Consider the following 56591-nt stretch of genomic DNA (forward strand, 5'->3'; position numbering starts at 1 on the left):
CGCCGCTGAGACGTCTCCGCCGCCGTGACATCAGCGGAACACCGCCCGGTACTCCGGGTCGGCCCACAGCTCCCGGTGCGGGGCGCAGGCGCGGATCCGGCCGCCGTCGAGCCAGGCCACCAGGTCGGCGCGGGCCGCCGTCGTCACGCGATGCGCGATGATCAGCCGGGTGCGGGGGTCGCGCGTGAGAATGTCCCCGATCCGCATCTCGGTGACGGTGTCGAGGCTGGAGGTGGCGTCGTCGAGGACGAGCACCGTGCCGGGGTGGGCGAAGGCCCGGGCCAGGCCCAGCCGCTGCAGCTCACCGCCGGAGAGCGGGGCGGCGTCCGGGGGAGTGCCGTAGCCGGCGGGCAGGCGCCGGATGAAGCCGTCCGCCTGCGCCGCGCACGCCGCCCGCATCGCGCACGCCGCCGGCACGGCCTCGGCGGCGGCTCCGGAGCGATCCGCGGGAGGCGCGGGGGCGGTGCCGCCCGTGATCGCCTCGGCGATGGTCGCGCCGAACAGGACGGGCCGGGCGAACGCGTACCCGATCGCCCGCCGGAGCGCCGTACGGCTCAGGTCGCGCAGTGGGACGCCGTCGAGCAGGACCTCGCCCGCGTCCGGCTCGGCGAGGCGGCCGGCCAGCGCGGCCAGCAGCGACTTGCCGGATCCGGACCGGCCGACGACGGCGACGGCCCGGCCGCCGGGGACGGTCAGGTCCAGTCCGTCGAGGACCGGCGCGGCCGACACCCCGCGGAACTCCAGGCGCCCGGGCCCCTCCGGCGGTGAGGCGGTGCCGTACGCGGGCGGCTCGCGGTCCAGCACCGGAGCGAGGCGGGCCGCTCCGGCGCGGGCGCGGGCCAGCCGGCCGAGCTGGGTGATCACCGGGCCGATGTCGGCGCCCAGCCCGGCGTACTGCGTCGCGGCCAGCAACCCGCCCGCGGTCAGCCGCCCGGCGGCCACCTCCCAGCCCGCGACGGCCAGGACCGCGATCTGCAGCAGCGGAAGCGCGAGGGTGCCCCGGCCCGCGGTCGCGGCCTGCACCCGCCAGGTCGCGTGCCCGTGCTCGGCGAGCTCGGGGAGGGGCGCGAGGATCCGGGTGATCTCGCGGTCGGCCGTGCCGGCGGCCGCGACCGTCCGGTTGCCGGCCAGCGCCTCGACGAGGCGGGCGGCGATGACGCCCTGGACGGCCAGGTAGCGGCCGACGATGGCGGAGGTGTCCCGGACGAAGGCGGTCAGCACCGCGAAGATGACCGGCAGGCCCAGCGCGAACGTCAACGCGAGCCACGGGTCGAGCAGCAGGAGGGCGATCATCCCGCCGACCGGCGGCAGGACGGCCGTGATCGCGAGGACGACGGCGGACGGCGCGAGGCCCGTGTCCGCGGTGGCCGTGACGGCGCGGCTGGTCACGTCGCCCGCCGCGAGGCCGGGCGACGTGTGCGCGCCGCGCGTACTCTCGTCACCCGATCCGCCGGCGGCCCGCACCGTGGGGGAGGCGCGCCGGGCGACGCCGCAGGGCCCCTCGCCGCCTGGGCTTCGCCTCGTTCCGGCCGACGGGCCGAGGGCGAGCAGGCGGCGTACGAAGCGATGCCGCATCCGCGCGGTGGCGGCGGCCGCACTGGTCCCGATCGCGAGTTCGGTGAGGACGTCGCCGGCCGTCGCGGCGGCCACCAGCGCGGCGTACGCGAGCGGCCAGGTGGACGTCCCGCCGTCACGCAGGACGCCGTCCACGGCGAGGCCGAGGACGGCCGGCAGGAGCGTCTCGGCTCCCGCCCGTACCAAAGAGGTGACGGCGAGCAGGCTCGCCCAGGCGCCGCCGTCGCGGACAGCCCGAATCACGAGCCCACTCGCCGTCATCGGTCTCCCTGCCTTCATGGCCCGGGCCATGGTTCCCGGGGCCATTCGTCGGTCATCAGAGGCAGATCGTGATGCTGTGCGAGCTGTGGCACAGCAGGCTCAGGCTGCTGTTCGTCTCGCCGCCACCACCCGGGGTGGACTCCATGCCCTGCATGTCGAGAAGCGTCATCGTGTTTCACCTCCTCACCGTGGTCGTGTCTCCGACACCCGCGAGGGTTCTCGCGGGTTGCTCTGGTGCCGCCAGGAACGGCAGGTGGACCGGCCGGTCGTGCAGTGCCGCGCCGAGCGCGAGCAGGACGCCGGCGGTCCCGGTGCCCAGGTCCATCGAGAGCCGGAGCAGGTTCTCGCCGATGAAGGCCAGACCGCCCTGGTACGGGACGGCGTGCCAGGCCAGGTCGCGGATGTGCGCCGCCGCCCGCGGGTCGCCCAGCCGGGCGAGGTGGAGCAGCATTCCCGCGCGCCCGCTGAACAGCCCGGCCTGGGCGTAGTAGACGGACCGGGCGGCGAGGCCGATCGCCTCGCGGGCCTCGCGGAACCGCTCGTCCTCCCGGTGCGCGAGGTAGTCGTCGATGACGAGACCGATCCCCACGCTGCCGCGGCCGAGGTACGGCAGGATGCGCGATCCCTCGTCGACGTGCAGTGCGCCGTTCTTGTCGGTCACGCACCGCTGGAGGTCCAGCCGGATGGCCGTCGCGGCCAGGTCGAGAAGGTTCGGGTCGCCGGTCCGTTCGTAGAACCGGACGAACATCAGCGCGGGGCCCGCCATGCCGCGCAGCAGCCCGGGACGGGACGGTGCCCCGGTCGCCGTGACCACCTGGTCGGCGACCAATTGGGCCGCCCGCGCCGCGGCGTCCCGGAGGTCCGGTGTCTCCAGCGGCCCGGCGAGATGCTCCAGCGTGAGCGCGATACCCGGCAGCCCGCCGTACAGGTCGGTGCCGAGGCGCTCCCACCGTTCGCCGAGGCAGATGTCGACGACCTTGCCGGCGGCATCGAGGTGACCGAGGTGGGCCAGCGTGTACGCGGCGCCGTACAGGCCGTCGTACAGTCCGAGGCCGGTGCCGGGCGGCGGGGCGGTGGCGTGCTCGATCAGCCAGTCCGTGTGTTCGACCGGGCATCCGGTGACGTCCAGGGCGTAGAGCACGCCCGCCGCGCCGTACGCCAGGCCGAGGGCGGCACCGCCGAACTGCTGGATGTCGCCGGGGAAGAGCCGGTCGTCACGGTGCGGCGTGGCACTGGCCAGGATGGCCCTGCCGAGCGCCGAGCGCGTCTCCTCCCAGCCGGCCCGATCGGGGCGCAGTGCGGGGACCGTCCCCACGAGCCGGGTTCCCGTGGCGACGTCGCGGGAGATCTCGGCCACGGCGGACTCGAGGTAGCCCTCCGGCAGCGGGAACCGCTCGGCGATCACCTCGGCGAGGTGGGCGGCCTTCGTACGGTCGAGCTGGAGGATCGTGGTCAGCGGCGCGAACAGCGCGAGTTTCAGGCACGCGAGGCAGTAGTCGTCGACCGCGGTCCCTCTGCGGTCCGGTGGAGCCAGGAATCCCGGGTTGGCGAGGATCTGCCGGCCCTCGTCGGCGGCCGGTGCCGCCGTCTCGAAGTCGATCAGCGCGACGCCGTCGTCGGGGCGCACCATGATGTTGAACATGTGCAGGTCGTTGAAGACGACCCCGCGGGCGTGCACGGCCTCGACGACACGTTCGGTGCCCTCGTAGACCTTGAGCGCCCATGCCGTGTACTCGGCGACCCGGCCCGGATCGGGTTCGGGGTCGAGCAGGGGGTGCCGCTCGGCGAAGAAGGTGTTGAGCGGCCGTCCCTCGATGAACTCCTGGGCCAGGAATTCGTGGTCGCCGAGGGTGAAGTAGTCGTGCACCCGGGGGACGCCGTCGATGCCGGCGAGGCGCCGGAGCATGTCGCGCTCACGGCGGAGCCGGGTCACCGCGTCGGCGCCGTCGGCCGCCAGCCCGGCGTACGGCCGGCCCTCTTTGAGCACGACGCGTTCACCGGTCCGGGTGTCCTCGGCGGCGTAGACGCCGCCGCCGTTGGAGAAGTGCAGTGCCTCGGTCACCCGGTACGGCAGGCCGGCCATCGTCACCGCGTTGCGGGCGTCGAGGTGCGGTCGCAGGAAGCCGGGTACGGTCACCCAGTCCGGTATCCGGAAGACCGGGTCACGGCGGTCGGGCACGAGCCGTCCCTCGCCGTCCTCGATGGCGGAGACGAGCCGTCCGTCCTCGTCCTTGCAGTGGCGCTCGGCGAAGCCGCCGTAGCGTACGTACAGCGGGCCGTTCCCGATCCGCAGGTCGGTGAGGATGTACGGGCCGGGCTCGCCGGCGAGGAGTTCGCCGAGTTCACGCAGGATCTGCTCGAGTTCGGCCTCGTCTCGCGGATAAATGGTGACGAGTTTCCCGCTTCCGCCGCGTCCCGCGTATTTGGCGTTACGCATCAAAAGGACGTCGGCGCTACGCAGGTGCTTGAAGGAGATCGTCCTGGGAACGCAGTAGTCTCGGACCCGTACGAGCACGTCTTCGGCGTTCTCGTGACACGCCGCCACGTGTATCTTCCAGCCCTGTTGCGGGATCTCCTGAGCCGGCGGGACGTAGACCAGCCATTCGCTGCGGCGGATCCGCTGCCATCCCTCGGGAAGGGGCTCGTCGGCGATGGCGAAAGCCGGGCGCTCCTGACCGTCCATGACGTCATAGAAGAGCCTGTCTTTCTGGCAATACAGCTCGTACTGCTTTTCCACCGCTGCGTCCTCTGCTCGGGAGTGGGCCGGTCGGGGGAATCCCGGGCGTTACGAGAAGAAGAATGGCAGGGTGCTCGATGGGTCGCCTAGGGACAAGTATCACGAATGACTCGTGAACATGTCCTATGGCGACATGGGGCAGTGAAAGAGGATAAGTCGCCCTGCGGGACATCTACCCAGATAGATGCCTTTCCGGGAATGGCTACCCGGCGGTATCCGTGCGCGGCCGAGGCACCGGCCGGGCGGTGCGGCCGGCGGTGAACGTTCCCGTCAGCGGTATCGGCGGTTGACGCGGATCAGCGGCGGCCGTGCGGCGTCGACGTAGTCGATCGCCAGGACCTCCGCGATGAAGAGGACGTGGTCACCCGCCGGGACGCGCTGCCGGGTCTCGCACTCCAGGGCGGCCGATCCCCCCTCGATCACCAGCGCCTCGGAGCTCGGGCCCCGATGGTGGGGCTCCCCGGCGATGAGCAGCCGGGCACTCGGCCGGCCCGTCGCCGCGAACCGGCCGGCGAGCACCCGCTGAGCCGAGGACAGCACCGTCACGGCCCAGCGGTCGCACCGATGCAGCACCTCGCCGAGATACGAACCGGTGCCGACGCCGATCAGGACCATCGGCGGATCGAGGGAGACCGAGCCGAAGGCGGTCAGCGTCGTGCCGATGTCGTCGCGCCCGTCCCGGACGGTCACGACCACGACTCCGGTCGCGAACGCCGCCAGCGCCTCGGTGAAGTCGGCCGGCGTCACCTCGCCCACCGTCACGCCCCGGTAGGCCCGGCCGGCACGGGCGTCCGGCAGGCGCCCATCAGCGGATCTCCCAGGAGCCCGGCAGCAGCAGCGGGCCGCCGGAGGGCAGGCCCAGCCGCGTGGCGACCCCGGTGAGCGGTCCCCACGCGTCGACGCGCGCGCTCGCGGCCGTACGGTCGTCGCTGGACTCGGCCGGGCGCAGGCGGTCGAGGGGCGAGACGCGCGGGTAGGACCGCACCGGCGCGTCGGCGGCCAGCCCGGCCTTCTTCCTCGCCAGCTCGACCGCGTAGGACAGCCCGCCGAGCTCGTCGACCAGGCCGCGCTCGTGGGCGTCGGCGCCCGTCCACACCCGTCCCCGGGCCAGGTCGTGGACGCGCTCCGGAGACAGCCCCCGGCCCTCGGCGACCTTGCCGACGAAGTCGTCGTAGACCCGGTCGAGGAACGTGTTGACCCGTGACCACTCCTCGTCGGTGAAGTCACGCGTCGGCGCGTACATCCGGGCGTGCGCGCCGTGTTCCGCGCTGCCGAGCCCGATGCCGAGCCGGTCGAGCAGGTCACCGACGACCGGCTTGCCGAAGACGACCCCGATCGAGCCGGTCAGCGTGCCCGGCTGCGCCACGATCGTGTCGGCGGGAGCCGCAACGAAGTAGCCGCCCGAGGCGGCGACGTTGCCCATCGACACGACGACGGGCTTGCCGGCCTCGCGGGCGAGGATCACCTCGCGCCAGATGGTGTCCGAGGCGACGTACGAACCGCCGGGGCTGTCGATCCGGAACACGATCGCCTTGACCTTGTCGTCTCCGGCCGCCGCGCGGAACGCCGCCGCGATCGTGTCCGAGCCGATCGACGCGCTCTGCCCCGGCAGGAGACTGCGGCCGCTCCGGCCCAGCCGGATCTGCCCATGCCCCTGGATCAGCGCGATGACGTCCTGCTGGGGGCGGGGGATCCGCTTGCTCACCCCCTGGGCCCGGTTGTACCGGGCGACGTAGCGCAGCCGGGCCTCCGCGCCCGCCGCGGCGCGTACCTCGGCGTAGACCTCGTCACGGTAGGCGAGCCGGTCGACCAGCCCGGCCTCAAGGGCCTCCGGACCCAGGAGCGGCGCCCGGTCGATCAGCTCGCGGACGCGGTCCTCCGGCAGCCCGCGCCCGGCGGCCACACCCGCCACCAGCTGCTCGCCGATGGAGGAGACGATCCGATCGGACATCTCCCGATGCTCGGGGGTGTACGAGCGTTCCATGAAGGTGTTCGCGGCCGTCTTGTACTCGTGCCGCTTGGCGAAGCGCGGCGTGATCCCGGCCTTCTCGAGGGCCTCGTTGAAGAACGGCTCCTCCAGGGCCACGCCGGTCAGCGCCAGGTCCCCGGACGGCTGCAGGTAGATGCGCTCGAACGCGGTCGCCAGGTAGTAGGGGACCGTCCCGCGGCCGGTCTCGCCGAAGGACTCGGCCCACGCCACCGTCAGCTTCCCGGCGTCCCGGAACGCCTGGACGGCCGCCCGGAGCTCCTGGGCCACCGCAAGGCCGATCCGGTTACCGCCGATCCGCACGACGAGTGCCTTCACACGGGGGTCCGAACGGCCTTTCCGCAGCCCGCCCAGCACGTCCCGCAGATGGGCCCGGCGCATCGAGATCACCGCGGACACCGGGTCGGCGGGCGGCCCGTCGATGAGCCCGTCGGTCAGGTCCAGCTCGAGTATCAGGGGGGCGGTGCGCCGCTCCCGCGCGTCCTTCAGGAGGTCGACCACTGCTCCGGCATCCACCATGCGCCCAACCCTATGCCGCCCCGCCGGTTACCCTCACCGGTATGGGCGATGGGGACGGCTGGGTGACGTGTGACGCCGGTCATCGGCACTGGGGACGCCACGGCGCCGCCGGTCTGCTCCTGTACCACCTGGCGCCCGAGCCGCATGTGCTCCTGCAGAAACGCGCCCTCCTCTCCATCGGCGGCGGCACCTGGGGGATCCTCGGCGGCGCGCGGCACAGTCACGAGGACGCGGTCACCGGCGCGCTGCGCGAGGCCGGTGAGGAGAGCACGCTCGACCCGTCCGTCGTGCGGGTCCACGGCCTGATCGGCGAGCACCACGGCGGCTGGTCGTACGAGACGGTGATCGCGTCCGTCGCCGAACGGCCCGACGTCCGCCGGGCGTCGTTCGAGACGGCGGCCGTCGACTGGGTCCACGTCGACGAGGTGCCCGGCAGGAGGCTCTTCCCGGCGTTCGCCGATGGCTGGTCCCGGCTTCGCGCGGCGCTGGTCCGGCCGGTCCTCGTCGTCCACGCCGCGGCCCTCGACGGTACGGACGGCGGAGGAATGGGCGGCGGAGGCGCGGACCGTCTCGTTCGATGGCGCGACCGGCTGGCCGCCATCGGCCCGATCGAGAACCTCCCCGGCACCGTCGCCGACCTGTCCTACCCCGAGATCGTCCTCGCCGCCGAGGACACCGATCCCGTCCAGGGGGAGGACGGCACCGGCGTGCGGGTCGTCGCCGTACGGGACGGCGCGGAGGGGCTCGCCCGCCTCGTCGCGCCACGGGCTCCGGACGAGCACCGCGTCGTCGTCACCGGCGACACCGCGTTGCGCCGCCGCGCCGAGGAGGCGGGCGCGACGGTCGCCGGCCCGCGCTGGCTGCTCGGCCTGCTCTCCTGAGCGTTCTCCTCACCAGGGCAGCGGGCCGTTCTCGTCGAAGTTACCGCACGTGGGCCCGTCCTCGCCCAGCAGCGCCAGGTCGATGGCGACCTTCGCGCTCTGCGCCGGCGTGCGGACGCCCCGATGCCCGTTGAGGTCGGTGGCGGTGTACCCGGGCTCGCAGGCGTTCACCTTGATCGGAGTGTCCCGCAGCTCCTTGCCGTACTGGACCGTGATCGCGTTCAGCGCCGACTTCGACGACCCGTACGCGAGGTAGGACGGCACCGTCGAGTCCGGGGCCGCGTGCGCGCTGATCGACGCCAACCGGCTCGAGACGTTGACGATCCGCCCCGCGGGGGAACGCCTCAGCAGCGGCAGCAGCGCGTTGGTCACCGCCACGACCCCGAACACGTTGGTCTCGTACACGGCCCGCATCGCCGGCACGTCCGTCCCGCTCGGCGGGACCGGAACGGGGCTGTCGGTGATGCCGGCGTTGTTCACCAGGATGTCGAGCCGGCCGAAGCGTTCCTCGATCCAGCGCGCCGCCTCCGCGATCGACGATTGGTCCGTCACGTCGACCCGCACGTAGTGGAACTCACCGCCGTCGGCGCTCAGCGCGGCGACGGCCTCCTCACCTCGTGTCCGATCACGAGCGGCCACCAGTACGGCGCAGTCATGCTGTGCCAGCCCGCGAGCGATCTCGTATCCGATGCCCTTGTTCGCCCCGGTCACCAGGGCCAGTTTGGACGCCATTTGATGATCAAAACCTTTAGAGCGCGCTCTAAGTCAAATCCCGCCGCTTGGGCTCCGGGGTGGTGGTGGGTCTTACACCGGCTCCACAGGCCGACACCGCCAGCCCGGCGGCCAAAAGGTTCTTCGCCGCGTTCACGTCCCGATCATGGATCGCGCCGCAGCCACACGTCCAGGCGCGGACGTCAAGAGGCATCGCCTCGGCCATGGTGCCGCAGGCCGAGCACAGTTTGGAGGAGGGGAACCAGCGGTCGACCACGATCACCTCACGGCCGTACCACGCCGCTTTGTACTCCAGCATGCGCCGGAACTCACTCCACGCCGCGTCGGAGATGGCGCGGGCCAGCGCGTGGTTCTTCAGCATGTTCCGGACGGTCAGGTCCTCGATCACGACCACTTGGTTATCGCGGAGGAGTCGAGTGGTGAGCTTGTGCAGCATGTCGCGGCGCCGGTCGGTGATCCGCGCGTGGATCCGGGCGACCCGACGCCGCGCCCTGGCCCGGTTGGCCCCATCCCCCTTGGCCTTGCGCGACAATTCCCGTTGCGCGCGGGCCAGGCGGGCCCGGTCGCGGCGCTCATACCGGGGGTTGGTGATCTTCTCCCCGGTGGACAAGGTCAGCAGATGCTCCAGCCCGGCATCGATCCCGACCGCGGCGCCGTTCGCGGGAAGCGGCCGGATGCCGGAGTCTTCGCACAGCAGGGACACGAACCAGCGCCCCGCCGCATCCTGAGACACCGTCACCGTCGAGGGCCTGGCGCCCTCGGGCAAAGGCCTCGACCACACGATGTTCAGCGGTTCGGTCATCTTGGCGAGAGTCAGCTTCCCGTCCCGGTACCGGAATCCGCTGCGGGTGTATTCGGCGGACGTGCGGGACTTCTTCTTCGCCTTGAACCGCGGATACCCCGCCCGCTTGGCGAAGAAGTTCGTGAACGCCGTCTGCAGATGCCGCAGCACCTGCTGCAGCGGAACCGAGGACACCTCGTTCAAGAAGGCAAGGTCCTCGGTCTTCTCCCACGCCGTCAGCATCGCCGAAGTGTCGTTGCAGGTGAGGCTTTCGCGGCGCGACGTCCACGCCTGGCTGCGGGCCGCCAGCGCGAGGTTGTAGACCTTCCGTACGCACCCGAACGTGCGCAACAGCTCCGCTGCCTGCGCATCGGTCGGATAGAAGCGGTACTTGAACGCACGCTTCGCACGGGGGGTCGTCACAATCAGTGGACTATAACGTCAGTGTGTGACCGCCCGCGGGTTTTCCGGTGTGGACGCCGGATCGCCGTGACGGCGATCCGGTTGATCCTTGCCCTGCCCTGCAGGGGTCCGATTTCTCCCCGCCTTGAAGGGCGGGGTCTCCTCGGAGGATTCAGATGACGGAGCAGTGCTCGGACCAGGCGCCCCGGAGACCGGTCCTGATCGTCGACGGGGCGAACGTCGTGGGCGCCACGCCCGACGGCTGGTGGCGCGACCGGACCGGTGCGGCGACGCGTCTGCGTGACCGGCTCGCCCGCCTCGGCGCGGTGGAGGGACTGCCGGGAGCGGGTTTCGGCCCCGCCCGTCCCGAGATCGTCCTGGTCATCGAAGGCGCCGCCCGGGGCGTCCCCAGCGTGCCCGGCGTGCGCGTCGTCGAGGCTCCCGGCAGCGGCGACGACACGATCGCCCGGCTGGCCGCCCCCGAGGCGGGGGAGACGCGCACCGTCGTCACCGCCGACCGCGAGTTGCGGCGCCGCGCCGAGGCTGCGGGCGCCTCGGTCGTCGGCCCCGGCTGGCTCCTGGGCCGCCTCCCCTGATCTTCGTGATCAGGTGGAGCGATGAGCCGTCATGACGTTCGATCGGACGAGCGGTATCGGCCGAGGGACCGTTCAGACGAGCCTGCCGCCACCGTCGACGTGCAGCACCGTGCCGGTGACGAACGGGTTGCCGATGGCGAACAGGACGGCCTGCACCAGATCGTCGGCGGTGCCGACCCTGCGGGCCGGGTTCCGCTCCGCCACCCCGCGAAGGAACGCCTCCTTGTCGGCGCCCAGCCGGTCCCACGCGCCGCTGTCGACGATGCCGGGCGAGACGGCGTTCACGCGGATCGGCGCGATCTCCACGGCGAGCGCCTGCACCAGGAACGCCAGGGCACCGTTGGTCGTGGCCATCACGGTCCGTTCCGGGGACGGGCGCCAGGCGGCCACCCCGGAGAAGAAGGTGAACGACCCGCCCTCGTTGACCTGCCCGGCGAGGTGCTTGGCGAGGAACAGCGGGCCGATCACCTTCGCCGCGAACGCCCGCTGAACCGCGGCGAGGTCCAGACCGGCCAGCGGCCCGTTGGCGGGCACCGCGGCCGTGGACACCAGATGGTCGAAACGGCCCGTCTCCTTGGCGAGCCCGGCGATCGACCCCTCATCGGTGATGTCCAGGGGGATCACCTGAGCCGAACCGGCGAGCTCACCGGCGGTCCATTCGAGCTTGCGGGGATCGGGACCGGCCAGTACGAGGTCGGCCCCGGCGGCCGACGCGGCCTGCGCGATCCGGCGCCCGGTGTGGGACCCCGCACCGATGACGACGAGCCGCTGCCCGGCGAGCGCGGTGGTGTTCGACATGACGATTCCTCCACGAGTGGTCGGATGACGGTCGCCCCACCCATGACGCCGGGCGACCGCCATCAACACTCGTCGCCGGCCTGCCATAAGTCCAATGCTTGTCTTCTGACCGAGCGATAATATTTCTTCATGGCGACGCTCCGGCAGTTCGAGTACCTCGTCACGGTGGTCGACACGGGCTCCTTCACCCGGGCCGCCGAGTCGCTCCACGTCACCCAGCCCGCCCTGTCCCACCAGATCCGGGCACTCGAACGCGACCTCGGCGGCCCCCTGCTCGAGCGCCTCCCGAGGTCGGTCCGGCTGACACCGCTGGGCCGCTCGGTGCTGCCGCACGCCCGCGCCGCGCTCGCCGACGCCGAGCGCCTCCGTTCGGCGGCCCGCCGCACGGCGGGTCTGGAGAGCGGAGAGCTCGAAGTGGCCACCGTCTACTCGGTCAGCCTGGGCGTCCTGCCGCCCGTCCTGCGCGGCTGGCGGGAGCGCCATCCGGGCGTACGCGTCCGCCTCCGCGAATACCCGCACGCCGACGAGCTGCAGGCCGCGATGAGCACCGGGCAGGCGGACCTCGCCGTCGGCCCGACACCACCGGGCTGGGAAGGTCCCGTACGCGAACTCGGCACCGAGGAGTTCGTCGTCGTCGTGGCGGCCGACGACCCACTGGCCGGCGAGACGAGCGGGAGCATCGCGCTGGACTCCCTCGCCGGCCGGGCCTGGGTCCACTACGCGCCCGGGAACGGCCTCGCGGACCTCTTCGACCGAGTCTGCGCCCGGGCCGGCTTCCAGGCCCAGGTCGCGATCCGCGCCGAGCAGACCGCCGCCGTGCCCCTCCTGGCCGCCGCCGGTCTCGGCCCCGCCCTGGTCCCGGCGAACATCCTCCCGCCCGGTTTCGACGGTCTCCTGCTCCGCCCCGACCCCCCGATCCGCCGCGTTCTCAGCGCCTACGGCCGAATCCGCCCGGACCCCCTCACCGCCGCCTTCGCCGACCTGCTCGCCCACCAGGTCCGCAGCAACCTCTCGCTGCTCCGGCCTGTACAAGGCTGAGCCGGCTATTCCATCGAGGACGTTCTCGGCTGAAGACGGTCGTACGTGAGCGGGCCCCGGGACGAGCACGTCCCGGGGCCCGCTTCCGGTTCGGATCAGCGGAACTGGCGGGGCTGCCTGGGGAGCATGACGTGGGTCGGGCCGCGCCACTTCTGCTGGGCGGAGAAGGACGGCGCGGACGACGAGCCGCCGATGATCACCGGGAGGGTGATCCGGCTGCCGGCCAGGTCGACCGTGACGGCGGCGCCGGTGGCGTCGTCGTCCTGGGTGTCGGCGTCGGTGCCGATGAGGATCAGGGCGAGCCGGTGCCCGGCCTTGAAGCGGTAGTCCTGCGGCAGGGTGTCCCAGCGGACCGTGTAGGTCCTGCCCGGCGTGAGCGGTGACGGGTGGCTGAGGGACGCGCGGTTCTGCGCGTCGAGGTAGCCGCGGGTCACCACGTTGACGTCGGAGGTCACGGTGTCCGTGACGACCTTCCGGTAGCAGGCGTCGTCGCCGGCCGTGCTGTCACCGTGGCAGTCCTCGGTGGTCAGCGTCTTCACGCCCGATCCGGCGCCCAGGTAGTTCACCCGGGTGTCGGTGCCGTAGTCGACGAGCAGCGCGCCGAGGTTGGCCGTCGGCCCGTCGAGCTTGATCTTCAGGCTGACCTCCGGCGTGCCGGAGAGCCGGACGTCGGTCTTCAGCGGCGGGGTCGTGTAGGCCAGCCGGTAGGGCTTCGCCGTCGTGGGGTCGGAGACGGTGTCGTCCTCGGTCTGCTTGGTGTCGCTGTACGAACCGGTGCCGGTGCCGGCCGTGAGGCCGAGGCCGCCGCCGGCCTGGGGGTGGAGGCTGAGCCGCCGGGTGTGCGGCGCGGGCCAGTCGGACTGGGTGGCCCACTGGTCGGGGCCGGTCTCGATGTCCGCGCGCGGTTGCTTCATGATGCCGTTCGGCAGTTTCCAGAGCCAGTGGTCGAACCACTGGTGCAGGGTGTCGACCCAGACGTCGCGGCGGAAGTCGAACGGGTCGACGTGGCCGTACTGGGACAGCCACACCTTGCGCGGCACTCCACGCTCGGCCAGCGCCGCCCACCAGGTGGAGAACTGGCTGGGCTTGACGTTCAGGTCGTTGAGCCCGTGGATCGCGAAGACGCTGGCGTGCACCCGCCTCGCGTCGGCGATGGGACCGGTTCGGTAGTCGCGTTCGTTCCAGAAGGCGTTGTCGTTCCCGGTGGCGTCGTCCTGGCCCTGGGCGAGGCGCTGCCGGACGGCGGCGCACTTGGCGGGCGGGTCGGTGTCGACCACCTGGGCGAGGCCGTCCTCCTCGCCCTTGAACCAGATCACGCCGTTCACGCGGCTGTAGTCGTACCAGGAGCTGATCGCGGAGATCGGCACGATGGTGTCGAGGCCCTTGACGCCGGTGGCCGCGACGCCGTTGGCGAGGGTCCCGTCGTAGGACTTGCCGATCATGCCGGCGTGGCCGGTGGACCACGTGGCCTTGACCGGCCTGCCCTGGGCGTCGAAGGCCTTGGCCCGGCCGCCCAGCCAGTCGATGACGGCCTTGCCGCCGAGCACGTCCGAGGCGCCGCCGGAGGTGGGGCAGCCGTCGGACCTGGTGGTGCCGTCCATGTCGACGTTCAGGACCGCGTAGCCGCGCGGCACGAAGTAGTTGTCGTAGAACAGCGGGAACTTGACCGGATCGCCGTTCGCGTCGTAGGTCTTGCGCTCGCCCTCGTTGCCGCGGCCGAGATTGTCGTAGTACGGGCTCTCGTCGATGATCGCCGGCACCTTGAGTCCGGCGTCGGTCTCGCGGGGCCGGACGATGTCGACCCGGATGAGGTCCTTCTTGCCGTCACCGTCGGAGTCGACGCTCGACTGCACCCGGACGAATTCCCGGATGGCGTTCCCGTACGAGAAGACGGGCTGGGTGACGCCGTCCGCCACTTTGATCGTCGGCTTCTTCGCCGCGTGGGCGGCGGGTGCGCCGGTCGCCGTGAGGGCGGCCGCGACCGCGATTGAGGCGAGAGCTCCTCGCCGTGCTGAGATCCGCACGCGCTACCTCCTGAGGTTGCGCGCGAAATCTCTCGCACCGCACGGCTCTGCCACAACATCATTGCCACATGTGGCCCGGTGATCGTCGGCGCCGCCCCATCATGGCCGTGTGGGGGACACGGCCACAACGGGCGTCAGGGGCGGAAGGCGATCATTCCGGGGCGAGCCAGAGGGCGCCGAGCGGGGGCACGCGCAGGCAGGCGGACGCGGGCAGCCCGTGGCTGGGCTCGTCGACCGCCTCGACGGCGCCGAGGTTGCCGACGCCGCTGCCGCCGTACTCGTACGCGTCGGTGTTGACCACCTCGCGCCAGCGGCCCGCGCGGGGCAGGCCGAGCCGGTAGTTCTCGTGCGGGACACCGGAGAAGTTGACGACGCAGGCGAGCGGCGCGCCGTCCGGCCCGTAGCGCAGGAAGGAGATGACGTTGCCCGCGACGTCGTCGGCGGAGATCCAGCGGAAGCCCGCCGGGTCGGTGTCCATGGTCCACAGCTGGGGCGAGGCGGTGTAGGTGTGGTTGAGGTCGCGGACCAGGCTGCGTACGCCGACGTGGAAGTTGTCCTCGGCCTCGTCCAGCAGCCACCAGTCGAGGGAGCGGGACTCGGCCCACTCGGCGCCCTGGCCGAACTCCTGGCCCATGAACAGCAGCTGCTTGCCCGGGTGCGCCCACATGAACGCCAGCAGGGCCCGCAGGTTGGCGAACCGCTGCCACTCGTCGCCGGGCATCTTGCCCAGCAGGGAGCCCTTGCCGTGCACGACCTCGTCGTGCGACAGCGGCAGCACGTAGTTCTCCGAGTAGGCGTAGACCATCGAGAACGTGATCTCGTGGTGGTGGTAGCCGCGGTACAGCGGGTCCCGCTGGAGGTAGGCCAGCGTGTCGTGCATCCAGCCCATGTTCCACTTGAACCCGAATCCGAGCCCGCCGAGGTGGGTGGGGCGGGAGACGCCGGGCCAGGCGGTGGACTCCTCGGCGATCGTCACGATGCCGGGGGAGCGCTTGTACGCGGTGGCGTTCATCTCTTTGAGGAAGTCGATCGCCTCGAGGTTCTCCCGGCCGCCGTAGATGTTCGGCGTCCACTCGCCCTCGGCGCGGGAGTAGTCCAGGTACAGCATCGAGGCGACGGCGTCGACGCGGAGCCCGTCGACGTGGAACTCCTCCAGCCAGTAGTTGGCGTTGGCGACCAGGAAGTTGCGGACCTCGGCGCGGCCGAAGTCGAAGATGAGGGTGCCCCAGTCCTTCTGCTCGCCGCGGCGCGGGTCGGCGTGCTCGTACAGCGGGGTTCCGTCGAAGCGGGCCAGGGCCCACTCGTCCTTGGGGAAGTGGCCCGGCACCCAGTCGATGATCACACCGATGCCGGCTTGGTGGAGCCGGTCGACGAGGTGGCGGAAGTCGTCGGGGTTCCCGAACCGGGAGGTCGGCGCGTAGTAGGAGGTCACCTGGTAGCCCCACGAGCCGCCGAACGGGTGCTCCGCGACCGGCAGGAACTCCACGTGGGTGAAGCCCATCTCGGTGACGTAGCCGACGAGCTGGTCGGCGAGTTCGCGGTAGCCCAGGTCGGCGCGCCAGGAGCCGAGGTGGACCTCGTACGTGCTCATCGGCGAGTGCAGCGCGTCGTAGGACTTGCGGCGCGTCATCCACTCGTCGTCATCCCATTCGTAGGAGGAGGTGAAGACGGTGGAGGCGGTGGCGGGCGGCCGCTCGGCGTACCGCGCCATCGGGTCGGCCTTGCGCCGCCAGATCCGGTCGGCGCCGAGGATCTCGAACTTGTAGTTCGTGCCGTCGCCGACATCAGGGACGAACAGCTCCCAGACGCCCGAGGAGCCGAGCGAGCGCATCGGGTGGGCCCGGCCGTCCCAGTGGTTGAAGTCGCCGATGACCCGCACGCCGCGGGCGTTCGGGGCCCAGACCGCGAAGGAGGTGCCGGAGACCGCGCCGAGGACCGAGGCGTACGTGCGGGTGTGCGCGCCGAGGACCTTCCACAGCTCTTCGTGCCGGCCTTCGCCGATCAGGTGCAGGTCGAGTTCGCCGAGGGTCGGCAGGTGCCGGTACGGGTCGTCCTGGATCACCTCGGGCCCGTCGTACGCCACCGCCAGCCGGTAGTCCGGTACCGCCTGGGGCTCGTCACCGGCCAGGGCGGTGCCGGTCGGCAGGGTCACCGCGAAGACACCCTCGTGCACGTGGCGCATCGGGTGCCGGGTGCCGTCCGGAAGGATCACCTCCACCGTGGTGGCCAGCGGCCGCAACGCGCGGACGGTGACGCCGTCGCGCCCGGGATGGGCGCCGAGCACGCTGTGGGGGTCGTGGTGATCTCCGCCGATCAGCCGGTCGATCTCGTCGTTGGTGACCCGCGCCATGACGCTCCTCGGATGTTCTTGTGTGCACGCTCCTCCTAAGCCTGCCCGACGAGCGTCGCCTAATCCTCGGGGGGTCCGGATCTTGAGATCCGCTCAAAGGTCGAGCGCGTAGTCGAGGACGACGCGGTCCGCGGGCAGGACGATGTCCCGGCAGACCTCCAGGACCTGGTCGCCGGACAGCATCCGCCGGGTGATGGTGAGCACCGGCACGCCCGGCGCCATGCGCAGCGTCGCGGCCTCCTCCGGGGTCGGCATCCGCGACCGTACGGACTCTTCGACGCGGGTCGCGGGATGTCCCAGGTAGGCGAGCTGCGCGGGGGTGCCGCCCGGCCACGGTTCGCGGTCCGGGTCGGCCACGGGCGTCCCGGCCACCAGGCTCCAGGGCAGGTAGTTGGTGGAGATCTGCTGGGGTTCGCCGCGCGCCCAGAAGACGAAGTGACGCCGGAGCAGCGGAGTCCCCGGTTCGAGCGCGAACAGGGCCGCCAGGTCCTCGTCGGCGCGCCGCCGGGAGTAGGACCGGTCCAGCCGGTAGTCCCGCCAGGTGATGTGGTGGTCGACGGTGAAGGACGTGGCGGGCGTCGTGCCCGGGTCCGTCTCGGCGCGGTACCGCTCCATGGCCAGCCGGCGCGCGGGCGGGCGGGCGCGGACGAGCGTGCCGCCGCCACGGCGGGTCTCGATCAGCCCCTCGGAGCGGAGTAAGGAGAACGCCTGGCGGACGACGATCTCCGAGACGCCGTACGACGCGGACAGCCGGCTGATCGTGGGCAGCCGGGAGCCGGGCGGGTAGGTGCCGTCGCGGATCAGGTCGCGGAGCTCGCCGGCGATGCGGGCGTAAGCGGGGGGGATCGCCACCTTGCCCTCCTCATGGCCGTGGGGAGACGTTCCGCTTACGCGCGGGTTGACACCTTCAGCTATCAGACCCACTTTCGTATACAGAAGGTGGAGTTTCCAGCGCGAAGGGGCAATATGGCGGATTTCGCCGCTACCAAGGCCACGTTAGAGAGCAAGTTCCCCGGCTGGATCGTCTGGCGCAGCGACGCGGGGCACTGGTACGCGACCCGTGCGGGCAGCCTCACCGACCAGCAGATCCGAGCCGGTCAGGCGATGACCGTGGCCGCCGAGGCGCCGGAGACGCTCCGGCTGCTTCTGGCCGAGCAGGAGCGTCCCGGCGAGGGCGCGGGATGACCGTTCGTCAGGAGGCCAGGTAGCCGGACTCCGGGCGGACGCTGAGGGCGGCGATCGACCCCAGCGGGATCGGCAGCCAGGAGGGCCGGTTCCGCGCCTCGTACATGACCTCGTAGACGGCCTTGTCGAACTCGAAGGCCCGCAGGATCACCTCGTGCGCGGCCGGGTCGATGCCGCCGGCCTCGGCGTACCCGCGGCAGAAGGCGGAGCGGTTCCGGTCCGCCCACTCCTGGGCGCGGTACTCCAGCTGGTCGCGGTCGCCGCGGAAGGTCTGCCCGTTGATGAGGAGGTGACGGGCCGCGTAGTCGAACGAGCGCAGCATCCCGGCGACGTCGCGGAGCGGATGGGCGGGCGCCCGGCGCTCCTCCAGGGACTTGGCGGGCTCGCCCTCGAAGTCCAGCAGCATCCAGCCGGAGTCGGTCCGCATGACCTGGCCGAGGTGGTAGTCCCCGTGGACGCGCTGCACGAGGAGCGGCTCGTCCAGCTCGGCCAGCGCGTCGAAGGCGTCGGTGAGCCGCCCGGCGTACGGCGTGAGCTGCGGGACGACCTCGCACGTCTCGCAGAGGCGGGTGTGCATCCGGTCGGCGACCGCGCGGATCTCGGCGGGCGTCATCTCCCCGGTGCCGAACGCGGCGGCCAGGTCGCGGTGGACGTCGGCGGTCGCCGCGCCGAGGCGTTCGGCCTCGGCGGCGAAGTCGCCGCCGACCTCGTCGGCGCGCAGGTCGGCCTCGGCGTACAGGTCACGGACGCTGGTGCCGGCGAGTTGCCAGCCGTCGGTCCCGCTGCGCAGGAACTCCGACATCATCGCCAGCGTGGACAGCGTGCCGCCGAGGTCGCTGGAGAACCAGCCGTACAGCTCGGGGACGTGCTTGCTGCCGGCGCGGGCGAGGCCGATGCTGACCTCGAGGTCGGGGTTGATGCCGGGGGTGAGGCGGCGGAAGAGCTTGCAGATGTAGGCGTCGCCGTAGATGAGCGAGGTGTTGCTCTGCTCCGCCGGGCTGGCGAAGCTGGGCAGGCCGGGGTCGATGCCGGTGATGGACCGGAACGTCAGCGGGCCGACGTCGACGTTGCCGGCCATGTTCTCCAGCCAGACCCGGGTCAGCTGAGGGTCGTGGACCGCGTCGTAGACGCATGATCCGTTGCCGAGCTGCCCGATCACGGCGTACTTGAGTCGGCCGGGCAGCTCGCTGCGAACACCCAGGGGCACCTGGTATCGATCGGTGCTCTCGCCCTGGTGCACGGCGATGATCACATGGTGCAGCGACGGATCGCCCTCGACGAGTTCGGTGTCCGAGACGACGGATATGCCGTCGATCCTCCGATCCTTGCCCGCGAACCACCGCTGGCGCGGAAGCCACTCCACCAACAGGTCGTCGAGTCGTTCCATCAACAGCACTGACTATGTCACCTCGCCTGTGCCTCCTGTTTGTGCGTCATGGCGCTTCGCCATCACCCCCGGGGCTCGGGGACAGGAGGAACCAATAGAAACCATGCCCAGGAAGCGTCAGAAGATACGGGAGCTCCCCAATCGTGGGGAATTGCACTCCTCCCATGCACTCGACGGGGTTGGCCCCCTCGAACCGCCGCAGGTCGAGCTCGACCGGCTGCGGGAAGCGCGAGAGGTTGTTGACGCACAACACGCGATCTTGACCGTACTCCCGTACGAACGCCAGCACGCTCGGGTTCGAGGCGGTCAGCTCGGTGTAGTCGCCGACGCCGAAGACCGGATGCCGCTTGCGGATCTCGATCATCTTGCGCGTCCAGTGCAGGAGCGACCCGGTGTTGTTCTGCTGCGACTCCACATTGATCGCCTGGTACCCGTAGATCGGGTCCATGATGACCGGGAGGTACAGCCGCGCCGGGTCGCAGGAGGAGAAGCCGGCGTTGCGGTCCGGGGTCCACTGCATGGGCGTCCGCACGCCGTCGCGGTCGCCCAGCCAGATGTTGTCGCCCATGCCGATCTCGTCACCGTAGTAGATGACGGGCGAACCGGGCAGCGACAGCAGCAGGGCGGTGAACAGCTCCAGCTGGTTGCGGTCGTTGTCCAGGAGCGGCGCCAGGCGCCGGCGGATGCCGATGTTGGCCTTCATCCGCGGGTCCTTGGCGTACTCCGAGTACATGTAGTCGCGCTCTTCGTCCGTCACCATCTCGAGCGTCAGCTCGTCGTGGTTGCGGAGGAAGATGCCCCACTGGGCGTTCTCCGGGATCTTCGGCGTCTGCGCCATGATCTCGGAGATGGGGTAGCGCTGTTCCCGCCGGACCGCCATGAAGATGCGCGGCATGACCGGGAAGTGGAACGCCATGTGGCACTCGTCGCCGCCCGTGGCCGGGTCGCCGAAGTACTCCACGACGTCGGCGGGCCACTGGTTCGCCTCGGCCAGCAGCACCCGGTCGGGGTACAACCGGTCGACCTCGGCCCGGACCCGCTTGAGGTAGTCGTGGGTCTCCTTGAGGTTCTCGCAGTTCGTGCCCTCCCGCTCGTACAGGTAGGGCACGGCGTCCAGGCGGAACCCGTCGATGCCGAGGTCCAGCCAGAACCGCAGGACCTCCAGCATGGCGTCCTGCACCGCGGGGTTGTCGAAGTTCAGGTCCGGCTGGTGGTTGAAGAACCGGTGCCAGTAGTACTGGCCGCGCACCGGGTCGTACGTCCAGTTCGACGTCTCGGTGTCCACGAAGATGATCCGGGCGTCCTTGTACGCCTCGTCCGTGTCGGACCACACGTAGAAGTCACCGAACGGCCCGTCGGGGTCCTCCTGGGACGCCTTGAACCACGGGTGCTGGTCGCTCGTGTGGTTCATGACCAGGTCGGCGATGACGCGGATGCCGCGCTTGTGCGCCTCCTCCACCAGCTCGACGAAGTCGCCGAGGTCGCCGAACTCCGGGAGGATCTTCATGAAGTCGCTGATGTCGTACCCGCCGTCGCGCAGCGGCGACTCGTAGATCGGCAGCAACCAGATGCAGTCGATGCCGAGCCACTGCAGGTAGTCCAGCTTCTGGGTGAGCCCCCGGATGTCACCGGTGCCGTCACCTGTTGAGTCGTAGAAGCCTCGGATCAGAACCTCGTAGAAAACACAGTTCTTGTACCAGTGAGGCTCGTTGGGCGTCTCACGCGTGAACGTGTCGGGAACCGGCTCGACGGGGCCGACTCCGGGTAGGGGATCCAACTGCGTCAACTCTCGCCTCTCGAGACCGTGAAGATGTGGGCAGGCCGGGTGTGGGGGTCAAGGCGTACGTAGTTCGCCTGCCGCCAGTGATACGACTCGCCGGAGAGCTCGTCGGTGACGACGAACTCGTCCGACCAGTCGAGTCCGAGCGCGGGCAGGTCGAGATGGACCGTCGCCTCGCGAACCTGATGTGGATTGAGATTCACGACGACCAGCACGACGTCTCCGAGGCGGTCGGGGCCGTCCGGCACGCGTTTGGAGTAGCAGATCAGCTCCGGCTGGTCGACATGGTGGAATCGTAGGTCACGCAGCCTGTGCAACGCAGGATGCGCTCGCCGGACGGAGTTCAGCGTCTCGATGAACGGCGCCAGGCTGCGCCCCTCACGCTCGGCCGCCTCCCAGTCCCGCGGCCGGTACTGGTACTTCTCCGAGTCGCGGTACTCCTCGCTGCCCGGCCGTACGGGGGTGTTCTCGTACAGCTCGTAGCCCGAGTAGACCCCCCAGGTGGGCGACAGCGTCGCGGCGAGGACGGCGCGGATCGCGAACGCCGGCGGCCCGCCGTGCTGCAGGTACTCGTGGAGGATGTCGGGCGTGTTGACGAAGAAGTTCGGCCGCATGTAGGCGGCCGCGGCGCCGGACAGCTCCCGGAGGTACTCCTCCAGTTCGTCCTTGCTGTTGCGCCAGGTGAAGTAGGTGTAGGACTGGTGGAAGCCGATCTTGCCGAGGGTGTGCATCATCGCCGGACGGGTGAACGCCTCGGCGAGGAACAGCACGTCCGGGTCGGTCGCGGCGATGCTGCCGAGCAGCCGCTCCCAGAACGCCACCGGCTTGGTGTGCGGGTTGTCCACCCGGAAGATCCGGACGCCGTGCGCCATCCAGTGCCGGACGACCCGCTCGACCTCCTCGTAGATTCCTTCGGGGTCGTTGTCGAAGTTCAGCGGATAGATGTCCTGGTACTTCTTCGGCGGGTTCTCCGCGTACGCGATGGACCCGTCGGCCCGCGTGGTGAACCACTCGGGATGTTTCTGGACCCACGGGTGGTCCGGCGAGCACTGCAGCGCCAGGTCGAGCGCGACCTCCATGCCCAGCTCACGGGTACGGGCGACGAAGGCGTCGAAGTCCTCGAACGTTCCAAGTTCGGGGTGGATGGCGTCGTGGCCGCCGTCCTCCGAGCCGATCGCCCACGGCGAGCCGGGATCGTGCGGCTCGGCGTGCAGGGTGTTGTTCGGGCCCTTGCGGAACTGCCGGCCGATCGGGTGGACCGGCGGCAGGTAGACGACGTCGAAGCCCATCTCGGCGATGGCGGGGAGCCGCCGCATCGCCGTTCGGAACGTTCCCGACTGCGGCGCACGGCGGCCCATCGGGTCGTACGTCGCGCCCTCCGACCGGGGGAAGAACTCGTACCAGGATCCGAACAGCGCCCGCTCCCGGTGCACCACCAGCGGATGCCACTCCGAGGTGGTCACGTGCTCGCGCAGCGGATGCGCGTCGAGGATCTCGCGGATCTCCGGTGCCTCCGCCGCCTCGAACCGCGTCATCGGCGGGATCGTCCGGTCCCGGAGCGTACGGGCCAGCGCGGTCAGCGCGGCCCGCTTCTTCGGCACGCCGACCTTGCCCTTGGGCAGTCCGGCCGCCGCCCGCTCGAACAGCCGGGCGCCCTCCTCGAGCATCAGCTCGGTGTCCTGCCCGCGGGGGATCTTGATGCCCGCGTCGTGGTGCCAGTGCGCGATCGGATCGCCCCACGCCTCGACCCGGAAGTGCCACAGCCCGGTCGTGGCCGGGGCCACCCGCGCGGCGTACCGGTCGGTGCCGGGGGTGACCTCGGACATGCGGGCGAGCGGCCCGACCCGGCCCTCCGGATCCCGCAGCACGACGGCGGCGCCGAGCCTCTCGTGTCCCTCGCGGAACACGGTGGCGCCGACCTCGAACTCCTCGCCGGGAACGGCCTTGGCGGGCCAGCGTCCGCAGTCGATCACTGGCTGCACGTCGAGAATGGGAATGCGTCCGATCATCGCAGGCGAGCGTACAGACGCGGATCCGCGATCACCCTGTTCTTCGGAAAGCTCTGATCTTTCTTGAGGGTCGCTGCCGCCGGAGGGGGTGGGGGTGCTCGGCGTGGGTTGGCGCATAACGTCTCCGTTGCCGGTTTTGTGGGTGTGAAACGGGATTCGAACGCCCGGAATCGCCGCGTTCGGTGACCGCCCGCGCCGACCTCCGTCCGCGCTCGGATTCTTTCATCGCCGCGCGTGAGGCGCCGGGTGTGACGCGTACTCGGTATGCCTCGGATCGAAGAGGTCAGGGGTGCCCTCGCCGGTCTATCGTCTCCATCCTCGCACTCAGGGAGCTACCTCGTATTTCGGGCTCGGCCGACGGGGTGCCCGGTGCCAAGTCGAGGCCAAGATGTGGCCCGCCGGGCGAGTTTCGGTCGCGAGCACCGGTCCCGACCGATTAGTGTCGCCGCACGTGAAGGCGATCCGCAGATTCACCGTCCGCTCCGTCCTGCCCGAGCCGCTGCAGCCGCTCGAGGAACTCGTTCTCAACCTGCGCTGGTCATGGCATCCGGAGACGCTCGAGCTCTTCGAATCGGTCGATCCGGACCTGTGGGAGGCGACCCGGCACGACCCGGTGCGCCTGCTCGGCGAGGTCTCGCCCGAGCGGCTGTCCGCTCTCACCGGTGACCGGCGTTTCCTGCGCGCGCTCGGCGACGCCGTCGACGACCTCCGCGAGTACGTCACCGCCCCGCGCTGGTACCAGAGACTCACCGACGCCCCCACGGCGATCGCCTACTTCTCCCCGGAGTACGGCATCGCCGCGGCGCTGCCGCAGTACTCCGGTGGCCTGGGCATTCTCGCCGGTGACCACTTGAAGACCGCCAGCGATCTGGGTGTGCCGATCGTCGGGGTCGGATTGCTGTACCGCCATGGTTACTTCTCCCAGTCCCTCTCGCCGGACGGCTGGCAGCAGGAGCGCTACCCCCCGATCGACCCGGCCGGGCTCCCGCTGACGCTCCTGCGCGAGGCCGACGGCACGCCGGCACGGGTCGGCGTCGGCCTCCCCGAGGGACGCACCCTCAGCGCCCAGATCTGGATCGCGAAGGTCGGCCGCGTGCCGTTGCTCCTCCTCGACTCCGACGTCGAGGAGAACGACCCGGTGGCCCGGGACGTCACCGACCGCCTGTACGGCGGCGGCACCGACCACCGCCTGCTCCAGGAGATGCTGCTCGGCATCGGCGGCGTCCGCGCCATCCGCGCCTACTCCCGCATCACCGGCAACGCCGCCCCCGAGGTCTTCCACACCAACGAAGGCCACGCCGGCTTCCTCGGCCTCGAGCGCATCCGCGAGTACATCGAGCAGGGCCTGACCTTCGACGAGGCCCTGGAGGCCACCCGGGCGGGCACGGTCTTCACGACCCACACCCCCGTCCCGGCCGGCATCGACCGGTTCCCGCGCGAGCTGATCGAGCGCTACTTCGGCGGCTCCAACGAGGAGGGCAGCCTCCCCGCCGACCGCATCCTCGCGCTCGGCGCCGAGTCCTACGAAGAGGGCGACCCCGCCGTCTTCAACATGGCGGTCATGGGCATGCGCCTGGCGCAGCGCGTCAACGGCGTCTCCGAACTGCACGGCCACGTCAGCCGCGAGATGTTCGGCGGCCTGTGGCCCGGGTTCGACACCGACGAGGTCCCGATCGGCTCGATCACCAACGGCGTCCACGGCTCGACGTGGGTCGCGCCCGAGATCATCGACCTGGCCCGGCGCGAGCTGCCCGACATCGTCGAGCTCGGCCGCGGCTGGGAGGGCGTCGAGAAGGTCCCCGCGGCCGAGATCTGGCGCATCCGCCGGACCCTGCGCGCCCGCCTCGTCGAGGACGCCCGGCGGCGGCTGCGCGAGTCCTGGCGCCAGCGCGGCGCCAGCGAGGCCGAACTGACCTGGATCGACGATGCGCTCGACCCGGACGTCCTGACGATCGGCTTCGCGCGCCGCGTCCCGTCGTACAAGCGGCTCACCCTGATGCTGCGCGACCCGGAGCGGCTCAAGTCGATCCTGCTCGACCCCGAGCGGCCGGTGCAGATCATCATCGCCGGCAAGGCGCACCCGGCCGACGAGGGCGGCAAGCGGCTGATCCAGGACATCGTCCGGTTCAGCGACGACCCCGCCGTGCGGCACCGGATCGTCTTCCTGCCCGACTACGACATGGCCCTCGGCCAGTCGCTCGTCCAGGGCTGCGACGTCTGGATGAACAACCCGCTGCGCCCGCTGGAGGCCTGCGGCACGTCCGGCATGAAGGTCGCCCTCAACGGCGGCCTGAACCTCTCCATCCGCGACGGCTGGTGGGACGAGTGGTTCGACGGCAACAACGGCTGGGCGATCCCGTCCGCCGACCGCGCCGACGACCCGGACCGCCGCGACGACATCGAGGCACAGGCCCTCTACGAGCTGATCGAGGACCACGTCACCGCCCTGTTCTACGACCGCGCGGGCGAGGGCGGGACGCCGCGCCGCTGGCTGGAGATGGTCAAGCACACGCTGGCCTCCCTCGGCCCGAAGGTCCTCGCCGGGCGCATGCTCCGCGACTACGTCCAGGAGCTGTACGCCCCAGCGGCCGCCTCGGCCCGCCGCCTGTCCGCCGACGGCAACGCCGGCGCCAAGGCGCTCGCCACCTGGCGGCACCGGGTCGCCAAGGCGTGGCCGGCCGTGTCGGTCGAGCACGTCGAGTCCACCGAGGCGGGCAAGACCCCGCACCTGGGCACGCGCCTGACCGTACGGGCCACGGTCCAGCTCGGTGAGCTGCGGCCGGACGACGTCGCCGTCGAGGTGGCGTACGGCCGGGTCGACGACCATGACGCCCTGGTGCAGCCGTCGTACCTGGAGCTGAGCGAGGCCGAGGACCTCGGCGAGAGCCGGTTCCGCTTCACCGGCGAGGTCCCGCTGGACCGGACCGGGCCGTTCGGCTACAGCGTCCGCGTCGTGCCCCGGCACGACCTGCTGGCCTCCCGTGCGGAGACGGGCCTGATCGCCCTGCCGCCGGCCCCGATCGGCATGACCAACGGCGACCTGCGCTGACCACCCTGGACGTCCCCGGACCCGCTGACGGGTCCGGGGACGTTCGCGTGTCTCAGGCGCAGGTCACGTCGGTCGCGGGCAGCCGGCCGCCGGCCAGGTACGCGTTGACCCGGTCGTTGACGCAGGCGTCGTCGTAGCGCGGATAGACGGCGTGGATGCGCGCTCCGCGCAGTGTGAGCAGCCGGGACCGGGTCAGCAGCCGGTGCAGGCCCTGCGCGTGCGGGTAGATCGTGCGGGTGTCGCCGGTGGAGGCGACGATCAGCGCCGGCACGGCATTGTGCACGCGGGTCGGCCGCTCACGCGGTCGGAACGGCCAGAACGCGCAGGGGCTGATGTCCGTCACGAACGGCCCCAGCACGGGCTGCTCCCGGCGCACCGCCTGGATCCGCCGCCAGTAGTGCTCCGGGTCGCGGTCGACCGCGCGGTCCCCGCACAGCACGGCCGCCTGCGAACCGCCGTACGCGGACTCGGCCCCGGTCAGGACGAAGTCCAGCGTGTCCTGGAGGTTCGGCGTCGGCCGTACCATCCGGCCCGCCGCGGCGTCGGCGAGGACACGGACGTCGGCGGCGAGGCTCGCGGCGGCCTCGTCCCTGTCGTCGTCGAGGCCGTTGAACAGCACGAACGGCACTATCTGCGAGTCGACCCGGCGATCGCCGACGGGCAGCGGGCGGCGCGCCGCCGCCCGGATGATCCGCGTCACCGTCGCCAGCACGGCCCGCCGGGTGCCACCGAGGTGATAGGTCCCGTCGCGGCGCGCCGTCCACGCGGCCCAGTCCCGCAGCGCGGCCTCGTTCGCGGGCGCGGCGTCCGCCAGCATCGTCTCGGCGCCGTAGCGACGCGGATCGGTGGCACTGTCGAGGACCATCCGGCCGACGTGGCCGGGGAACATCTGGGCGTACACCGCACCGAGGTAGGTCCCGTACGACGCGCCGTAGTACGAGATCGTCCGCTCCCCGAGAGCGGCCCGGACGACGTCGATGTCCCGCGCGGTGTTCCGCGTGCTGACGTACGGGAGCAGGTCCGCGTGCCGCCGCGCGCACCGGTCCGCCAGGTCCCGCTCCAGGGCGACCACCCGCTCGAAGCCGCGCCGGTCCGGCCCCGGAGCGCGGGTCCAGGTGCCGGTCGGCCACCCGCAGTCCACCGGGGTGCTGCGGCCGCTCGACCGCGGATCCATCCCGATCAGGTCGAAGCGCCCGCCCACGTCCTTCATCAGGGAGCGGAAGTCGAGCGGCAGGTCGATCGAGCCGCCACCCGGGCCACCGCCGTTCAGCAGCAGCGCCCCGTCCCGGTGCGCCGGGTCCGCCGCCGCGAGCCGGGAGATCGCCACCGTGATCGTCCGGCCGCCCGGATCCGCGTAGTCCAGCGGCACGGTCAGCATCGCGCACCGCGCCCCGGCCGCGTCGAGCGCGCCACCGAGATCATCGGACGACCCCAGCCGGCAGCCCGTCCACCGGACCACCTGCCGCTCGTACCGGGCGAGCCTGGCGGGCGCCGGCGCCGCGGTCTCCGTACGGGCCCCGGCGGCGATCGGAACGATCAGCGCCATGGCGGCGACGGCCAGGCCACCGGCGAGCCCGGCGATGCGCGCTCCGCTCATCGTGATCATGTTCGTCCTCATCAGGGGTTCGTGGATTCGGCGCACAGGGCGGTCTCGACGGCGTCGTGCAGGGTCCGGAACGACTCCTCCGAGTCGATGTTCTGGTTCACCACCACCTGCACCCACCGGCCGTCGGAGGTCGTCCCACCGGCGGTGTCGTAACCGGGGACCGTGCCGCCGTGCCCCCAGGCCGGACCGCCGCACCGCAGAGGCGTCGAGATCAGCCCGAGGCCGTACCGCGCGCCGGGCCAGAGCCGATCCGGATCGGCGGCCACCGTCCGGCGCATCTCGGCGAGCTCCGCACGGGGCAGCAGCCGCCCGCCGACCAGGGCGGCGAAGAACCGGCCCTGATCCCGGAGACTGGAGACCAGCGCTCCTCCCGCACCCCCGTACGACATGTTCAGGTCGCTGAAGTCGGCCCTCCGATCGCCCACCTGCTGGTAACCCCGCGGATGCGGGCCGCGGATCCGCACGCCGTCACCCGGCCAGTACGTGTCCCGCAGGCCCAGCGGCGCGATGATCCGCCGGGTGATCTCCCGGCCGATCGGCTGCCCGGTGACCTTCTCGACGATGAGCCCGGCGACGACGTAGTTGGTCGTCGAGTAGGTCCATCGCCGCGCGGGACGCGGTTCCCCCAGCGCCAGCGCGACCAGCTCCCGCGGCTCGAAGTGCCGGAACCGCCGGCGCTCCAGGTGGTCCCAGTCGAGCGCGTCGACGTGGTCGGGGAGCCCGCTGGTGTGCCGGAGCAGCCCCCGTACGGTGATCTTCTTCCCGTCGTAGCCGTTCCGGTCGATGAGGCCGGGCAGATACCGGTCCACGGGCGCGTCGAGCGCGATCCGACGCTCCGCCACGAGCTGGAGCACCACGGCCGCCGTGAACGTCTTCGTGGTGCTGCCGATCCGAATCCGCTCGTCCGCCCGCATCGCGCGGCCGGTACGGACGTCCGCCAGCCCGCTCGCGGCGCTCCAGCGGCCACAGGCCGGGCCGCCGCCCTCCGCCGCCGCCCCCGCCATCCCGAACTCGTGCGTCAGCGCGTCGAGCTCCCGCCGCACCTGCAGCCCCGCGCCGCAGCCGGCCGTTCCGCCATCGGAGGCGGCGGCGGGCCCGGCCATGAGGCCGGCCAACATGAGGCTCGCGGCCACCGGCTCGGTGACGATTCCCCTACGCCATCTCACGCGCCCTCCCCGTGATCCACCGGCACATGAGAGACAGCACACCGCGCCGGGTCGCCGGAATCACTGGAGGCAGCGCCCCGTCCGAAACGGGGGCCAGGCCCAGTACGCGCCGGCGATCACTCCGGTAACCTCGGCGAACCGGGCCATGTCGTCGGTAGGTTGTCCGGATGACCCGCTCTCGGACCACACCGCCCCGGCCCGTCGACATCGCGGCGGTGTTCCCGGAGCTGGCCGCCCACCGTCGTACGGCGACGCGCCTGCATCCACGGCCGGGAGCCCCCGGCCCCGGGGACAGCTCGGTGGGCGGGCCGCTGCTGTGGCCGGCGGACGAGCCGTGGCCGGCCTGCGAGCGGTTCCACGTCGGAATGGTGACGACCGACGGCGTCCGGCTGGGGCGCCGCATCCTCGAGCGGGCCTGGGGCCGCACCAGACGAGGCGAGACCCTGGTGCTCGCCGAGCAGGAACAGGCCGACCTGAAGCGCGCCGAGGCTCCGCCGACGGACGAGGACGACGCGAAGGCCAATCCGATGCCGTTGATGGCACTGGCGCAGCTGTACGCCCGTGACGTCCCCGGGCTGACCTGCCCGGAGGGCATGGACGTGCTGCAGGTCCTGTGGTGCCCGCACGAGCACGACGATCTGTGTCTGCCCGCCGTGCACCTACGTTGGCGCCGCGCCTCCGACGTGACCGCCGTCCTGGCCGACCAGCCGGAGCCGGCGACCGTGGAGTACGACGACTACGTGCCGGAGCCGTGTGTGCTCCACCCCGAAGTGATCACTGAGTACGAGTACGTCGAGTCGCTCCCCGACGATCTGCGGAAGCGGATCGAAGACTGGGAGGAGGCCACCGGACACGACTACCGGGGCGAACTATCACTGGCTCTCGGATGGAAGGTCGGCGGCTTCGCCTCCTGGAGCCTGTCCGGTCCCCAACCGGTGGTCTGCGAGTGCGGCCGGGACATGAAGCCGCTGCTCACCATCGACACCTGCGAGTGGGAGAGCCCGTACGGCGGGAGCTGGCGGCCCGTCGAGGAGCCGGACCATCCCGCCGGCGAGTTCGAGTCCCTGGCAAACCCGAACATGCCCACGGCGATCGTCATCAGCCGCGGCTACGCGCTCTACGTGTTCACCTGTCCGGACTCCTTCGACCACCCGCTCCGTTTCACCATGCAGTAAGCCGAACGGTGTCCTCGTCGAGGGACGTCACCTCGACGCACGTGTCACCGCCGTTCCCGCTGTGGGATGACTTCCGCCAGGTTGCGCTGGTCAGGTCCATTGCTTCGCCACTTCCGCCAGCAGGTCGACCGATTGCTTGCCCGGGAGCGCCTCGACGCGCAAAGCCTCCCAGACCCGCTTCATCGTAGCGACGTCCGCGGCGGCCTCGATGATGTCGCCGCTGAAGGCGTCGTCCACGTAGACGGCCTCCCTGCCGTCGAAGCCGAGGATGAGGAAGCCGCCCGCCAGGCCCGGATAGGCGCCCACGCCGCTCGGAACGATCTGGATGACGACGCCCGGGCATTCCGCGACGGCGAGCAGATGGGCGAGTTGCTCGCGCATCACGTCCGGGCCGCCGACGGGCCTGCGGAGGACCGACTCGTCCATGATCGCGACCAGCAGGGGAGCGTCGTCCGCGGTCAGGATCGTCTGCCGGTCCAGGCGCGCCTGGACGAGTTCGTCGACGTCCGGATAGTGCCTGCCGGAGCGCAGCAGGACCTCCCGCGCGTAGTCGCCGGTCTGCAGCAGCCCGGGCACGAGGAGCGGCTGGTAGGTGGACAGCGAAGACGACCGCGTCTCGATCTCCAGCAGCCTCCCGAGCCACTCTGGAGCGTCACCGGTCACGAGTTCAGTGATCACCCGGGCGAGGATCGCGTCGATCCCGAGCACCTCGATGAGCGGAGGAACGTACTTGGGCTTGGGAATGCGCCGGCCCGACTCCCACGCCGCGACCAGCGAGTCGGACGCGTAGATCGCTTTTGCGAGGGCCGCCTGGGTCATCCCTTTCTGCTCGCGTGCCCGACGCAGCTCTTTGGCGACGAAGGCACGCGGTGTCAGGTGGTTACCGGTCATTTCTGCCGCACACCTCCGTACAAGCGGATGCGTTCCCGTACAGGTCGTTGTGCTGCCTTTGAGTGTTCCATGGACAACGGGCGGGCGGCATTCTGTTCGAGGAATCGACGGAAGGAATGTTCCATGGCGGTCAAGGACCAAGGGGACGTGTACACACTCGTGACGCGACTGGCCGAAGAATGCGGAAAGGCGGGTCTCGCCGCGACGGTCATCAGCCCGACCCGGGTCCACGTCAACGCGGGCGTGCATTCGCGCCTTGCCGAGACCATCCGGTGTCATCCGGACACCGACGAGCGGCTGATGTGGTGGTGGAGCTGGGGCGAGCCGATCTGCCCGGCCGCCCGCATCGACCTCGCCGTACGGCGCATCGCGCACGTCGTCAGGCCGGGGGAAGGCGGACGATGAACGGCCTGCAACGCGTGATCGACGAGTTCTACGCGGCCTTGGACGCGCTACGGTTCTACGGTGTTTCGCAGGTCGCCGAACTGCAGCAGCTCAAGACTCTGATCCGGAGATATCCGGAATCGGCGCAGCGGTTCCTGGAGCAATTCGGGCAGCATCGCCACGAATCGGGATGAGTCGCCGTCTGCGGGTAGGGCTCGCTGTTCTGAGGGCGTCTACTGAGCCGGGAAACTTCCCGCCTCAGTAGACGCCCTCAGAATTTGCTGGCCCCCCTGGGCGGCCGGTCATGACGGCGTTCGCTAGGAATGGTGTTCGAGTCCTATTCCGGCTGGTCGAGGCTGGGGAGGGCCTCGTAGGCGGGCTTGAGGACGTCGGCGAGGTTCTTGCGGCGGACCTTGACCTTCGGTGGGTCGAGGAGGCGGAGCAGCAGGCCGGGCGGGACCGGGGGAGCGGGCGGGCGGTCGCGGACGACGGCGGGTGCCCAGAAGTCCTCCATCCGCTCCGCCAGCGGTGTCTCATCGATGGTCAGTGGGTCGACCTCGGCGGGTTCGAGGCGGCGCAGGCCGGCGAGGAGGTCGTCCTTCGTGCGGCCGTGCCAGGCGAGGATGAGGAACGGGTCGTCGTCGAACGCCTCGGCGAGGAGATAGAGCACGGCGGCGGTGTGCTTACAGGGGTCGCCCCAGTCGGGGCAGCTGCACATCAGGTGCATGTCCGTCGACGCCCGGGGGAACAGCGAGACGCCGAAGATGGCGAAGACATCCTCGATCTCCGGCGGCATCTCCCCGGCCAGCAACCGGGCCCGGAACACCGCCTGGGAGGCCAGGGCCTGCTCGATCGACTCCCAGACCGTGTCCTGGATCGGGTCGATGCCGATCGACACCTCGTACGGCTCGGGATCGGAGCCCTGGACGAGCGCGGTCACCTCGTACGCGTCGATCCGCAGCTGCATCACCTGGCCCTTGCGGGCGTACGTGCGGCCCCGGGTGAGCCGGCTACGGTCGGCGAAGGACTCCAGGACGTCGATGAAGCGGCGGGACCACCACTGCTCGCCGATCGAGCCGCGCCCGCCCGACTTCGCCTTCAGGCCGCCCTCGACGGGCCGGGCCTTGCCGTACATCGGCATCAGTCGCTCACCGCCTCGGGGTCGAGCCGCATGATCTCGCGCAGGTCGGCGACGGACAGCTCGGTGAGCCAGCCCTCGCCGGTGCCGACGATGCGCTCGGCCAGGGACTTCTTGCGCTCGATCATCTCGTCTACGCGCTCCTCGATCGTGCCGACGCAGATGAACTTGCGGACTTGGACGTTCTTGGTCTGCCCGATGCGGAACGCGCGGTCGGTCGCCTGATCCTCGACGGCGGGGTTCCACCAGCGGTCCACGTGGACGACGTGGTTGGCGGCGGTGAGGTTGAGTCCGGTGCCGGCCGCCTTCAGCGACAGCAGGAAGATCGCCGGGTCGGAGTCCTCCTGGAACCGGCGGATCAGCTCGTCACGCTGCCTCTTGGTGACGCCGCCGTGCAGCCACAGGACCGGGCGGTCCAGCGTGGTCTCCAGGTGCGGCCGCAGCATCGCGCCGAACTCGGCGTACTGGGTGAACACGAGCGCCTTCTCGCCCTGCTCGACGACCTCGGCGCAGATCTCCTCCAGGCGTTCGAGCTTGCCGGAGCGGCCGTGCAGGCGTGAGCCGTCCTTGAGCAGGTGGGCCGGGTGGTTGCAGACCTGTTTGAGCTTGGCCATGGTCGCCAGCACGAGGCCGCGCCGCTCCATGCCCTCGCTGTTGCTGATCTGGTCGAGCATGTCCTCGACGGTCGCCTGGTACAGCGACGCCTGCTCCTGCGTCAGGTTGCACCAGACCTTGATCTCCTGCTTGTCCGGCAGGTCGGAGATGATCGTCTTGTCGGTCTTCAGACGGCGCAGGATGAACGGGCCCGTCGCCCGGTGCAGTGCGGCGGCGGCCTCCTCGTCGCCGTGCGCCTCGATCGGCACCGCGAACCGCTCGCGGAAGTACTGGCGCGGCCCGAGCACGCCGGGGTTGGCGAACTCCATGATCGACCACAGCTCGGTCAGGTGGTTCTCCACCGGCGTGCCGGTGAGCGCGAGCCTGCTGCGCGCCGGGATGCTCCGGACGGCCCGCGCTTGCCGGGTGCCGCTGTTCTTCAGCGCCTGCGCCTCGTCGCAGACGACGCGATCCCACCCGATCGCGGCCAGCGCCTCGTGGTCCCGCGCGGCCGTGCCGTACGTCGTCAGCACCAGATCGGCCTCGGCCGCCGCCTTGACGAGGTCCTCGCCGCGCTGCCGCCCGCTGCCGTGGTGCACGTAGATCCGCAGCTTCGGCGTGAACCGCGCCGCCTCCCGCTGCCAGTTCCCGATCAGCGACATCGGCCCGATCAACAACGTCGGCCCGGTTTTTGTCCGATTTGCGAGCAGAGCAAGTGTCTGAGCGGTTTTGCCGAGTCCCATATCGTCCGCGAGGATTGCGCCGAGGCCGAGGCGGTCGAGGAAGGACAGCCAGGCGAGGCCGCGTTCCTGGTAGGGGCGGAGAGTGCCCTCGAAGTCGTCCGGGGTCGCGATCGGCTCCAGGCGGCGGTCGGCCTCGCCGGAGAACAGGTCACCGAGGGGGCCGTCGGCGTCGACCTGGAGCAGCGGCAGCGCGTCGTCGCCCGCGTGGATAGCGGCGCGGACGGCCTGCGCGGCGGTCATCTCGCCGGTGCGGCGCTGCTGGAGGAAGTCGAGGGCGGAGGCGAGCTGCTTCTCGTCGAGCTCGACCCACTTCCCGCGCAGCCGTACGAGCGGGGCCTTGAGCCGGGCCAGCTCGGCCAGCTCCTCCTCGGTGATGTCCTCGCCCTCGATGGCCAGGTCCCAGCGGAAGTCGACCATGCTGTCGAGGCCGAAGCCGGAGGAGGTGGCGGCGCCGGATCCGTCGGTCGCGGTCTTGGCGCGGGTGGTGAGCTTCATGCCCAGCCGGGTCCGGCCCGCCCACTGCGGCAGCTGGACGCCGAATCCGGCGGCGGCCAGCAGTGGCGCGGCCTCGCGGAGGAACCGGAACGCGCCCTCGGCGTCGGTCGTGACGCTGGTGGGGGTGGCCACCCGCAGGGCCTGGGCGAGGTCCGGGTAGAGGCGCAGCGCCCGGCCCAGGCCGGTGAGGAGGGTCTCCTCGGCGTTCGGCACGGAGGTGACCTCGCCCGTCCAGAGGGCGGCGGCCGGGACGTACAGGCTGGGGTCGTCGGTGCCCTGCACGGCGAACTCGACCGTCCACGGCCCCTGCACGGCGACCTCCCCCTCGGGCGCCGGCGGCTCGACGAGGCGGAAGCAGACGCGGAGCGGGCCGGTCGAGCGGCGGGCCGCGGCGGCCCAGGCGTCCAGCTCGGCGGCGAGCGCGTCCGGGTCGTCGCCCGGCTCGCGGGACACACCCGGGTCGGGGCCGGTGAGCGCGGCCGCCCAGCGTTCGGCGAGCGGCAGCCGGTCGGGGACCCGCCCCGCCCGCTCGGGCAGCAGCGGGTGCGGGACGACGCCGCGGACGGCCGCGTCGACCAGGCCGGACAGCGCGTCCAGCAGCACGTCGGACGCGGGACGGTCCTCATCGGCGGCGCGGCAGGCGGGCGGCATGGCGGCGGCCAGCTCGCGGAACCGCGCGGCGTCGTCGCCGGTGATCACCGGACGCCACCGGGCCGTGAGATCACCGTCCTCGCGCACGAGGGCGGGCAGGACGCGGCCCCGGGCGGCGAGGTGGACGGCCTCGTCGGCGACGTGCGAGAAGAACCGCAGGTCCGCGCCGCGTACGACGTCCTCGGCGTCGGTGGCCAGGTGCAGCAGCGTCATCGCGGCGAGGGGGTCCAGCACGAGCGCCGGGACCCGCCAGGGGCGCGGCTCGGGCCGCTCGGAGGTCGGCTCGCGCGCCAGCTCGGGGGAGGGGAACGGCCCGGTGGCGGAACCGGGGAGGACCAGGGTCGGCTCGATCCTCGGGGCGCCGCGCGTCACGGCGGCGTAGGACGTGCCCTCGAAGTCGGGGGCGGCGAAAGGGTGCGGCTTCGGGGAGACGCGGATGCGCGTGGTGGCCGGGAGGGCGGAGTCCTCCGCCCACAGGCAGAGCGCGCCACCATGCCAGGTGGCGTGCGCGATGAGCATGATCGCCTGCCCCCCGTGACGGCGCTGCGGACCAGGTGAAGCTATCAAACGGGGCCGACACCACCGTTCGTTACGCTCGCGACGCAGCGCAGTCGATGAGGGAGGTGCCCCATGGGGGAGTTCGTACGCGTGGAGGTGGCTGAGGCCGTCGCCACCATCCGGCTGGACCGGCCGAAGGTGAACGCCCTGAACACCCAGGTCGTCGCCGAGCTGGGCGAGGCGGCGCGGGCCGTGGACGCCGATCCGGACGTCCGGGCGGTCGTGCTGTACGGCGGTGAGCGGGTGTTCGTGGCCGGGGCGGACATCAAGGAGATGGCCGAGCTGCCGTACGCGCGGGCGACCGGGCACGCCCGGGCCCTGCAGGAGGCGCTGAACGCGGTCGCGCGGATCGGTAAGCCGGTCGTCGCCGCGATCACCGGGTACGCCCTCGGCGGTGGCCTGGAGCTCGCGCTGTGCGCCGACTTCCGCGTGGCCGGGGAGTCGGCGAAGGTCGGCCAGCCGGAGATCCAGCTCGGCGTCATCCCCGGCGCCGGCGGCACCCAGCGGCTGCCCCGGCTGATCGGCCCGTCCCGTGCCAAGGACCTGATCTTCACGGGGCGGCACGTCGGCGCCGAGGAGGCCCTGGCGATCGGGCTGGTCGACCGGGTCGTGCCGGACGACCAGGTGTACGCCGCCGCGACGGAGCTGGTCGCGCGGTACGCGGGCGGTCCGGCGGTCGCGCTGCGCGCCGCGAAGGAGGCCATCGACGCGGGCCTGGAGACCGACCTGGCCACCGGTCTGGAGATCGAGCGGCTGCACTTCGCCGGCCTGTTCGCCACCGAGGACCAGAAGAACGGCATGCGCAGCTTCGTCGAGGAGGGCCCCGGCAAGGCGCGGTTCACCGGCCGCTGACCGGAGGGAACCCGGCGTCCGCGCCGGACGTCACAGGACCAGGTCGGAGTGTCCGGCCGGACGCCAGGGGAGAGGGGACGGGGTGCCGAACGAAGCGCTGCCGCCCGTGGCACAGGCGCGGCTCGGTCAGGCCCGGCAGGGCGGCACCTGGACCTCCGGCCTGAGCGTGGAGGAGTTCGCGGCGCTGCGGTCCGTCGGGTTCGAGCCGGTCGGCCAGGTGATGGGCAGCACGGTCTACAACCTGGGGCTGTTCTACCGGTCCTCGGCGAACTGCGGGTACGTGCCCGCCTTCTTCGGCGGCGGGGCCACGACGACGGTTACGTCGAGCGGGCCTGCGTGGAAGGGCGGCTTCGGCGCCTACATCGACACGCTCTACCGTGCGCGGCGCACAGCCATGGACCGGATGGCGGCCGAGTGCGCCGCCCTGGGCGGCGACGGCGTCGTGGCCGTCGACCTGACGATCGCGCCGTTTCAGGGGGCGGCGCACCATCTGGAGTTCCAGGCGATCGGCACGGCCGTGCGCGCCGCCGGGCCGGTCCGGCCGGGCCGGGTCTTCCTGTCCCATGTCGGCGGGCAGGAGTTCGCGAAGCTGATCGAGACCGGCTGGGTGCCGGTCGACCTCGCGATCGGCGCCTCCGTCGGCATCCGTCACGACGACTGGCGGACGAACCGGTCGGCCCGCAGGTTCGCGCCCGCACAGGAGATCGACGGCTGGACCGAGCTGCTGGCGGTCACCCGGCACGACGCCCGGACGCGCCTGCACGCCGACGCGAGGCGTACCGGCGCGGACGGCGTCGTCGTCTCCGACATCGACCTGCGCGTCGAGGAGCGCCCCTGCTCCGCCTCCAGTCAGCAGCACGACCACATCGTGGAGACCACGATCCTCGGCACCGCGATCGCCGAGTTCCGTGTCCCGCATCGCCCGATCCGCCCGTTGACGATCATGAGGTTGACGTAGATGACCGATCCTGTCGCCCAGGGAGTCCCCGCCGACGCGATGACCCGCCTCGCGGGGCTGCGCCCGGGCGCGCCCGGGGGGCTGTTCACCAGCGACCTGTCCGTGAACGAGTTCCTGCTGGTCCGGGAGGCCGGGTTCCGTCCGCTGGGGCTGGTGCTGGGCAGCTCGATCTACCACGTCGGCATCCAGGTCGGCCGGTGGAGCAAAAATATGGAGCTGGATCAGCTCTCCGGCGCGATGTACCACGCGCGGGAGCTGGCGATGACCCGCATGGAGGCCGAGGCGGACCAGCTCGGCGCGGACGGCATCGTCGGTGTGCGGCTGCGCGTGGAGTTCCGTGACTTCGGCAGCGACATCGCCGAGTTCATCGCCATCGGCACGGCGGTCAAGGCCGACGACACGTCCCAGAACTGGCGGAACAACAAGAACCAGCCGTTCACCTCGGACCTGAACGGCCAGGACTTCTGGACGCTGATCCAGGCGGGGTACGCGCCGCTGGGCATGGTGATGGGCACGTGCGTGTACCACGTCGCGCACCGCCGGCTCGGTGCGGTGCTCGGCAGCCTGGGGCAGAACGTCGAGATCCCGGAGTTCACCCAGGCGCTGTACGACGCGCGGGAGCTGGCGATGACCCGGATGCAGGCGGAGGCGCAGGCCCTGCACGCAGAGGGGATCGTCGGCGTCTATCTCGACCAGTTCCACCACCAGTGGGGCGGCCACACGATGGAGTTCTTCGCGATCGGGACGGCGGTCCGGCCGCTGCGGGCCGATCACGTCATCGCCAAGCCGCAGATGGTGCTCGGGCTGGACCGCTGATTCACTGATGGCCATGGACTTCGACATGGTGGCCGCCGCGCTGCGCCGTGACACCGCCGACCTCGGGACGTACGCCCGCGTGCTGACCGGCACGCTCGCCGACGCGCTGCCGCCCGGCTGCGTGACCGTCGAGCACGAGCGGAGCCTGGGGGACCGGCTGCGCGGCCGCGACGGGCGGCCCCACCGGATCGTCGTCCGGCTCGGCGAGCGCACGCTGTCCCTGACGGCCGGGCACGGCGGCCGTCCGGTAGGGGAGATCCACCACGAGGTGCGCGGCGTCGTGCTGTCCCGCGACCAAGTGACGCTCGACGTGTGGGTGCACACGCTGACCGAGGAGCTCATGGCCCAGGCCGAGGCGGACGCCCGCGCCGCCGAGGCGCTGCGCCGCCTGGTCGCCGGCGGCTGACCGGCCGGAGCCCGCGAGGTACGGTCGAGGCGCCGTCTCGTGGAGGGAGTCGTCAGTGCGGGTGTTCGTCTCGGTCGACATGGAGGGCGTGTCCGGGCTCACCGATCCGGATGAGATGCGGGCGGGCGGGCGCGGCTACGAGCGCGGCTGCGAGCTGATGACCGCGGACGCGAACGCCGCGGTGGCCGGGGCGTTCGACGCCGGGGCCGATGAGGTGGTCGTCACGGACGCGCACGGCAGCACGAAGAACATCCGCGCCGACCTCATCGACGAGCGGTGCACGCTGATCCGCGGGCCGTACCGCCCGCTGCGCATGGGACAGGGGCTCGACACCGCGCACGACGCGGCGATGTTCGTGGGCTACCACGCCCGCGCGGGCGTGCCGCACGGCGTGCTCAACCACACGTGGATGGGCTATGAGATCCAGAACCTCTACCTGAACGGTGAGGTCTGCGGGGAGATCCGGCTGATCGCCGCGCTGGCCGGGTCGATGGGCGTACCGGTCGCGCTCGTGGCGGGCGACGAGGCGGCGTGCGCGGAGGCCCGCGAGGTGCTCGGCGACGTCGAGACGGTGGCGGTGAAGAAGGGCATCGACCGGTACTCCGCGCAGCTCCTGCCGCCCGCCCGCGCGCAGACCCTGATCCGGGAGGCGGCCGGCCGCGCCCTGCGGGACCTGGACCGCCGCCGCCCGTACACGGTGCCGTCCCCGTACACGCTGGGCATCGACTGGGCGTCCACGGCGATGGCGGAGTCGTGCGCCATGATCCCGGGCATCAAGCGGCTCGGGCCCCGGTCGGTGGAGTTCACCACCGACGACTACGCCGAGATCGTCGGGGTGCTGGGCATCATGGCCTCGATCGGCGGCAGCGTCGGCTGCACCGGGCAGCACTACGGCTGACGGTATCCGGAACCTCCGGACCGGATTCCGCGTCAAACCGGGCATGAACGCGACGGGAGTTGCGCCGCTGGGCTCGTACGAACTGCTGGAGCGGGTCGGCGAGGGGGCCACGTCCGTGGTGTACCGCGCCACGGACCCGTTCGGGCGGACGGTCGCGGTGAAGGAGCCGCGGCGGGAGTTCGCGCACGACCCGGCCGTGCGCCGTCGCCTGGCGCGTGAGGCCCGGACGATGGCGCGGGTGCGCAGCCCGTACGTCGCCGAGGTGTTCGACGCCTGCCTGGACGGCGACCGCCCCCATCTCGTCACCGAGTTCGTCCCCGGAGTGCCGCTGCGCGACCTGGTGACGACCTACGGGCCGCTGTGGGAGGAGGCGCTGTACGGCTTCGCGGAGCGGTTCGCGCGGGGCCTGGCGGCGGTGCACGGGGCCGGGGTGCTGCACCGGGACCTCAAGCCCGGCAACGTCATGGTGCTCGGCGGCATCCCTAAGATCATCGATTTCGGCATCGCGCGGGAGGCGGGGACCGAGGAGGTCACCCAGCCGGGCGTGCTGACCGGCACGCCGGGCTACGTCGCGCCCGAGCTGATCGACGGCGGGCCCTGCGGCGAGGCGTCCGATGTCTTCTCGTGGGCCGCGACGGTCGCGTTCGCGGCGACGGGCCGCCCGCCGTTCGGGGCGGGGTCGCTGCACGGCATCTGCTTCCGGGTGCTGCGCGGGGCCGCCGACCTGGACGGCGTGCCCGAGCCGCTGCTGCCGCTGCTGCGCCGTGCCCTGTCCCGCGACCCGGCCGAACGCCCGGCCGCGGCCTGGCTGACGGGCCGCCTGGCCGAGCGGCGGCCGGTCCCCGCGTGGTGACCGGTTCGGCCGGGAAGGCCGTGAGGGGACACATGCCCGGGTATCGTGACGCATCTATGGAGGGGGTCGAGACGTCCGGCGAGAGCATCGGCCGATACCGCCTGATCGAGAAGATCGGAGAAGGCGGCATGGGGGTCGTGCACCTGGCCACCGACCCCTACGGCCGCAAGGTCGCCGTGAAGGTCCTGCGGCCCGGTGTCGCCGCCGACCAGACGGCCCTGCGCCGGCTCGCCCGTGAGGTCGACTCCATGCGGCGGGTGCACAGCCCGCACGTCGCGGAGATCGTCGACGCGGACGTGACGGCCGAGCCGCCCTACGTCGTCACCCAGTTCGTCCCCGGCCGGACCCTGGAGGAGGCGGTCCGCGACGACGGCCCGCTGCGCGGTGACGCGCTGCAGCGGCTGGCGACGGGGCTGGCCTCCGCGCTGGCCGCCATCCACGACGCCGGCATCGTGCACCGGGACCTGAAGCCGGGCAACGTCATGTTCCTGGAGAACGGCGAGCCGGTCGTCATCGACTTCGGCATCGCGCAGGGCGTCGACGCGACGCGGCTGACCGCGACCGGGCTCGTGATCGGCACCCCCGGCTACCTCGCCCCCGAGATCATCGAGGGTGAGGACGCCGGCGCGCCCGCGGACGTCCACGCCTGGGCCGGCACGATCGCGTACGCCGCGACGGGACGGGCGCCGTTCGGCGGCGGCACGTTCGAGTCGATCTTCTACAAGATCATGGAGGGGCGGCCGGACCTGGACGGCGTGCCCGAGGCGATGCTCCCGGTCGTCCGGGCGGCGATGGCCCGCAACCCGGCCGAGCGGCCGACCGCGCACGGCCTCGTCGAGCTGACCCGGCGCATCGACGTCAACAGCACCCGGCTGGACCCGCCGTCGACCCAGACCAAGCGCCTCACCGCCGTCTCGGCCCCGCCGCCGGCCCCGGCCCCGGCGCGCCCGCGCGATTTCGTCGGGCAGCTGCCGCCGGCGCCGCCCCCGCCGCCTCCGCAGGCGTACGCGCCTCCCGCCTACGGCCCGACGGGGCGACAGGCCGCCCCGCAGGAGCGCTCGCCGGGATACGCGCAGCGCCCGCCGAAGCCGCCGCGTCCCGACGAGCCGAAGCCGTACGGCGTCTACCGCTTCCTCAGCCTGCTGCTCCTCGTCGCCGGGATCGGGCTGGCCCTGGTGACGCCCACGATCGCGCTGATCATCGTGCTCGCCGTCCTGCTGGTGCTGCGGACCGCCGACCGCGGCCACCAGGAGCTCACGTCCAAGCGCACCCGGCGCGGGCCGCGCTCGGGCGACCTGGTGGCGATCGTCGCCAAGTCGCCGTTCACGGCGGTACGCGCGGCGCTGGGCATGCTGCTGGTCAGCCCGTTGGCGATCATGGCCGCGGTCGTCGTGCTGCTGATCGGGCTGGCCGCCAAGACCGCGCTGACGATCCCGCACGCGGTGGCGCTGGCCACCGCGGCGTTCGTGATCGTCCAGTGCCTGGGGCCGGGCAGCGAGCCCGCGCGCCGTCAGCTCGCGCGGTTCTGGGGAGCCGTGCTGCCGAGACGGAACCAGGCCCTCATCGCCCTGGTGGTCATCGGGTTCGTCGTCTTCCTGCTCGTGTCGTTCGCGCTCAGCCAGACGCCGGACCTGCGGCCGTTCGCGGGCGGCTCGTTCACCCGGAACCTCGCCCACCTCCGCTCCGGCATCCGGGACCTGCTCGGCGGCTGACCGACCCGGGGCGCCCCCGACCGACGAAGATCGAACGATGCCAGTGGAGGACGTCCCCGTGGACCAGGTCGGCCCCTACCGACTCGTCGCGACCCTCGGGAAGGGCGGCATGGGCGTCGTCCACCGGGCGGTCGACGACGCCGGCCGCGAAGTGGCCCTCAAGGTCGTACGAGGCGAATACGCCGAGGACACGACCTTCCGGCGGCGGCTGGCCCGCGAGGTCGACACGATGCGGCGGGTACGCAGCCCGTACGTCGCCGAGGTCCTCGACGCCGACGTCGCCGCCGAACGCCCCTACATCGTCACCCGCTTCATCGACGGCCACCCGCTCGACGGCGTCGTCCGCGCCGCCGGCCCGCTGTCCGGCGGCCCGCTGGCGCGCGTGGCGATCGGCCTGGCCGAGGCGCTGACCGCCATCCACGAGGCGGGCGTCGTCCACCGGGACCTCAAGCCGAACAACGTCATGATGGTCGACGGGGCCCCGGTCGTCATCGACTTCGGCATCGCCCACGCGGTGGACGCCGCCCGGCTCACCCGGACCGGGCTGGTCGTCGGCACGCCCGGTTACATCGGCCCGGAACTGTTCGACGGCAAGGCGCCGGGCCCCGCCGTCGACGTGTACGGCTGGGCGGCGACCGTCGCGTACGCCGCGACCGGGCGCGCACCGTACGGCGGCGGATCGTTGGAGGCGGTACTCGCCCGCATCCTGTCCGGAAACCCCGATCTGGACGGCGTGCCGCCCTCCCTCGTGCCGCTGCTGCGCACGGCCCTCGCCCGCGAACCGGAGGCCCGGCCGCCGGCTGCGGAGCTCGCGGCCCGGGTCCGCGCGCTCGATCTCGGCGCCCCGCCGTCCATCGCCGCGACGGCGCTCAGCCCCGCCGTCGACGCGGCCGGCCCCACCGGGTCGCCGCCGGGCTCCCGGCCCGCCGGCCCCCTCGGCGCGCCGCCGGACTCCGGGTCCTCTGACCCCGCGGGTGCGCCGCCGGGCCCCGGCCCCTCCGATCCCTCCGGTGCGCCGCCGGACTCCGGGTCCTCCGGCGCCGCCGGTGCGCCGCCGCGCCCTGCGTCCTCCGATCCCTCCGGGGCGTCGCCGGGCTCCGGGCCTTCCGGTGCCGCGGCGGCGGGCGGTCCCCGGCCCCCGGCGAGCCCGGCTCCGGGGACGGTCCCGCCGAGCGCCGCGCCGCGCGTGGCGCTCGGCTGGTACAAGCTGCTCGCCTACCTGGCGATCGTCACGGCCGTGGCGGCCTGTGCCGTGGCCCCCGTCGTCGGCCCGCCCCTCGTGGTGGTGGCCGCCTGGTACCTGCGGGCGGGGGACTCCGCCGTCCGATCCCGCCGGGTGCCGGTGCGCGGCGTCCAGGACCTGATCCTGGTGCCCTTCCGCGTGCCGCGGGCGCTGGGCCGGTCGACCGGAGCGCTGGTGCCCGCCCTGCTCTACGCGGCGGTGGCGGCGGGGGTGACCGCCTTGGCGCTGCTCCTCTGGACCGTCTCGCGCGCCGTGTACTGGCCGGACGCCGTCATCCGGTGGAGCGCGGCGGCGTTCGCGTGGGTGACGCTCGCCGGACCCGGGGTCATGGGGCCGCGCCGCCAGTCGGTCCGGCTGCTGTCGGCGGCCGCCCAGAGCCGGCTGCGGACCGCGTCGGTGGGCCTGTGCCTCGCCGGGATCACCGCGCTGGTGGGCGCGGCCGGGTTGCTGCTGCGCCCGCGGTGGTGGCCCATCGGCGACCGGGCCGGGACCATCGTCGATCTCACGGACACGATCGCCAGGCTCCTGCACCAGTGACGCGCGGCGCGTCGGCCGCGTCGCGCCGGATGCACCTTCGCGGCGCGGTAGTGTGGCACCGCCTTCACGTCCGCCCGATGCGGGACCCCAGCGACTTTCCGAGGAGGGAACGGCGTTCCCCTCCGGCCCGTCGGCCGGAGCACGCGCCGCGCACCGATGACGTGGGATGAGACATCCGGCGCGATCTCCGACCCGCCGCTGGCGGCCGAGGAGACCGTCGACGCCGTCGTCGAGGGCTGGTCACGGCTCTTCACGTACCTCGTCGTCGCCAGCGTGTTCGGGGTCGCCGTCATCACGCCGTTCTTCGGGCTCCTGCTGGCGCTGGCGGGCGCGTCCTACCTGCGGGCCGGGGAGCTTCACGCGCGGCGGCACGCCGCCACACCGTTGCGGCTGACGGTCGGCCCGCTGACCGCGCCGCTGGACCTCATCCGGGGTGCCGCCGGGACGCTGCTCACCGTGCCGTACGCCGCCGTGTTCGCCGTCGCCGTGCCGATGGCGATCATGGCCGCGGCGGCCGTCGACGTCCAGGTCGCCCCGCTCGTCGCGGCCGCCTGGGGTGCCGGGGCCGCGGCGTACGTCCTGCTGGCCGCGCCGGGCGTCCGGGCGCCGCGCCGGCACCTCGTCCAGGTCTTCACCGTGCTCGCGTACGGCCCGCGCCGGATCGCGGTCATCGGAGCGATCCTGTGCGTGGTGACCCTCGCCGTCCTGGCCGCCGCGATCGTGCTCCGGCCGACCTTCGCCCCGATGTACGAGCTGGAGAACTCCATCGCCCAGGAGCTCTCCCGGTTCCAGGACTCGATCCAGCAGCGCGTGTCGTGACCGGGGGCCGGCCGGGCCGAACATTTACGATCATGCGGTAGCCCGTCGACCGCGGAACCCCCCATGACGTCCCTGCGTGAGAGTCTCGGCCCCTACCGGCTCCTGGAGGAGATCGGTGTCGGCGGCATGGGCGAGGTGCACCTCGCGCTGGCCCCGGACGGCGGCACGGTCGCCGTCAAGATCCTGCACCCCGCCGTCGCCCGCGACCCGCTCGCCCGCCGCCGCCTCGAGCGTGAGGTCGCGACGATGCGCCGGGTCCGCAGCCCGTACGTCGCCGAGGTGGTCGACGCGGACTTCACCGGGCGTCGTCCGTACGTCGTCACGCGATACATCCAGGGTCGCTCCCTCGACCTGCGGGTACGCCGCGAGGGCCCGCTCCGGGGCGGGGCGCTGCCGGCGGTGGCGCGCGGGCTGGCGCGGGCGCTGCACGTGATCCATGCGGCCGGGGTCGTGCACCGTGACCTCAAACCGGCCAACGTGATCCTCGTCGACCGCGACCCGGTCGTCATCGACTTCGGCCTCGCGCACGTGCTCGACGCGACCCGGCTGACGCGCACGGGCACGGCGATCGGCACGCCCGGCTATCTGGCGCCGGAGGTCCTCGACGGGGAGCGGGCCGGGCCGGCCGCCGACGTCTTCTCCTGGGCGGGGACGGTCGCGTTCGCGGCCACCGGCCGCGCGCCGTACGGGCCAGGGCCCGCGCAGGCGATCTTCTCCCGCGTGCTGCGGGGACGGCACGACCTTCGCGGCATCTCGGGCGACCTGCGGGAGATGCTCGAGGCCGCGCTGGCGATCGACCCGGAGGTGCGCCCCGGGACCGGTGACCTCCTGGAGGCGCTCGCCGTACGGAACCGCCCGCGGCCGGCCGCGGTACCGCGCCGGCCCCGTGCGGTCGCCGCTCCTCCGGACGCTCGCTCCGCGCGGGACGCTTCGCCGGGCCGGGATGCTCTGACGGCCGGAGACGCGGTGCCGGCCCCGGAGGCCCCGGCGGCGTTGGACGCTCCCGCCGCGCCCGGGGATGAGCCGGCCGGTCCGGCGGCGGGCGGTGCCGTGGGTCCTGAGGACGCGCCGCCGGGGGACGAGGCGGGCGCCGGTGAGCGGCGCCGCGGCCTGCCGATGCGCCTGCTGCGCGGGACGGCGGCGCTCGCCGTGCCGGCGGCCTGCTACGCCCTGCCGGTCCTGGCCGTCGCGACGATCCTGTCGGCGTGCGCCGCCGGCTACGCGTGGGACGCGGTGGCGCGCGCCCGCCGCCGGGCGGCGTCCCGGGCCGGCCGGCTGGCCCGCCTGGGGTCGGTCCTCGCCGCCTCCGTCACGGTTCCGGCGCAGACGGTGGTCCGGCTGGTGGCGCTCGTCGTCGCGATGGTGGTCGGGTACGGCGCGGTGCTGGGGATCACCTGGTGGTCGGTCGTGCCGCGTGAGCGGGCCCTCGCGCTGCCCCTCGGAGTGCTCATGGTGGTGGCGGCGGTCGTCCGCGCGCGTTATGGCCGGGAGCGCCGTCCGGCCCGGCTGGTCCTGGCGGTCCTGGCCGCCGGAGCGCTGGCGCTGGCGGTCGTCGGGATCCCGTTCCCGGCGTGGTGGCCGGTTACCGCACCCTGAAGCGGGTAGACGGACTTTGCGCAGTCGCTACCCGTGGGTAACATCGGGTGCGACGCGAGGAGACGCCCCGGGGCCGAACCACTTTCGGGTGTTTGGCAGGCTTGGGGCGTCCAACGCGTCAGCCCGCGTCGCCCGCGAGGACGGCGCCCGTCGTGCCGGAGGAGCGCGTAGATGAAGTGTGCAGGGAGGGCGGACACCATATGAACATCGTCGTCTGCGTGAAGCAGGTTCCCGACACGGCGACCGAACGGAAGCTGCGGTCCGACGACAAGACCCTCGACCGCGAGGCGGCCGACGGCGTCATCAACGAACTCGACGAGTACGCCGTCGAGGAGGCCTTGACCATCAAGGAGGCCCACGGCGGTGAGGTGACCGTCCTCACCATGGGCCCGGAGAAGGCCTCGGAGTCGATCCGCAAGGCCCTGGCCATGGGCGCGGACAAGGCCGTTCACCTCTCGGACGAGGCGCTGCACGGTTCGGACGCGCTGTCGACCTCGTACGCGCTCGCGCAGGTGCTCAAGAAGATCGGCTTCGACATCGTCCTCCTCGGCTCGGAGTCGACCGACGCCCGGACGGGCATGCTGGCCGCAATGCTGTCCGAGCGGCTCGGCGTACCCCAGGTGACGCTGGCCAACAAGGTCGAGATCGACGGGTCCTCGCTCAAGGCACAGCGGCTCACCGACTACGGCTTCGACCGCGTCGAGGCGAGCCTGCCGGCCGTCGTCAGCGTCGTCGAGAAGATCAACGAGCCGCGCTACCCCTCCTTCAAGGGGATCATGGCGGCGAAGAAGAAGCCGGTCGAGAAGCTCGCCGTCGCCGACGCCGAGATCGACGCCGCCAAGGTCGGGCTCGCCGGGGCCTCGACCGAGGTCGTCGACTTCGCGGACGCGCCGCCGCGCGAGAAGGGCCAGATCGTCAAGGACGAGGGCGACGGCGGCGTGAAGGTCGCCGAGTTCCTCGCGTCCAAGAAGTTCATCTGAGAGGCGGGGAAATGCCGGAGATTCTCGTCCTCGTCGACCATGTCGACGGGGAGGTCAAGAAGGTCACCTTCGAGCTGCTGACACTCGCGCGCCGGCACGGTGACGCCGCGGCGGTATGGGTCGGCCCGGGCTACGAGGGCGCCAAGGACAAGCTCGCCGAGTACGGCGCGGCCAAGGTCTACGTCGCCGCCGACGAGGAGCTGACCTCCTACGTCGTCGCGCCGAAGGCCGAGCTGCTGGCGCAGCTCGTCGCCGAGAAGTCCCCGGCGGCGGTCCTCGTCGCCGCGACGGGCGAGGGTAAGGAGATCGCGGGGCGGCTCGCGGTCAAGACCGGGTCCGGCGTGCTCACCGACGTCGTCGACGTCGCCGACGGCTTCGTCGGCGAGCACTCCATCTTCGGTGGCGCGATCGTCACGCACGCCAAGGTGGCGACGGGCACGCCGATCATCGCGGTGCGCCCGAACTCCACCGCCGCCGAGGCCGCGCCGTCGACGCCGGCCGAGGAGCAGGTGTCGGTGACGCTGTCCGACGCGGCCAAGGCCGCCAAGGTCGTCGAGAAGGTCGTCCAGGAGAAGGGCGAGCGCCCCGAGCTGACCGAGGCCGCGATCGTCGTCTCCGGCGGCCGGGGTGTCGGCGGCGCCGACAACTTCAAGCTCATCGAGGAGCTGGCCGACTCGCTCGGCGCGGCCGTCGGCGCCTCGCGCGCCGCGACCGACGCCGGCTGGTACCCCCATTCCTTCCAGGTGGGCCAGACCGGCAAGACGGTGTCGCCGCAGCTGTACATCGCGGTCGGCATCTCCGGCGCCATCCAGCACCGAGCGGGCATGCAGACCTCCAAGACGATCGTCGCGATCAACAAGGACCCGGACGCGCCGATCTTCGAGCTGGTCGACTACGGCATCGTGGGTGACCTGTTCCAGGTCGCCCCACAGCTGACCGAGGAGATCACCAAGCGCAAGTGACCTCGCGCACGGCGACGCCCCGGCGGAATCACCGCCGGGGCGTCGCCGTGTCCGGGGAGCGAGCGATGACGGGCGGAGCACCCTTTCCCGCGTCGGCGGTGTCGTGTCACCGGAGCCTGGTGGGCGTCCCCTCGCTCTCGTGCCAGAGGCGGTCGAGGGCGGTGACGACGTAGACGTACGCCCTGCCCGGCTCGGCGGCGCCGTCGGTGAAGGACGTACCGCCGGTCACGGCGATCCGGTGGGCCTCGTCGGGGGCGCACCCGGTGGCCGGGCCGTCGAACCGGTAGACGGCGTATCGCGCGGCCCCGCGGGCCGGGCGCCAGGTGATCGCGGAGCCCTCGATCGCTGGCCGCGGCCGGTGCGGAGCGTGGCCGCCGAGCCGTGGCATGAGCGGCCCCAGCGCCGGGCGGGCGTAGTGGTCGGCGACCATCCGGCTCACCGCGCCGAGCCGGTCGGCGTTCATGTCCTTGGCGCTGAAGTGGATGTCCCCGGCGACCTGGGGGTACGCCCGGTCGAACGTGAGGTGCCGGGACAGCTCGGCCGGGTCCTGCCAGGGCGCGGCCTGCCCGGCGGCGCCCTCCCGGTAGTCGGCCTGGCCGATGTAGAGCTGCACGCCGGTGCCGTCGACCTGGCGGGCCCACCAGGGGACGAGTTTCGCGTAGTCGGCCACCGTGAAGCCGATGTACCAGTAGATCTGCGGCGCGAGGTAGTCGATCCACCGCTTCCTCACCCAGCCGCGGGTGTCGGCCGAGATCGCGGTGTAGGACTCCAGGCCGTTCGTGTCCGAGCCCCGGGGGTCGGAGCTCTTGTTGCGCCAGATGCCGAACGGGCTGATCCCGAACTTCACCCACGGCTTCAGCGCGTGGATCCGGCGGTCCATCTCCCGTACGAGCAGGTCGATGTTGTGGCGCCGCCAGGACGCCTTGTCCGCGAACCCGGAGCCGTACCTGGCGTACGTGGCGTCGTCGGGGAAGTCCGCGGTGCCGCTGGGGTAGGGATAGAAGTAGTCGTCGAAGTGGACGCCGTCGATGTCGTAGCGGCGCACGGCGTCGAGCATCGCCCGTTCGGCGAAGTGGCGGACGTCGGGGATGCCGGGGTCGTAGTAGAGCTTGCCCGCGTACGGGTGGACCCAGTCCGGGTGGCGCCGGGCGGGGTGGCCGGGGGAGAGCAGGCCCGGATCGGCCTTCATCGCCACCCGGTAGGGGTTCATCCACGCGTGGAACTCCAGGCCGCGCGCGTGCGCCTCCCGTACGAGGAAGGCGAGCGGGTCGTACCCCGGGTCCCTGCCCTGGGTACCGGTGAGGTACTGCGACCACGGTTCGTACGGCGAGGGCCAGAACGCGTCGGCGGTCGGCCGCACCTGCACGAACACCGCGTTCAGATGGCGGGCCACCGCGTTGTCCAGCAGGCGGACGTACTCCGCCTGCTGCCGGGCGGCGGGCAGTCCGGGGGCGGACGGCCAGTCGAGGTTGGTGACGGAGGCGATCCACACGCCCCGCAGCTGCCGGCCGGCGGTGGCCGGGGCGGCGCAGGGCGTGGTACGGGCGCCGGCGGGGGTGGTGAGCGGCCCGGCGGCGAGGGCGGCGCCGAGCAGGGCGGCGGTGGCGAGAGACAGGACGCGGCGAACGATCACGAGGCTCTCCTCAGGGTCTTGAAGAGAACTTACGATCATCGCCTAGATGATGTAAATCATTCACCGCTCCGTCGTGGCGGCCCGCCGTTCCTCATCGGCGGGCGCCCCTGCCGCGCCGGGCCGCCGGGCTGCCGGGCCGCCGGTCCGTTCAGGCCGCGAGCCGTACGGCCTCGGGCTCCACCTCGGGCTCACTCGCCACCACCAGGAGACGGCGCGCCGGGACGAACCGGGCACTGGCCGCGATCAGCAGCGCGAGGACGACCGCGAGGCCGAGCCCGACCCGCAGCGAGGCGGCGTCGGCCAGGAAGCCGATCACCACGGGACCCAGGACGAGACCGCCGTACCCCATCGCGCCGACCTGGCCCACCGCCGCGGCGGACCGGCCGGGCACGACCGAGCCCGCCACCGAGATGGTCGTCGGCACCACGGTGCAGACCATCAGCCCGGCCAGCCCGAATCCGGCCAGCGCGAACGGCGTCGCCGGAGCGAGGACCACGATCGAGACGGCGACCGCCGTGCCCAGCCCCGCGTACGTCAGCATCCGGCGGGTGCCCAGCCGGGAGCGGACGCGGTCGCCGACGAGCCGCCCGCCGAGCATGGCGGCCTCGAAGAGCGGGTACGCCAGGGCGGCGACCGACTGGGTGGCGCCGAGTTCATGGTTGAGGAACAGCCCGCTCCAGTCCGCGATCGTGCCCTCCATCATGAAGGCGACGAACGCCAGCGTGCCGATGAGGTAGACGACGAGCGGCAGCCGCGCGCGGCCCCGGCCGGTGGCGGCGGGCGCCCGGTCGTCGATGTACGTGCGGCCCAGGACGAGGGTCAGGGGAAGGGCGATGATCGCCCCGCCGACGAGTGTCTCGCCGAAGGACAGCCCGGCGGAGGCGCTGAAGGAGCCGAGCAGGCCCCCGGAGATGCCGCCGGCGCACCATCCGGCGTGCATGCCGTTCATCACCGGCCGCTGGTAGGAACGTTCCACGGCGCTGCCCTGGGCGTTCATCCCGATGTCGGTCAGGCCGAACGTCATGCCGAACAAAGCGACCGCGACGAACAGCAGCGGCCGGGTGGGGGCAAGCCCGACCAGCGCCACGCTGACCGCCGTCAGCGGCGCCGCGACCCGCAGGACGGCCGTGCCGCCGAGCCGCGCCATGACGCCCCGCAGCCCCTGCATCGCGATGATCGCGCCGATCCCCCAGACGAGGATGGCCATCCCGACGTCGCCCTCCCTCATCCCGAACTTGTCCGCGAGGGCCGGCGTCCGTGACACCCAGACTCCGCAGAGCATGCCGGCCAGGGCGAACGTCAGCACGGTGCCCAGGCGGGCCCGGACGAGGACGCGAGACGTCATGATTTCACCTCTTTCTTTTTTGCCGTGGTGCGCACGGAAGGACCGGCGCCCGTGATGGGCGCCGGTGTGGTCGGTCGTGGTGGTCGGCCGCTAGAGCGAGCCGAGCAGCCGTTCGCGCAGCGTCTCGAGCTGCGCCTCGTCGTAGAGGCCGGGGTCGTGCATCGCGACCTCCCACAGCCCCTCGGCGGCCAGCCGCGCGATCCGCGCGGCGACCGGATCCGGATCGTCGGCAGGGTCCCGGTCGTGCCAGCGGTGCATCGCCTCGCGGATCTGGGCGAGCAGGGCCGGGTCGGCCGCCGCCGCGCTGACCGTCGCCCACCGTCGCAGCAGCCGCGACTGGTCGCGGTCCATGACGACGGCGAAGTTGGCCTCGACGAACGCCCGGGTGTACGACCCGGGGCCGCCGGTCTCGTACGAGGCGATCAGCGCGTCGAACTCCTCGATCAGCCGCTCCACCAGCCCTCTGATCAGGGCCTCCTTGTTCGGGAAGTGGTAGAGCAGCCCGCCCTTGCTGACCTGGGCGCGCTCGGCGACCGCGGACAGCGTGAGCGCCTGGGTCCCCTGCTCGCACAGCAGGGCCTCGGCGGCATCGAGGAGGGCATCGCGTTTCATGACACTCGTACTATACCGTCCGGACGGTACAGTTATTCCCGTTCCGGACAGACCGGGCGATCAGGGACGCGAGGTCGCGTGCCGTGTCGTCGTTCAGCGGGGCGTGCCGGAACAGCAGGCGGTACCAGAGCACGCCGTACACCATGTCCTGCAGCAGGACGAGATCCGTGCCGGCGGGGATCTCCCCACGCGCGACGGCGTGGTCCAGCACCTCGCTCAGCGCCGCCCGCCGGCCGGCCAGGAACCGGTCACGGAAGACGTCGGCGAACTCCCGGTCGAGCAGCGACTGGGCCAGCAGGCCCATCAGCACGGGTCCCTCCGACCCCTGCATCCCGAACGTGTGACGGAGGAAGACGTCCAGGTCGGCTCCGAGGTCGCCCTCGTCGGGGATCGGGATCCCCTCCGCCGCCACATTGAGCAGCGAGTCCAGCGCGACTTCCGCCTTGGACCGCCACCATCGGTAGATCGTCTGCTTGCCGACCCCGGCGCGTGCCGCGATGCGCTCCATCGTCAGCCCGCCGTAACCGTGTTCGACGAGTTCGTCATGCGTCGCCTCGAGGATCGCCAGCCGGGCCGCCTCGCTGCGCGGGCGGCCGGGGCGCCGGGTGCCGTCGGCCATGCCCCAACTTTACAAGACGGTCAGTCTCGGAATAGATTTCGAGACGAAGCGTCTAGAAATTGGAGCCATGATGCGCGTTGTCGTGCTGGGCGGTACGTCGGGAATCGGCCGGGCGATCGCCGAGAGTTGTGCCGCGGACGGTGACGAGGTCCTCGTGACCGGGCGTGACCCGGAGAAGCTGAGGACCGTCGCGGAGAAGGTGGCCGTGGCCGAGGCCGTGGACGGACGTTCGGCGGAGGACGTCCGGGCGTTCTTCGCACGCCACGGCCGGTTCGACCACCTGGTCCTCGCGCTGAGCAGCGCGAGTGGCGCGGGCACCCTGCGGGACCTGAAGATGGACGACCTGCGGGCGGGCTTCGAGGGCAAGCTGTTCCCGCACCTCACCGCCGCGCAGGCGGCCCTCGACACGATCGCCGGGGACGGCTCGATCACGTTCATCACCGCCGCCAGCGCCCAGGGCTCCATACCCGGCACCGCGGGCCTGGCGGCGATCAACGGTGCGCTGGAGCGGGCCGTGCCGCCGCTGGCCGCCGAACTCGCGCCGATCCGCGTCAACGCGGTCTCGCCCGGCGTGATCGACACCCCCTGGTGGTCCGCGATCCCCGAGGCGCAGCGGCGCGAGCAGTTCGCCGCGTTCGCCGAGCAGACGCCCGTCCGCCGCGTCGGCCGTCCCGAGGACGTCGCCGGCACGGTCCGCTTCCTCATGAGCGCCGGCTTCGTCACCGGACGAGTGATCACCTGCGACGGCGGCCTGACCCTCTGACCCCGGCGGCCCGCGACCGTACGGGCCGGCCTCCGCCCCGCCGCCGTGGCCCGCCGGCGGCGGCGCGGATAGGCTGGGGCCGCCATGGTGTACCTGGATCACGCGGCGACCACGCCGATGCTGCCCGAGGCGGTCGAGGCGATGACCGCCGAGCTCGCGCGCATCGGCAACCCCTCCTCGCTGCACGCCTCCGGTCGCCGGGCGCGGCGCGTCGTCGAGGAGTCCCGCGAGGTCATCGCGGAGTCGCTCGGCGCCCGGCCGAGCGAGGTCGTCTTCACCAGCGGTGGCACGGAGGCCGACAACCTCGCGCTCAAGGGCATCTTCTGGACCCGCCGGAGCGCCGCCCCCGCCCGGACCCGCGTGCTGGTCAGCGCCATCGAGCACCACGCCGTCCTCGACTCGGCACAGTGGCTCGCCGGCCACGAGGGCGCGACGGTCGAGCACCTGCCCGTCGACGCCGACGGCCGGGTCCGGCCCGACACCCTGCGCGCCGCCATCGACCGCGACCCCGGCACCGTCGCGGTCGTCAGCGTCATGTGGGCCAACAACGAGATCGGCACGGTCCAGCCGATCGCCGAGCTGGCCGCGATCGCCCGCGAGCACGGCATCCCGTTCCACACCGACGCCGTTCAGGCCGTCGCACAGCTTCCCGTCACCTTCGCCACGGACGCGATGACCGTCACCGGGCACAAGATCGGCGGGCCGGTCGGGGCCGGTGCCCTGCTGCTCGCCAAAGGGCTCGACCCCGTTCCCGTCCTGCACGGCGGCGGCCAGGAGCGCGACGTGCGGTCCGGCACCCTGGACGCCGCCGCGATCGCCGGGCTCGCCGCCGCGATGCGCCTCGCCGTCTCCCGGCGGGCCGCCGAAGCGGAACGCCTGGCGAGGCTCCGCGACGACCTCATCGCCCGGGTCCGCCAGGCCGTACCCGACGTCGTGCTCAACGGCGACCCCGACGACCGGCTCCCCGGCAACGCCCACCTGTCCTTCCCCGGCTGCGAGGGCGACGCGCTGCTGATGCTGCTCGACGCCCGGGAGGTCGAGTGCTCGACCGGGTCGGCGTGCTCGGCCGGCGTCGCCGAACCCAGCCACGTGCTCCTCGCGATGGGCGCGGACCTGCCGCGGGCGCGCGGCTCACTGCGGTTCTCCCTCGGCCACACGAGCACGCAGGCCGACGTCGACGCCGTCGTCGAGGCCATCGCCCCCGTCGTCGAGCGCGCCCGCCGCGCCGGCGCCGCCTGACCGCGCCGCACCGGGCCACGCTCCCGGAGATGGCCGCGTCTGGCCGGATTCGGCCAGAACCCTACGGCTGATACGGCTCCAGGATCTCCCATGCCGGGTCGGGCTGGGACGAGACCTTGGCCCGCCCCTCCGACCAGCCCGCCGCCAGCTGGTCCAGCTCGGCGACCGCGCCGGAGTCCGGGTCGGCGTACACGTGGAACACCCGCCGCCCGTCGCCGCTCTCGTGCGCGGCCAGCACGACCCGCCCGCCCATCGCCTCGATCGACTTCTCGAAGTCCCGGAGCGCCGACGCCGACGGCTCGACCGGGAGCCGGTCCGGGTTGGCGTGGGCGTACGGCAGCGTCACCGCGACGTACAGGTCGCACAGCGGGTGGTCCTGCCGGTGCAGCGGGAAGCGCACGGCCACTCGCGCCGCGTGACCCAGCGGGGTGCGGCCCTCACCGGTCAGCCACGCCGGCTCCCGGAAGGGCGCCGCGACCTGCTCCACCACCGCGGACAGCATCGACGGCGGTAGCGCGTCCATCGGCTCGCCCGTGACGGTCGCGACGTCGCCGATCCACCGCGCGACGTCGTCCTCGCCCAGCGCCCAGTCCAGCACGCGGTACGTGAGGGTGAGCTGCGTCTCCTCCGGAACGAACAGGAAGTCCGGGTGGTAGGCGGTGACGTCGACGCGGGCCCGCCGGGCGTCCGCGCGCAGGCCCGTCCGTACGTAGCTCAGATCGAACTCATGGTCGTCGAGCTGGAGCTTGCCCTCCAGCATCGCCGGGTCGGCGGCCCGCGCCGGGCGGTACTCCCAGCCGTCGTCGGGCGCCGCCTGGAACCAGCGCTCGGCGATCCCGCGCAGCTCGCCCACTCCGCCGCCGCTCACCGTCAGACTCGGCCCCGGCCCGATCTCCCACTCCAGGTCGGGGTGCATCGCCTCGATGTACGCGGCGAGCTGTTCGGCGAGGTCGTCGGGAACGCCGTCGTTCAGCCGTTCCCGGGCCTCCGGCCACCATTCCCAGAACCGGGCGATGGCGGGGTCGGGCGAAGGCGTCCCTGGAGAGCGTCGGAAGATTCCCATGGTGCGGCCAATCGTACGGCCGACAGTGACCTCTCCAGCCTAATCACGCCCGATTTCCCACCTCGATCTTGCGCCGTCGGGCCCGACGGCGCATCGCGCACAGTGACCGGCCGTGTGCGGAACGGCTTGACAGGGGTGCCGCTGTAGGAGAATAGGAGCAGCCGACCTCATCGGGGTCTGGAAGTGAAGCCGGGAACCCCCGCACAGCCGGGAGCCCGGCTTCGCGCGTTCCTCCGGTGGTCACGCCACCTCGATCAGAGTCGTGTGAGGCGCGTACCACCTCGACCAGTTGTCCTTGCCCCCCACGAGATCGCGCCGCCAGGCCGCCGCGGCCGCGTCGGCGGTGCCGCGCGGAAGGGGAGGCCGAGCGCGTACCCTCGTGTAGGTCATGACTCTTCGCGTACTCGCCGCCATGTCGGGCGGTGTCGACTCCGCCGTTGCCGCCGCCCGTGCCGCCGAGGCCGGCCACGAGGTGACCGGCGTGCACCTCGCGCTCTCGTCCAACCCGCAGTCGTACCGCACCGGCGCGCGGGGGTGCTGCACGCTCGAGGACGCCCGGGACGCCCGCCGGGCGGCCGACGTGATCGGCATCCCCTTCTACGTGTGGGACATGGCCGAGCGGTTCGATCGTGACGTCGTCCAGGACTTCGTCGCCGAGTACGCCGCGGGCCGTACGCCCAATCCGTGCCTGCGCTGCAACGAAAAGATCAAGTTCCAGGCGTTGCTGGACAAGGCGCTGGCGCTCGGGTTCGACGCGGTCTGCACCGGCCACCACGCCCGGCTGGCCGACGGGGTCCTGCGCCGCAGCGTGGATCTCGGCAAGGACCAGTCATACGTCCTGGCCGTCTGCACGCGCGAGCAGCTGGCGCACGCGATGTTCCCGCTCGGCGACACGACCAAGGCGGACGTTCGGCGGGAGGCCGAGCGGCGCGGACTCGCGGTCGCCGACAAGCCGGACAGTCACGACATCTGCTTCATCGCCGACGGTGACACCCAGCGCTTCCTGGCCGACCGGATCGGCGCGGAGAAGGGGCCGATCGTCGACACGTCCGGGGAGGTCCTCGGCGAGCACGACGGGGCGTACGCCTACACGATCGGCCAGCGCAAGGGCCTCCGGCTCGGCCGCCCGGCGTCCGACGGCCGGCCGCGCTACGTCCTCGACATCTCGCCCGTGACCAACACGGTGACGGTCG

The 56591-nt window shown here is 72.1% G+C and carries 48 protein-coding genes and 1 pseudogene (2 of these 49 running past the window's edge); 23 read left to right on the forward strand and 26 right to left on the reverse strand.

Features of this window, described 5'->3' with window-relative positions; all coding sequences use genetic code 11:
- The 6 genes and pseudogenes from NE235_RS38315 to sppA all read right to left on the reverse strand — a co-directional run.
- A pseudogene (locus tag NE235_RS38315) lies at positions 1-31 on the reverse strand (ATP-binding cassette domain-containing protein); its annotated part reaches 1439 nt to the left of the window's first position; the annotation flags it as partial.
- Complete coding sequence (locus tag NE235_RS24175) at positions 31-1818, reverse strand: ATP-binding cassette domain-containing protein (protein ID WP_252806778.1); 1788 nt, start codon at positions 1816-1818, stop codon at positions 31-33. The gene NE235_RS24175 and the pseudogene NE235_RS38315, both read right to left, overlap by 1 nt.
- A gap of 73 nt (positions 1819-1891) precedes the next feature.
- On the reverse strand, positions 1892-2005 hold the full coding sequence (locus NE235_RS24180) for a SapB/AmfS family lanthipeptide (RefSeq protein ID WP_252806780.1): 114 nt from the start codon (positions 2003-2005) through the stop codon (positions 1892-1894).
- Between the two features lie 6 nt (positions 2006-2011).
- On the reverse strand, positions 2012-4573 hold the full coding sequence (gene lanKC / locus NE235_RS24185; protein ID WP_252806783.1) for a class III lanthionine synthetase LanKC: 2562 nt from the start codon (positions 4571-4573) through the stop codon (positions 2012-2014).
- Between the two features lie 270 nt (positions 4574-4843).
- The gene (locus tag NE235_RS24190) at positions 4844-5329 is read right to left on the reverse strand and encodes a flavin reductase family protein (RefSeq protein ID WP_252806785.1); all 486 of its coding nucleotides are present in this window, start codon (positions 5327-5329) and stop codon (positions 4844-4846) included.
- Positions 5330-5378: 49 nt separating this feature from the next.
- Positions 5379-7079, reverse strand: a complete 1701-nt coding sequence (sppA, locus tag NE235_RS24195; protein ID WP_252806787.1) for a signal peptide peptidase SppA — start codon at positions 7077-7079, stop codon at positions 5379-5381.
- A gap of 41 nt (positions 7080-7120) precedes the next feature.
- Between sppA and NE235_RS24200 the strand changes: the two genes are divergently transcribed.
- Entirely contained in the window at positions 7121-7960 is an 840-nt protein-coding gene (locus tag NE235_RS24200; protein WP_252806788.1) for an NUDIX domain-containing protein, read from the forward strand.
- Positions 7961-7969: 9 nt separating this feature from the next.
- Here NE235_RS24200 and NE235_RS24205 read toward each other — a convergent pair whose 3' ends face one another.
- Together NE235_RS24205 and NE235_RS24210 are read right to left on the reverse strand one after the other, a co-directional pair.
- Entirely contained in the window at positions 7970-8692 is a 723-nt protein-coding gene (locus tag NE235_RS24205; protein WP_252806789.1) for an SDR family oxidoreductase, read from the reverse strand.
- Between the two features lie 28 nt (positions 8693-8720).
- Positions 8721-9896: an RNA-guided endonuclease InsQ/TnpB family protein gene (locus tag NE235_RS24210; RefSeq protein ID WP_252806790.1), complete on the reverse strand. Its 1176-nt coding sequence runs from the start codon at positions 9894-9896 to the stop codon at positions 8721-8723.
- Positions 9897-10051: 155 nt separating this feature from the next.
- Here NE235_RS24210 and NE235_RS24215 point away from each other — a divergent pair, with 155 nt between their 5' ends.
- Positions 10052-10471, forward strand: a complete 420-nt coding sequence (locus tag NE235_RS24215; protein ID WP_252806791.1) for a PIN domain-containing protein — start codon at positions 10052-10054, stop codon at positions 10469-10471.
- Positions 10472-10543: 72 nt separating this feature from the next.
- Here NE235_RS24215 and NE235_RS24220 read toward each other — a convergent pair whose 3' ends face one another.
- Entirely contained in the window at positions 10544-11269 is a 726-nt protein-coding gene (locus tag NE235_RS24220) for an SDR family oxidoreductase (RefSeq protein ID WP_252806792.1), read from the reverse strand.
- 129 nt (positions 11270-11398) lie between these two features.
- Here NE235_RS24220 and NE235_RS24225 point away from each other — a divergent pair, with 129 nt between their 5' ends.
- Complete coding sequence (locus NE235_RS24225; RefSeq protein ID WP_252806793.1) at positions 11399-12307, forward strand: LysR family transcriptional regulator; 909 nt, start codon at positions 11399-11401, stop codon at positions 12305-12307.
- 95 nt (positions 12308-12402) lie between these two features.
- Here NE235_RS24225 and NE235_RS24230 read toward each other — a convergent pair whose 3' ends face one another.
- From NE235_RS24230 to NE235_RS24240, 3 genes are all read right to left on the reverse strand, one after another.
- Positions 12403-14331: a Xaa-Pro dipeptidyl-peptidase gene (locus NE235_RS24230; protein WP_252806795.1), complete on the reverse strand. Its 1929-nt coding sequence runs from the start codon at positions 14329-14331 to the stop codon at positions 12403-12405.
- A gap of 151 nt (positions 14332-14482) precedes the next feature.
- Complete coding sequence (gene glgB / locus NE235_RS24235) at positions 14483-16681, reverse strand: 1,4-alpha-glucan branching protein GlgB (protein ID WP_252806797.1); 2199 nt, start codon at positions 16679-16681, stop codon at positions 14483-14485.
- A gap of 93 nt (positions 16682-16774) precedes the next feature.
- On the reverse strand, positions 16775-17533 hold the full coding sequence (locus NE235_RS24240; RefSeq protein ID WP_252806799.1) for a GntR family transcriptional regulator: 759 nt from the start codon (positions 17531-17533) through the stop codon (positions 16775-16777).
- A gap of 114 nt (positions 17534-17647) precedes the next feature.
- On the opposite strand from NE235_RS24240, the gene NE235_RS24245 reads away from it, so the two are divergent.
- Positions 17648-17866 (forward strand): hypothetical protein, encoded by a 219-nt coding sequence (locus NE235_RS24245; protein WP_252806801.1) that lies wholly within the window; start codon positions 17648-17650, stop codon positions 17864-17866.
- A 7-nt stretch (positions 17867-17873) separates the two neighbouring features.
- Here NE235_RS24245 and NE235_RS24250 read toward each other — a convergent pair whose 3' ends face one another.
- Genes NE235_RS24250 through NE235_RS24260 form a run of 3 tightly spaced genes read right to left on the reverse strand, consistent with a single transcriptional unit; the run spans position 17874 to position 23042 of the window.
- Positions 17874-19253 carry a maltokinase N-terminal cap-like domain-containing protein gene (locus NE235_RS24250; RefSeq protein WP_252806959.1) on the reverse strand — a complete coding sequence of 460 codons (1380 nt, stop codon included), beginning with the start codon at positions 19251-19253 and terminating at the stop codon, positions 17874-17876.
- 46 nt (positions 19254-19299) lie between these two features.
- Complete coding sequence (treS, locus tag NE235_RS24255; protein WP_406567630.1) at positions 19300-21039, reverse strand: maltose alpha-D-glucosyltransferase; 1740 nt, start codon at positions 21037-21039, stop codon at positions 19300-19302.
- Complete coding sequence (locus NE235_RS24260) at positions 21036-23042, reverse strand: alpha-1,4-glucan--maltose-1-phosphate maltosyltransferase (RefSeq protein ID WP_252806805.1); 2007 nt, start codon at positions 23040-23042, stop codon at positions 21036-21038. Before NE235_RS24260 ends, treS begins: the two co-directional genes overlap by 4 nt.
- Positions 23043-23493: 451 nt before the next feature.
- Between NE235_RS24260 and glgP the strand changes: the two genes are divergently transcribed.
- Positions 23494-26091 carry an alpha-glucan family phosphorylase gene (gene glgP, locus NE235_RS24265; RefSeq protein WP_252806807.1) on the forward strand — a complete coding sequence of 866 codons (2598 nt, stop codon included), beginning with the start codon at positions 23494-23496 and terminating at the stop codon, positions 26089-26091.
- A 52-nt stretch (positions 26092-26143) separates the two neighbouring features.
- Here glgP and NE235_RS24270 read toward each other — a convergent pair whose 3' ends face one another.
- Positions 26144-27709 carry an alpha/beta fold hydrolase gene (locus NE235_RS24270; RefSeq protein ID WP_252806809.1) on the reverse strand — a complete coding sequence of 522 codons (1566 nt, stop codon included), beginning with the start codon at positions 27707-27709 and terminating at the stop codon, positions 26144-26146.
- Entirely contained in the window at positions 27709-28863 is a 1155-nt protein-coding gene (locus NE235_RS24275; protein ID WP_252806811.1) for a serine hydrolase domain-containing protein, read from the reverse strand. Before NE235_RS24275 ends, NE235_RS24270 begins: the two co-directional genes overlap by 1 nt.
- Positions 28864-29030: 167 nt before the next feature.
- Here NE235_RS24275 and NE235_RS24280 point away from each other — a divergent pair, with 167 nt between their 5' ends.
- Positions 29031-30038, forward strand: a complete 1008-nt coding sequence (locus tag NE235_RS24280; RefSeq protein WP_252806813.1) for a hypothetical protein — start codon at positions 29031-29033, stop codon at positions 30036-30038.
- Here NE235_RS24280 and NE235_RS38765 read toward each other — a convergent pair.
- Together NE235_RS38765 and NE235_RS24285 are read right to left on the reverse strand one after the other, a co-directional pair.
- Positions 30025-30138, reverse strand: coding sequence for a DUF397 domain-containing protein (locus tag NE235_RS38765; protein ID WP_406567631.1), 114 nt, complete (start codon positions 30136-30138; stop codon positions 30025-30027). The genes NE235_RS24280 and NE235_RS38765 overlap by 14 nt on opposite strands.
- Positions 30129-30929: a helix-turn-helix domain-containing protein gene (locus NE235_RS24285; protein ID WP_252806815.1), complete on the reverse strand. Its 801-nt coding sequence runs from the start codon at positions 30927-30929 to the stop codon at positions 30129-30131. Before NE235_RS24285 ends, NE235_RS38765 begins: the two co-directional genes overlap by 10 nt.
- Before the next feature lie 123 nt (positions 30930-31052).
- Here NE235_RS24285 and NE235_RS24290 point away from each other — a divergent pair, with 123 nt between their 5' ends.
- Both NE235_RS24290 and NE235_RS24295 read left to right on the forward strand, forming a co-directional pair.
- Positions 31053-31334, forward strand: coding sequence for a hypothetical protein (locus NE235_RS24290; RefSeq protein ID WP_252806817.1), 282 nt, complete (start codon positions 31053-31055; stop codon positions 31332-31334).
- Positions 31331-31507 (forward strand): hypothetical protein, encoded by a 177-nt coding sequence (locus tag NE235_RS24295; RefSeq protein WP_252806819.1) that lies wholly within the window; start codon positions 31331-31333, stop codon positions 31505-31507. The genes NE235_RS24290 and NE235_RS24295 overlap by 4 nt, the downstream gene beginning before the upstream one ends.
- 143 nt (positions 31508-31650) lie before the next feature.
- Here NE235_RS24295 and NE235_RS24300 read toward each other — a convergent pair whose 3' ends face one another.
- Together NE235_RS24300 and NE235_RS24305 are read right to left on the reverse strand one after the other, a co-directional pair.
- Positions 31651-32454: an SWIM zinc finger family protein gene (locus NE235_RS24300; RefSeq protein WP_252806820.1), complete on the reverse strand. Its 804-nt coding sequence runs from the start codon at positions 32452-32454 to the stop codon at positions 31651-31653.
- A complete protein-coding gene (locus tag NE235_RS24305) occupies positions 32454-35453 on the reverse strand; it encodes a DEAD/DEAH box helicase (protein WP_252806822.1) in 3000 nt (999 codons plus the stop codon). Before NE235_RS24305 ends, NE235_RS24300 begins: the two co-directional genes overlap by 1 nt.
- Before the next feature lie 111 nt (positions 35454-35564).
- Between NE235_RS24305 and NE235_RS24310 the strand changes: the two genes are divergently transcribed.
- From NE235_RS24310 to NE235_RS24365, 12 genes are all read left to right on the forward strand, one after another.
- On the forward strand, positions 35565-36344 hold the full coding sequence (locus tag NE235_RS24310; protein ID WP_252806824.1) for an enoyl-CoA hydratase/isomerase family protein: 780 nt from the start codon (positions 35565-35567) through the stop codon (positions 36342-36344).
- Between the two features lie 82 nt (positions 36345-36426).
- The gene (locus tag NE235_RS24315; RefSeq protein ID WP_252806826.1) at positions 36427-37302 is read left to right on the forward strand and encodes a heavy metal-binding domain-containing protein; all 876 of its coding nucleotides are present in this window, start codon (positions 36427-36429) and stop codon (positions 37300-37302) included.
- Positions 37303-38118, forward strand: a complete 816-nt coding sequence (locus NE235_RS24320; RefSeq protein ID WP_252806828.1) for a heavy metal-binding domain-containing protein — start codon at positions 37303-37305, stop codon at positions 38116-38118.
- A gap of 13 nt (positions 38119-38131) precedes the next feature.
- Complete coding sequence (locus NE235_RS24325; RefSeq protein WP_252806830.1) at positions 38132-38524, forward strand: hypothetical protein; 393 nt, start codon at positions 38132-38134, stop codon at positions 38522-38524.
- 55 nt (positions 38525-38579) lie between these two features.
- The gene (locus NE235_RS24330; protein ID WP_252806832.1) at positions 38580-39422 is read left to right on the forward strand and encodes a M55 family metallopeptidase; all 843 of its coding nucleotides are present in this window, start codon (positions 38580-38582) and stop codon (positions 39420-39422) included.
- A gap of 43 nt (positions 39423-39465) precedes the next feature.
- Entirely contained in the window at positions 39466-40275 is an 810-nt protein-coding gene (locus NE235_RS24335; protein ID WP_252806834.1) for a serine/threonine-protein kinase, read from the forward strand.
- A 56-nt stretch (positions 40276-40331) separates the two neighbouring features.
- A complete protein-coding gene (locus NE235_RS24340; protein ID WP_252806836.1) occupies positions 40332-41987 on the forward strand; it encodes a serine/threonine-protein kinase in 1656 nt (551 codons plus the stop codon).
- Between the two features lie 37 nt (positions 41988-42024).
- Positions 42025-43767, forward strand: coding sequence for a serine/threonine-protein kinase (locus tag NE235_RS24345; RefSeq protein WP_252806838.1), 1743 nt, complete (start codon positions 42025-42027; stop codon positions 43765-43767).
- Positions 43768-43923: 156 nt separating this feature from the next.
- A complete protein-coding gene (locus tag NE235_RS24350; RefSeq protein WP_252806840.1) occupies positions 43924-44586 on the forward strand; it encodes a hypothetical protein in 663 nt (220 codons plus the stop codon).
- A 63-nt stretch (positions 44587-44649) separates the two neighbouring features.
- Positions 44650-46182, forward strand: a complete 1533-nt coding sequence (locus tag NE235_RS24355) for a serine/threonine-protein kinase (protein WP_252806842.1) — start codon at positions 44650-44652, stop codon at positions 46180-46182.
- Positions 46183-46382: 200 nt separating this feature from the next.
- Positions 46383-47162 carry an electron transfer flavoprotein subunit beta/FixA family protein gene (locus tag NE235_RS24360; protein WP_252806844.1) on the forward strand — a complete coding sequence of 260 codons (780 nt, stop codon included), beginning with the start codon at positions 46383-46385 and terminating at the stop codon, positions 47160-47162.
- 11 nt (positions 47163-47173) lie between these two features.
- Positions 47174-48124, forward strand: a complete 951-nt coding sequence (locus NE235_RS24365) for an electron transfer flavoprotein subunit alpha/FixB family protein (RefSeq protein WP_252806846.1) — start codon at positions 47174-47176, stop codon at positions 48122-48124.
- Between the two features lie 106 nt (positions 48125-48230).
- Here the strand turns inward: NE235_RS24365 and NE235_RS24370 are convergent, their stop codons facing one another.
- From NE235_RS24370 to NE235_RS24385, 4 genes are all read right to left on the reverse strand, one after another.
- On the reverse strand, positions 48231-49757 hold the full coding sequence (locus NE235_RS24370; protein WP_252806848.1) for a glycoside hydrolase family 10 protein: 1527 nt from the start codon (positions 49755-49757) through the stop codon (positions 48231-48233).
- A gap of 148 nt (positions 49758-49905) precedes the next feature.
- A complete protein-coding gene (locus NE235_RS24375; protein ID WP_252806850.1) occupies positions 49906-51102 on the reverse strand; it encodes an MFS transporter in 1197 nt (398 codons plus the stop codon).
- A gap of 90 nt (positions 51103-51192) precedes the next feature.
- A complete protein-coding gene (locus tag NE235_RS24380; protein WP_252806852.1) occupies positions 51193-51714 on the reverse strand; it encodes a TetR/AcrR family transcriptional regulator in 522 nt (173 codons plus the stop codon).
- Positions 51715-51724: 10 nt separating this feature from the next.
- The gene (locus NE235_RS24385; RefSeq protein ID WP_252806854.1) at positions 51725-52333 is read right to left on the reverse strand and encodes a TetR/AcrR family transcriptional regulator; all 609 of its coding nucleotides are present in this window, start codon (positions 52331-52333) and stop codon (positions 51725-51727) included.
- Between the two features lie 67 nt (positions 52334-52400).
- On the opposite strand from NE235_RS24385, the gene NE235_RS24390 reads away from it, so the two are divergent.
- Positions 52401-53096: an SDR family oxidoreductase gene (locus NE235_RS24390; RefSeq protein WP_252806856.1), complete on the forward strand. Its 696-nt coding sequence runs from the start codon at positions 52401-52403 to the stop codon at positions 53094-53096.
- An 84-nt stretch (positions 53097-53180) separates the two neighbouring features.
- The gene (locus NE235_RS24395; RefSeq protein WP_252806858.1) at positions 53181-54335 is read left to right on the forward strand and encodes a cysteine desulfurase family protein; all 1155 of its coding nucleotides are present in this window, start codon (positions 53181-53183) and stop codon (positions 54333-54335) included.
- 61 nt (positions 54336-54396) lie between these two features.
- Here the strand turns inward: NE235_RS24395 and NE235_RS24400 are convergent, their stop codons facing one another.
- Positions 54397-55398 (reverse strand): DUF695 domain-containing protein, encoded by a 1002-nt coding sequence (locus tag NE235_RS24400; RefSeq protein ID WP_252806861.1) that lies wholly within the window; start codon positions 55396-55398, stop codon positions 54397-54399.
- A gap of 388 nt (positions 55399-55786) precedes the next feature.
- Between NE235_RS24400 and mnmA the strand changes: the two genes are divergently transcribed.
- Positions 55787-56591 carry the 5' portion of a tRNA 2-thiouridine(34) synthase MnmA gene (mnmA, locus tag NE235_RS24405; RefSeq protein ID WP_252806863.1) on the forward strand. 290 nt of this gene lie beyond the right edge of the window, so the window shows 805 of its 1095 coding nt (coding positions 1-805); it begins with the start codon at positions 55787-55789; its stop codon lies beyond the right edge, outside the window.

Source organism: Actinoallomurus spadix (assembly GCF_024055725.1).
In the GTDB taxonomy this organism is placed as follows: domain Bacteria; phylum Actinomycetota; class Actinomycetes; order Streptosporangiales; family Streptosporangiaceae; genus Actinoallomurus; species Actinoallomurus spadix.

What these genes read in the sequence shown, in the direction of transcription:
- NE235_RS24180 (WP_252806780.1), bottom strand. Translation starts at nt 2,005, where the DNA reads ATGACGCTTCTCGACATGCAGGGCATGGAGTCCACCCCGGGTGGTGGC.
- sppA (WP_252806787.1), bottom strand. Translation starts at nt 7,079, where the DNA reads ATGGTGGATGCCGGAGCAGTGGTCGACCTCCTGAAGGACGCGCGGGAG.
- NE235_RS24200 (WP_252806788.1), top strand. Translation starts at nt 7,121, where the DNA reads ATGGGCGATGGGGACGGCTGGGTGACGTGTGACGCCGGTCATCGGCAC.
- NE235_RS24205 (WP_252806789.1), bottom strand. Translation starts at nt 8,692, where the DNA reads ATGGCGTCCAAACTGGCCCTGGTGACCGGGGCGAACAAGGGCATCGGA.
- NE235_RS24215 (WP_252806791.1), top strand. Translation starts at nt 10,052, where the DNA reads ATGACGGAGCAGTGCTCGGACCAGGCGCCCCGGAGACCGGTCCTGATC.
- NE235_RS24220 (WP_252806792.1), bottom strand. Translation starts at nt 11,269, where the DNA reads ATGTCGAACACCACCGCGCTCGCCGGGCAGCGGCTCGTCGTCATCGGT.
- NE235_RS24225 (WP_252806793.1), top strand. Translation starts at nt 11,399, where the DNA reads ATGGCGACGCTCCGGCAGTTCGAGTACCTCGTCACGGTGGTCGACACG.
- glgB (WP_252806797.1), bottom strand. Translation starts at nt 16,681, where the DNA reads ATGGCGCGGGTCACCAACGACGAGATCGACCGGCTGATCGGCGGAGAT.
- NE235_RS24245 (WP_252806801.1), top strand. Translation starts at nt 17,648, where the DNA reads ATGGCGGATTTCGCCGCTACCAAGGCCACGTTAGAGAGCAAGTTCCCC.
- NE235_RS24250 (WP_252806959.1), bottom strand. Translation starts at nt 19,253, where the DNA reads ATGGAACGACTCGACGACCTGTTGGTGGAGTGGCTTCCGCGCCAGCGG.
- NE235_RS24260 (WP_252806805.1), bottom strand. Translation starts at nt 23,042, where the DNA reads ATGATCGGACGCATTCCCATTCTCGACGTGCAGCCAGTGATCGACTGC.
- NE235_RS24270 (WP_252806809.1), bottom strand. Translation starts at nt 27,709, where the DNA reads ATGAGGACGAACATGATCACGATGAGCGGAGCGCGCATCGCCGGGCTC.
- NE235_RS24280 (WP_252806813.1), top strand. Translation starts at nt 29,031, where the DNA reads ATGACCCGCTCTCGGACCACACCGCCCCGGCCCGTCGACATCGCGGCG.
- NE235_RS38765 (WP_406567631.1), bottom strand. Translation starts at nt 30,138, where the DNA reads ATGGACCTGACCAGCGCAACCTGGCGGAAGTCATCCCACAGCGGGAAC.
- NE235_RS24285 (WP_252806815.1), bottom strand. Translation starts at nt 30,929, where the DNA reads ATGACCGGTAACCACCTGACACCGCGTGCCTTCGTCGCCAAAGAGCTG.
- NE235_RS24290 (WP_252806817.1), top strand. Translation starts at nt 31,053, where the DNA reads ATGGCGGTCAAGGACCAAGGGGACGTGTACACACTCGTGACGCGACTG.
- NE235_RS24295 (WP_252806819.1), top strand. Translation starts at nt 31,331, where the DNA reads ATGAACGGCCTGCAACGCGTGATCGACGAGTTCTACGCGGCCTTGGAC.
- NE235_RS24300 (WP_252806820.1), bottom strand. Translation starts at nt 32,454, where the DNA reads ATGCCGATGTACGGCAAGGCCCGGCCCGTCGAGGGCGGCCTGAAGGCG.
- NE235_RS24305 (WP_252806822.1), bottom strand. Translation starts at nt 35,453, where the DNA reads ATGCTCATCGCGCACGCCACCTGGCATGGTGGCGCGCTCTGCCTGTGG.
- NE235_RS24310 (WP_252806824.1), top strand. Translation starts at nt 35,565, where the DNA reads ATGGGGGAGTTCGTACGCGTGGAGGTGGCTGAGGCCGTCGCCACCATC.
- NE235_RS24320 (WP_252806828.1), top strand. Translation starts at nt 37,303, where the DNA reads ATGACCGATCCTGTCGCCCAGGGAGTCCCCGCCGACGCGATGACCCGC.
- NE235_RS24325 (WP_252806830.1), top strand. Translation starts at nt 38,132, where the DNA reads ATGGACTTCGACATGGTGGCCGCCGCGCTGCGCCGTGACACCGCCGAC.
- NE235_RS24335 (WP_252806834.1), top strand. Translation starts at nt 39,466, where the DNA reads ATGAACGCGACGGGAGTTGCGCCGCTGGGCTCGTACGAACTGCTGGAG.
- NE235_RS24340 (WP_252806836.1), top strand. Translation starts at nt 40,332, where the DNA reads ATGGAGGGGGTCGAGACGTCCGGCGAGAGCATCGGCCGATACCGCCTG.
- NE235_RS24345 (WP_252806838.1), top strand. Translation starts at nt 42,025, where the DNA reads ATGCCAGTGGAGGACGTCCCCGTGGACCAGGTCGGCCCCTACCGACTC.
- NE235_RS24350 (WP_252806840.1), top strand. Translation starts at nt 43,924, where the DNA reads ATGACGTGGGATGAGACATCCGGCGCGATCTCCGACCCGCCGCTGGCG.
- NE235_RS24355 (WP_252806842.1), top strand. Translation starts at nt 44,650, where the DNA reads ATGACGTCCCTGCGTGAGAGTCTCGGCCCCTACCGGCTCCTGGAGGAG.
- NE235_RS24360 (WP_252806844.1), top strand. Translation starts at nt 46,383, where the DNA reads ATGAACATCGTCGTCTGCGTGAAGCAGGTTCCCGACACGGCGACCGAA.
- NE235_RS24365 (WP_252806846.1), top strand. Translation starts at nt 47,174, where the DNA reads ATGCCGGAGATTCTCGTCCTCGTCGACCATGTCGACGGGGAGGTCAAG.
- NE235_RS24375 (WP_252806850.1), bottom strand. Translation starts at nt 51,102, where the DNA reads ATGACGTCTCGCGTCCTCGTCCGGGCCCGCCTGGGCACCGTGCTGACG.
- NE235_RS24380 (WP_252806852.1), bottom strand. Translation starts at nt 51,714, where the DNA reads ATGAAACGCGATGCCCTCCTCGATGCCGCCGAGGCCCTGCTGTGCGAG.
- NE235_RS24385 (WP_252806854.1), bottom strand. Translation starts at nt 52,333, where the DNA reads ATGGCCGACGGCACCCGGCGCCCCGGCCGCCCGCGCAGCGAGGCGGCC.
- NE235_RS24390 (WP_252806856.1), top strand. Translation starts at nt 52,401, where the DNA reads ATGATGCGCGTTGTCGTGCTGGGCGGTACGTCGGGAATCGGCCGGGCG.
- NE235_RS24395 (WP_252806858.1), top strand. Translation starts at nt 53,181, where the DNA reads ATGGTGTACCTGGATCACGCGGCGACCACGCCGATGCTGCCCGAGGCG.
- NE235_RS24400 (WP_252806861.1), bottom strand. Translation starts at nt 55,398, where the DNA reads ATGGGAATCTTCCGACGCTCTCCAGGGACGCCTTCGCCCGACCCCGCC.